The sequence below is a fragment of the Hydrogenophaga pseudoflava genome, assembly GCF_004353865.1.
Classification (GTDB): domain Bacteria; phylum Pseudomonadota; class Gammaproteobacteria; order Burkholderiales; family Burkholderiaceae_C; genus Hydrogenophaga; species Hydrogenophaga pseudoflava.
Map to the genome: position 1 here is coordinate 3,935,283 of NZ_CP037867.1, position 56,449 is coordinate 3,991,731.

At 65.2% G+C, this 56,449-nt stretch carries 52 protein-coding genes and 1 tRNA gene (2 of these 53 only partly in view); 29 read left to right on the plus strand and 24 right to left on the minus strand.

Going from position 1 to position 56,449, the window contains the following annotated elements:
• Positions 1–561: the 5' portion of a hydroxymethylbilane synthase gene (gene hemC / locus HPF_RS18910; protein ID WP_127807342.1), read on the minus strand. Its footprint begins 396 nt before the window's first position; 561 of the gene's 957 nt are visible here — the first part of the coding sequence; its start codon is at positions 559–561; its stop codon lies beyond the left edge, outside the window.
• A 149-nt stretch (positions 562–710) separates the two neighbouring features.
• On the opposite strand from hemC, the gene ppc reads away from it, so the two are divergent.
• The 6 genes from ppc to HPF_RS18940 all read left to right on the plus strand — a co-directional run bounded on the left by ppc (position 711) and on the right by HPF_RS18940 (position 7,986).
• Complete coding sequence (ppc, locus tag HPF_RS18915) at positions 711–3,542, plus strand: phosphoenolpyruvate carboxylase (protein ID WP_133157520.1); 2,832 nt, start codon at positions 711–713, stop codon at positions 3,540–3,542.
• A gap of 52 nt (positions 3,543–3,594) precedes the next feature.
• The gene (locus HPF_RS18920; protein WP_066153302.1) at positions 3,595–4,449 is read left to right on the plus strand and encodes a 3',5'-nucleoside bisphosphate phosphatase; all 855 of its coding nucleotides are present in this window, start codon (positions 3,595–3,597) and stop codon (positions 4,447–4,449) included.
• A gap of 102 nt (positions 4,450–4,551) precedes the next feature.
• Positions 4,552–5,193 carry an L-threonylcarbamoyladenylate synthase gene (locus tag HPF_RS18925; protein WP_066153299.1) on the plus strand — a complete coding sequence of 214 codons (642 nt, stop codon included), beginning with the start codon at positions 4,552–4,554 and terminating at the stop codon, positions 5,191–5,193.
• 4 nt (positions 5,194–5,197) lie between these two features.
• Positions 5,198–5,866: a site-2 protease family protein gene (locus HPF_RS18930; protein ID WP_066153294.1), complete on the plus strand. Its 669-nt coding sequence runs from the start codon at positions 5,198–5,200 to the stop codon at positions 5,864–5,866.
• Between the two features lie 18 nt (positions 5,867–5,884).
• Entirely contained in the window at positions 5,885–7,180 is a 1,296-nt protein-coding gene (locus HPF_RS18935; RefSeq protein ID WP_066153291.1) for a tryptophan--tRNA ligase, read from the plus strand.
• 212 nt (positions 7,181–7,392) lie between these two features.
• Positions 7,393–7,986 carry a response regulator transcription factor gene (locus HPF_RS18940; RefSeq protein ID WP_079365478.1) on the plus strand — a complete coding sequence of 198 codons (594 nt, stop codon included), beginning with the start codon at positions 7,393–7,395 and terminating at the stop codon, positions 7,984–7,986.
• A 1-nt stretch (position 7,987) separates the two neighbouring features.
• Here HPF_RS18940 and HPF_RS18945 read toward each other — a convergent pair whose 3' ends face one another.
• The gene (locus HPF_RS18945; protein ID WP_127805332.1) at positions 7,988–9,406 is read right to left on the minus strand and encodes a sensor histidine kinase; all 1,419 of its coding nucleotides are present in this window, start codon (positions 9,404–9,406) and stop codon (positions 7,988–7,990) included.
• 102 nt (positions 9,407–9,508) lie between these two features.
• Here HPF_RS18945 and HPF_RS18950 point away from each other — a divergent pair.
• The 4 genes from HPF_RS18950 to HPF_RS18970 all read left to right on the plus strand — a co-directional run bounded on the left by HPF_RS18950 (position 9,509) and on the right by HPF_RS18970 (position 12,873).
• Positions 9,509–9,600: transfer RNA gene (locus tag HPF_RS18950), tRNA-Ser, on the plus strand.
• Positions 9,601–9,773: 173 nt separating this feature from the next.
• Positions 9,774–10,997: a tyrosine-type recombinase/integrase gene (locus tag HPF_RS18955; RefSeq protein WP_133157521.1), complete on the plus strand. Its 1,224-nt coding sequence runs from the start codon at positions 9,774–9,776 to the stop codon at positions 10,995–10,997.
• Between the two features lie 333 nt (positions 10,998–11,330).
• On the plus strand, positions 11,331–11,570 hold the full coding sequence (locus HPF_RS18960; RefSeq protein WP_133157522.1) for a helix-turn-helix transcriptional regulator: 240 nt from the start codon (positions 11,331–11,333) through the stop codon (positions 11,568–11,570).
• Between the two features lie 742 nt (positions 11,571–12,312).
• Entirely contained in the window at positions 12,313–12,873 is a 561-nt protein-coding gene (locus HPF_RS18970) for a hypothetical protein (protein WP_207959217.1), read from the plus strand.
• 23 nt (positions 12,874–12,896) lie between these two features.
• Here HPF_RS18970 and HPF_RS18975 read toward each other — a convergent pair whose 3' ends face one another.
• Positions 12,897–13,505 (minus strand): HD domain-containing protein, encoded by a 609-nt coding sequence (locus HPF_RS18975; RefSeq protein ID WP_207959219.1) that lies wholly within the window; start codon positions 13,503–13,505, stop codon positions 12,897–12,899.
• A gap of 236 nt (positions 13,506–13,741) precedes the next feature.
• On the opposite strand from HPF_RS18975, the gene HPF_RS18980 reads away from it, so the two are divergent.
• The 9 genes from HPF_RS18980 to hsdR all read left to right on the plus strand — a co-directional run bounded on the left by HPF_RS18980 (position 13,742) and on the right by hsdR (position 23,816).
• Positions 13,742–15,196 carry a class I SAM-dependent DNA methyltransferase gene (locus HPF_RS18980; protein WP_133157525.1) on the plus strand — a complete coding sequence of 485 codons (1,455 nt, stop codon included), beginning with the start codon at positions 13,742–13,744 and terminating at the stop codon, positions 15,194–15,196.
• Positions 15,196–16,380 carry a restriction endonuclease subunit S gene (locus HPF_RS18985; protein WP_133157526.1) on the plus strand — a complete coding sequence of 395 codons (1,185 nt, stop codon included), beginning with the start codon at positions 15,196–15,198 and terminating at the stop codon, positions 16,378–16,380. The genes HPF_RS18980 and HPF_RS18985 overlap by 1 nt, the downstream gene beginning before the upstream one ends.
• 1 nt (position 16,381) lies before the next feature.
• Positions 16,382–16,954 carry a hypothetical protein gene (locus HPF_RS18990; protein ID WP_133157527.1) on the plus strand — a complete coding sequence of 191 codons (573 nt, stop codon included), beginning with the start codon at positions 16,382–16,384 and terminating at the stop codon, positions 16,952–16,954.
• A 32-nt stretch (positions 16,955–16,986) separates the two neighbouring features.
• Complete coding sequence (locus HPF_RS18995; RefSeq protein ID WP_133157528.1) at positions 16,987–18,141, plus strand: ImmA/IrrE family metallo-endopeptidase; 1,155 nt, start codon at positions 16,987–16,989, stop codon at positions 18,139–18,141.
• Entirely contained in the window at positions 18,128–18,607 is a 480-nt protein-coding gene (locus HPF_RS19000; RefSeq protein WP_133157529.1) for a DUF4411 family protein, read from the plus strand. Before HPF_RS18995 ends, HPF_RS19000 begins: the two co-directional genes overlap by 14 nt.
• A 17-nt stretch (positions 18,608–18,624) precedes the next feature.
• The gene (locus HPF_RS19005; protein WP_133157530.1) at positions 18,625–19,404 is read left to right on the plus strand and encodes a hypothetical protein; all 780 of its coding nucleotides are present in this window, start codon (positions 18,625–18,627) and stop codon (positions 19,402–19,404) included.
• Positions 19,401–19,526, plus strand: coding sequence for a hypothetical protein (locus HPF_RS24095; RefSeq protein WP_279512598.1), 126 nt, complete (start codon positions 19,401–19,403; stop codon positions 19,524–19,526). Before HPF_RS19005 ends, HPF_RS24095 begins: the two co-directional genes overlap by 4 nt.
• Positions 19,527–19,627: 101 nt before the next feature.
• Positions 19,628–21,424 (plus strand): GmrSD restriction endonuclease domain-containing protein, encoded by a 1,797-nt coding sequence (locus HPF_RS19010; RefSeq protein WP_133157531.1) that lies wholly within the window; start codon positions 19,628–19,630, stop codon positions 21,422–21,424.
• Between the two features lie 46 nt (positions 21,425–21,470).
• Positions 21,471–23,816, plus strand: a complete 2,346-nt coding sequence (gene hsdR / locus HPF_RS19015; protein WP_133157532.1) for an EcoAI/FtnUII family type I restriction enzme subunit R — start codon at positions 21,471–21,473, stop codon at positions 23,814–23,816.
• A 276-nt stretch (positions 23,817–24,092) separates the two neighbouring features.
• On the opposite strand, the gene HPF_RS19020 is transcribed toward hsdR, so the two are convergent.
• From HPF_RS19020 to HPF_RS19030, 3 genes are all read right to left on the minus strand, one after another.
• The gene (locus HPF_RS19020) at positions 24,093–24,875 is read right to left on the minus strand and encodes an NUDIX hydrolase (protein ID WP_133157533.1); all 783 of its coding nucleotides are present in this window, start codon (positions 24,873–24,875) and stop codon (positions 24,093–24,095) included.
• Between the two features lie 5 nt (positions 24,876–24,880).
• Positions 24,881–25,405 (minus strand): DUF2889 domain-containing protein, encoded by a 525-nt coding sequence (locus HPF_RS19025; RefSeq protein WP_243721621.1) that lies wholly within the window; start codon positions 25,403–25,405, stop codon positions 24,881–24,883.
• Positions 25,406–25,504: 99 nt separating this feature from the next.
• Entirely contained in the window at positions 25,505–26,725 is a 1,221-nt protein-coding gene (locus HPF_RS19030) for a multidrug effflux MFS transporter (RefSeq protein ID WP_133157535.1), read from the minus strand.
• Positions 26,726–26,798: 73 nt separating this feature from the next.
• On the opposite strand from HPF_RS19030, the gene HPF_RS19035 reads away from it, so the two are divergent.
• Positions 26,799–27,269 (plus strand): EVE domain-containing protein, encoded by a 471-nt coding sequence (locus HPF_RS19035; protein WP_066153277.1) that lies wholly within the window; start codon positions 26,799–26,801, stop codon positions 27,267–27,269.
• Here HPF_RS19035 and HPF_RS19040 read toward each other — a convergent pair.
• Positions 27,244–27,777 (minus strand): Mpo1 family 2-hydroxy fatty acid dioxygenase, encoded by a 534-nt coding sequence (locus HPF_RS19040; protein WP_133157536.1) that lies wholly within the window; start codon positions 27,775–27,777, stop codon positions 27,244–27,246. The two genes, HPF_RS19035 and HPF_RS19040, sit on opposite strands and share 26 nt — an antisense overlap.
• Positions 27,778–27,902: 125 nt before the next feature.
• On the opposite strand from HPF_RS19040, the gene HPF_RS19045 reads away from it, so the two are divergent.
• Positions 27,903–28,622: a Crp/Fnr family transcriptional regulator gene (locus tag HPF_RS19045; protein WP_066153272.1), complete on the plus strand. Its 720-nt coding sequence runs from the start codon at positions 27,903–27,905 to the stop codon at positions 28,620–28,622.
• Here the strand turns inward: HPF_RS19045 and HPF_RS19050 are convergent.
• From HPF_RS19050 to imuA, 3 genes are read right to left on the minus strand one after another with little or no spacing between them, the layout of a single operon-like run.
• Positions 28,573–31,695: an error-prone DNA polymerase gene (locus tag HPF_RS19050; protein ID WP_133157537.1), complete on the minus strand. Its 3,123-nt coding sequence runs from the start codon at positions 31,693–31,695 to the stop codon at positions 28,573–28,575. The two genes, HPF_RS19045 and HPF_RS19050, sit on opposite strands and share 50 nt — an antisense overlap.
• A gap of 9 nt (positions 31,696–31,704) precedes the next feature.
• On the minus strand, positions 31,705–33,012 hold the full coding sequence (locus HPF_RS19055) for a Y-family DNA polymerase (RefSeq protein ID WP_133157538.1): 1,308 nt from the start codon (positions 33,010–33,012) through the stop codon (positions 31,705–31,707).
• The gene (gene imuA, locus HPF_RS19060; protein WP_133157539.1) at positions 32,957–33,745 is read right to left on the minus strand and encodes a translesion DNA synthesis-associated protein ImuA; all 789 of its coding nucleotides are present in this window, start codon (positions 33,743–33,745) and stop codon (positions 32,957–32,959) included. The genes HPF_RS19055 and imuA overlap by 56 nt, the downstream gene beginning before the upstream one ends.
• A 156-nt stretch (positions 33,746–33,901) precedes the next feature.
• On the opposite strand from imuA, the gene rpoH reads away from it, so the two are divergent.
• The gene (gene rpoH / locus HPF_RS19065; RefSeq protein WP_133157540.1) at positions 33,902–34,858 is read left to right on the plus strand and encodes an RNA polymerase sigma factor RpoH; all 957 of its coding nucleotides are present in this window, start codon (positions 33,902–33,904) and stop codon (positions 34,856–34,858) included.
• Between the two features lie 10 nt (positions 34,859–34,868).
• On the opposite strand, the gene HPF_RS19070 is transcribed toward rpoH, so the two are convergent.
• From HPF_RS19070 to HPF_RS19115, 10 genes are all read right to left on the minus strand, one after another.
• On the minus strand, positions 34,869–35,900 hold the full coding sequence (locus HPF_RS19070; RefSeq protein ID WP_066153256.1) for a metallophosphoesterase: 1,032 nt from the start codon (positions 35,898–35,900) through the stop codon (positions 34,869–34,871).
• Positions 35,901–35,907: 7 nt separating this feature from the next.
• Complete coding sequence (gene lysS / locus HPF_RS19075; RefSeq protein WP_066153435.1) at positions 35,908–37,455, minus strand: lysine--tRNA ligase; 1,548 nt, start codon at positions 37,453–37,455, stop codon at positions 35,908–35,910.
• 70 nt (positions 37,456–37,525) lie between these two features.
• Complete coding sequence (locus tag HPF_RS19080; protein ID WP_066153253.1) at positions 37,526–38,242, minus strand: ABC transporter ATP-binding protein; 717 nt, start codon at positions 38,240–38,242, stop codon at positions 37,526–37,528.
• 19 nt (positions 38,243–38,261) lie between these two features.
• A complete protein-coding gene (locus tag HPF_RS19085) occupies positions 38,262–39,032 on the minus strand; it encodes an ABC transporter ATP-binding protein (RefSeq protein WP_066153250.1) in 771 nt (256 codons plus the stop codon).
• Positions 39,033–39,048: 16 nt separating this feature from the next.
• Entirely contained in the window at positions 39,049–40,146 is a 1,098-nt protein-coding gene (locus tag HPF_RS19090) for a branched-chain amino acid ABC transporter permease (protein WP_066153246.1), read from the minus strand.
• Positions 40,147–40,162: 16 nt separating this feature from the next.
• The gene (locus HPF_RS19095) at positions 40,163–41,092 is read right to left on the minus strand and encodes a branched-chain amino acid ABC transporter permease (protein ID WP_066153243.1); all 930 of its coding nucleotides are present in this window, start codon (positions 41,090–41,092) and stop codon (positions 40,163–40,165) included.
• Positions 41,093–41,363: 271 nt separating this feature from the next.
• Positions 41,364–42,656 (minus strand): replication-associated recombination protein A, encoded by a 1,293-nt coding sequence (locus HPF_RS19100; RefSeq protein ID WP_243721622.1) that lies wholly within the window; start codon positions 42,654–42,656, stop codon positions 41,364–41,366.
• A 10-nt stretch (positions 42,657–42,666) separates the two neighbouring features.
• Complete coding sequence (gene lolA / locus HPF_RS19105) at positions 42,667–43,305, minus strand: outer membrane lipoprotein periplasmic chaperone LolA (protein WP_133157542.1); 639 nt, start codon at positions 43,303–43,305, stop codon at positions 42,667–42,669.
• A 45-nt stretch (positions 43,306–43,350) separates the two neighbouring features.
• Positions 43,351–45,705, minus strand: a complete 2,355-nt coding sequence (locus tag HPF_RS19110; RefSeq protein ID WP_133157543.1) for a DNA translocase FtsK — start codon at positions 45,703–45,705, stop codon at positions 43,351–43,353.
• A gap of 114 nt (positions 45,706–45,819) precedes the next feature.
• A complete protein-coding gene (locus HPF_RS19115; protein ID WP_079365494.1) occupies positions 45,820–46,494 on the minus strand; it encodes a Crp/Fnr family transcriptional regulator in 675 nt (224 codons plus the stop codon).
• 150 nt (positions 46,495–46,644) lie between these two features.
• On the opposite strand from HPF_RS19115, the gene trxB reads away from it, so the two are divergent.
• The 3 genes from trxB (at position 46,645) to rpmG (ending at position 48,243) form a co-directional block, all read left to right on the plus strand.
• On the plus strand, positions 46,645–47,592 hold the full coding sequence (gene trxB / locus HPF_RS19120; RefSeq protein WP_066153227.1) for a thioredoxin-disulfide reductase: 948 nt from the start codon (positions 46,645–46,647) through the stop codon (positions 47,590–47,592).
• A 235-nt stretch (positions 47,593–47,827) separates the two neighbouring features.
• Positions 47,828–48,061 (plus strand): 50S ribosomal protein L28, encoded by a 234-nt coding sequence (gene rpmB, locus HPF_RS19125; RefSeq protein WP_056269541.1) that lies wholly within the window; start codon positions 47,828–47,830, stop codon positions 48,059–48,061.
• A gap of 11 nt (positions 48,062–48,072) precedes the next feature.
• Positions 48,073–48,243 (plus strand): 50S ribosomal protein L33, encoded by a 171-nt coding sequence (gene rpmG / locus HPF_RS19130; protein ID WP_056269543.1) that lies wholly within the window; start codon positions 48,073–48,075, stop codon positions 48,241–48,243.
• Positions 48,244–48,343: 100 nt separating this feature from the next.
• On the opposite strand, the gene HPF_RS19135 is transcribed toward rpmG, so the two are convergent.
• A complete protein-coding gene (locus tag HPF_RS19135) occupies positions 48,344–49,570 on the minus strand; it encodes a DesA family fatty acid desaturase (RefSeq protein ID WP_066153224.1) in 1,227 nt (408 codons plus the stop codon).
• Between the two features lie 136 nt (positions 49,571–49,706).
• Positions 49,707–50,972 (minus strand): RsmB/NOP family class I SAM-dependent RNA methyltransferase, encoded by a 1,266-nt coding sequence (locus HPF_RS19140; protein ID WP_133157544.1) that lies wholly within the window; start codon positions 50,970–50,972, stop codon positions 49,707–49,709.
• Positions 50,973–51,007: 35 nt separating this feature from the next.
• Here HPF_RS19140 and HPF_RS19145 point away from each other — a divergent pair, with 35 nt between their 5' ends.
• Entirely contained in the window at positions 51,008–52,627 is a 1,620-nt protein-coding gene (locus HPF_RS19145; protein WP_133157545.1) for a peptide chain release factor 3, read from the plus strand.
• Here HPF_RS19145 and purN read toward each other — a convergent pair whose 3' ends face one another.
• Entirely contained in the window at positions 52,628–53,206 is a 579-nt protein-coding gene (gene purN, locus HPF_RS19150) for a phosphoribosylglycinamide formyltransferase (protein WP_133157546.1), read from the minus strand.
• A 48-nt stretch (positions 53,207–53,254) separates the two neighbouring features.
• Here purN and HPF_RS19155 point away from each other — a divergent pair, with 48 nt between their 5' ends.
• From HPF_RS19155 to HPF_RS19165, 3 genes are all read left to right on the plus strand, one after another.
• On the plus strand, positions 53,255–53,926 hold the full coding sequence (locus HPF_RS19155) for a YceH family protein (protein WP_133157547.1): 672 nt from the start codon (positions 53,255–53,257) through the stop codon (positions 53,924–53,926).
• Between the two features lie 78 nt (positions 53,927–54,004).
• Positions 54,005–55,186 carry an acyl-CoA dehydrogenase family protein gene (locus HPF_RS19160; RefSeq protein ID WP_066153215.1) on the plus strand — a complete coding sequence of 394 codons (1,182 nt, stop codon included), beginning with the start codon at positions 54,005–54,007 and terminating at the stop codon, positions 55,184–55,186.
• Positions 55,187–55,196: 10 nt separating this feature from the next.
• Positions 55,197–56,312 carry an acyl-CoA dehydrogenase family protein gene (locus HPF_RS19165; RefSeq protein WP_079365527.1) on the plus strand — a complete coding sequence of 372 codons (1,116 nt, stop codon included), beginning with the start codon at positions 55,197–55,199 and terminating at the stop codon, positions 56,310–56,312.
• 48 nt (positions 56,313–56,360) lie between these two features.
• Here HPF_RS19165 and HPF_RS19170 read toward each other — a convergent pair whose 3' ends face one another.
• Positions 56,361–56,449 carry the final stretch of an HNH endonuclease gene (locus tag HPF_RS19170; protein ID WP_079365528.1) on the minus strand. It continues 469 nt past the right edge of the window, so only the last 89 of its 558 coding nucleotides appear in the window; the start codon falls outside the window, past its right edge — the gene reads right to left on this strand; its stop codon occupies positions 56,361–56,363.

Consider the following 56,449-nt stretch of genomic DNA (forward strand, 5'->3'; position numbering starts at 1 on the left):
AGACAGGCCCAGACGCTTGAGACCAGCGGCCGCCAGCACAATGGCGTGGTACTGGCCTTCGTCGAGTTTGCGCAGGCGGGTGTCGAGGTTGCCGCGCAGCGGTTCGATGCGCACGTCCTGCCGGCCCAGACGGTCCAGCGCCTCGCGCAGCAACACCAGACGGCGCAGGCTGGACGTACCGACCACCCCGTCCCTGGGCAGGTCGGCCAGCGAGGCACAGGTGGCGGACACCCAGGCATCGCGCGGGTCTTCGCGCTCCATCACACAGGCCAGGGCGAACCCGTCGGGCAGGTCCATCGGCACGTCCTTGAGCGAGTGCACGGCGATGTCGGCCCGCCGCTCTTGCAGCGCCACCTCCAGCTCCTTCACGAACAAACCCTTGCCACCCACCTTGGACAGGCTGCGATCCAGGATCTGGTCGCCCTGGGTCGTCATGCCCAGCAGCGTCACGCGGTGGCCCAGAGATTGCAAGAGCGCCTTGACGTGCTCGGCCTGCCACAGCGCCAGACGGCTCTCCCGCGTGGCGATCGTGATGTCAAGCGGGGCGGGCGGGATTGAAATGGACACGGTGCACTATCAAAAAAAGATCAGGCCGGAACCGGCGTTTTCGTACCCCGTTGGTAACGGTGCGGGGAACTTTGGATGCTAGCATGCCCCCTGCCCAAATTTTCAGCAATACCTCTCTCGGCATCCCCTCGCCACCACCCCGCATGAGCCCCTCCCCCGCCCGCAAAGCCGCCCCCGCATCCCGCAGCCGTGCCAGCGCCGACAAGGACCTGCCCCTGGTCGAAGACATTCGCCTGCTGGGCCGCATCCTGGGTGATGTGATCCGGGAACAGGAGGGCAAGGCGATGTTCGAACTGATCGAGCTGATCCGCCAGCTCTCGGTGGCGTTTCGCCGGCACGCCGACGAATCGGCCGACAAGACGCTCAAAAAGCTGCTCAAGGGCCTGTCGGGCCAGCAGACGGTCAGCGTGATCCGCGCCTTCACCTACTTCAGCCACCTGGCCAACCTGGCCGAGGACCGCCACCACATCCGCCGCCGCGCCATCCACGAACGCGCAGGCGATGTGCAGCCCGGCAGCCTGGCCATGACGCTGCAACGCCTGCACAAGGCCGGCATCGCGCCGCCGCAGATCGTGCAGACCCTGGCCGAAGCGCACATTTCCCCCGTGCTTACAGCCCACCCCACCGAGGTGCAGCGCAAGAGCATCCTGGACGCCGAGCGCGACATCGCCCGCCTGCTGGCCGAGCGCGACCACCTGCTGCCGCGCGAGCTGGCCGACAACGAACTGCAGCTGCGCGCCCGCGTCACGCAGCTGTGGCAGACCCGCCTGTTGCGCTACACCAAGCTCACCGTGGCCGACGAGATCGAGAACGCGCTCAGCTACTACCAGGCCACCTTCCTGAGCGAGATCCCGCGCCTGTACCGCGAGCTCGAAGAGGGGCTCGGCGAGGCCGCGGCCGAGGGCCTCGCGCCCTTCCTGCGCATGGGTCAGTGGATCGGCGGTGACCGCGATGGCAACCCCAACGTCACCGCCCCCACACTGGACCTCGCCCTGCGCAGCCAGTGCGAGATGGTGCTGCGCCACCACCTGACCCAGATCCACCTGCTCGGCGCCGAGCTCTCGGTCTCGGCCATCCTCACGCAGGTCTCGCCCGCGATGCAGGCGCTGGCCGAGCGCTCGCCCGATCGCAACGCCCACCGCCAGGACGAACCCTACCGCCGCGCCCTCACCGGCATGTACGCCCGTCTGGCCGCCACCCTGCAGACGCTCACCGGCGGCGAAGCGGCACGGCATGCCATCGCACCGCAGGACCCCTACAGCGGCCCCGAAGAGCTGCTGGCCGACCTGCGCACCATCGAAGCCTCGCTGCTGGCGCACCACGGCGCCCACCTGGTGCGCGGCCGCCTGCGGCCGCTGATCCGTGCGGTGGAGGTGTTCGGTTTTCACCTCGCCACGGTGGACCTCCGCCAGAGCTCGGACAAACACGAAGAGGTGGTGGCCGAACTGCTGGCCACGGCCCGCATCGAGCCGGACTACAGCGCCCTCGACGAAAACGCCAAACGCACCCTGCTGCTGAAACAGCTCAACGACGCGCGGCCGCTGCGGGTGCCTGGCGTCGACTACTCGGCCCACGCGCAGAGCGAGCTGGCCATCTTCGAAACCGCGCGCCTGGCACGACAGCGCTACGGCAATGCGGCGATCCGACACGCCATCATCAGCCACACCGAAACAGTCAGCGACCTGCTCGAAGTCCTGCTGCTGCAGAAGGAAGTGGGATTGGTCCACGGGTTGCTTGGCGAGGACGCCGTGGCCGACCTGATCGTGGTACCGCTGTTCGAGACCATCGAAGACCTGCGCAACGCCGCACCCATCATGCGCGAGTACTACGCACTGCCGGGCGTGCGCGAGATGGTGCTGCGCGGCGCGGCCGACGGCTATGGCGAGCAGGACATCATGCTCGGCTACTCCGACAGCAACAAGGACGGCGGCATCTTCACCAGCAACTGGGAGCTCTACCGCGCCGAGATCGCGCTGGTCGAGCTGTTCGACCACCTCAACGCGGGGGCCGAGAAGACCATCGGTCTGCGCATGTTCCACGGCCGCGGCGGCACCGTCGGTCGCGGCGGTGGCCCGAGCTACCAGGCTATCCTGGCCCAGCCGCCGGGCACGGTGCGCGGCCAGATCCGGCTGACCGAACAGGGCGAGGTGATCGGCTCGAAATATGCCAACCCCGAGATCGGTCGGCGCAACCTCGAAACCTTGGTCGCTGCCACGCTGGAGGCCACGCTGCTGCAGCCCACGCGCAACGCGCCCAAGGCCTTCCTGGACGCCGCCGCCGAGCTGTCCATCGCCAGCATGAAGGCCTACCGCGCGCTGGTTTACGACACGCCGCGCTTCCCCGAGTACTTCTTCGCCGCGACACCGATCCGCGAAATCGCCGAACTCAACATCGGCTCGCGCCCCGCTTCGCGCAAGGCGACGCAGAAGATCGAAGACCTGCGGGCCATCCCCTGGGGCTTCAGCTGGGGCCAGTGCCGCCTGACGCTGCCTGGCTGGTACGGTTTCGGCTCGGCGGTCCAGGCTTTCCTCAAGGGCGGCGGCGCCAAGGGCCAGACCCAGCGCAAGGAGCTGCTGCAGAAGATGTTCAAGCAATGGCCCTTCTTCAGCACCCTGCTGTCCAACATGGACATGGTGATGGCCAAGAGCGACCTGGCCTTGGCCACGCGCTACGCCGAGCTGGTCGAGGACAAGAAGCTGCGCAAGAAGGTGTTCGACGCCATCGAGGCCGAGTGGCACCGCACGGCCGAAGCCCTGACCCTGATCACCGGCGAGAAGCAGCGGCTGGCCAACAACGAAGCCCTGCAACGCTCGGTGCGCCACCGCTTCCCCTACATCGACCCGCTGCACCACCTGCAGGTCGAACTGGTACAACGCCACCGGTCGGGTGATCTGGACAACGAGGATGAGAAGGTGCGCCGGGGTATCCACCTCTCGATCAACGGCATCGCAGCTGGTCTGCGGAACACCGGCTGAGGCCATCCCCGCGACGACAGCGGGGGCAGAGGGCGGCCACTAAAATGATCAGGTGACCCATTTGACCAACGCCGACCTGCACTGCCACTCCGTTGTCTCGGATGGCACGCTCATGCCCGAGGAGCTCGCGCCCCGGGCCAAGACCAATGGCGTCGAACTCTGGGCGCTGACCGACCACGACGAGGTCGGCGGTCAGGAGCGCGCGGCAGCGGCGGCCCGGCAGGTGGGTCTGCCCTACCTCACCGGCACCGAAATCTCGGTCACGTTCGCCAACGTCACGGTGCACATCGTCGGGCTGGGCTTCGATCCCACCGATCGGGCGCTGGTCAACGGGCTGCGCCAGACCCGTGGCGGCCGCGAGGAACGCGCCCGGCAGATGGGTGTGGAGCTGGCGCGCGCGGGCATTCCCGGCGCCTTCGAAGGCGCGATGAAATACGTCGGCAACCCCGACCTGATCTCGCGCAGCCACTTCGCCCGCTATATCGTCGAGTCAGGCCATTGCCCCGACACCAACGCCGTGTTCCGCAAGTACCTGGCAGAGGGCAAGCCCGGGTTCGTGCCGCACCGTTGGGCCAACCTGGGTGATGCGGTGAAGTGGATCACCGGCGCCGGTGGTGTCGCAGTGATCGCTCATCCCGCCCGCTACAAGTTCACCGCCAACGAAGAATTCGCGCTGTTCAACGAGTTCCGCACGCACGGGGGCCGTGGTGTCGAGGTGGTCACTGGCGCCCACAGCCAGGCCGACTATGTGAAATACGCCGAGTTCTGCAGCGAGTTCGATCTGCTGGCCTCGCGCGGCAGCGACTTCCACAGCCCCGACGAAAGCCACACCGACCTGGGCAAGCTGCCCGACCTGCCGGGCGGCGTCACGCCGGTCTGGTCCCTGCTCGAATCGCGCATCCAGTGACGGCTGCGCTTCCGGTTGTCCACGGCCATTGCGCCGTTGTGGGCTTGGCCTGGCTGCCACCGCAAGGCTGAAACCACGCTCTGTCCAGCGCACAATCGCGTCATGTCCCAGTTCTTTGAAGTCCACCCCGACAACCCCCAGCCGCGACTGCTCAAGCAGGCGGTGCAATTGCTTGAACGGGGCGGCGTGCTCGCCGTGCCGACCGACTCCAGCTACGCCCTGGCCTGCCACCTGGACGACAAGGCCGCGGCCGACCGGCTGCGCCGCATCCGCCAGGTCGACGACAAGCACCACCTGACCCTGCTCTGCCGCGACCTGAGCCAGCTCTCCAGCTACGCCAAGGTTGACAACCGGCAGTACCGGCTGCTGAAGCTGGCCACGCCGGGGCCCTACACCTTCATCCTCGAAGCCAGCAAGGAGGTGCCCCGGCGGGTGAGCCACCCCTCGCGCAAGACCATCGGGCTGCGTGTGCCGCAGCACGCTGCCCTGCTGGCGCTGCTGGACCTGCACAACGCCCCGCTGCTGGCCACCACGCTGATCGCACCGGGCGAAAGCGACCCGATGAACGACGCCAGCGAGATCCGCGAGCGCTTTGAACGCGAGGTCGACGGCGTGATCGATGCGGGCGCTTGCGCTCTGGAACCCACCACCGTGATCGACCTGACCGCGATGGGCGCCGGTGGCGAGCCCGAGGTGGTGCGCGAGGGCCGCGGGGAGCTGCAAATCCTGGGTCTGGGACAATAGGCCGATGGATTTCGCCCAGATCGTTCAAACCGTCGCCATCTACGCCCTGCCCGTGCTGTTCGCCATCACGGTGCACGAGGCGGCCCACGGCTACGCCGCCCGGCACTTCGGCGATGACACCGCCTGGAAGCTGGGCCGCATCACGCTCAACCCGATCAAACACATCGACCCGATCGGCACGATCCTCATGCCACTGGTGCTGTATTTCGCGACGTCCGGGGCCTTCCTGTTCGGCTACGCCAAGCCGGTGCCGGTGCAGTTCGGGCGTCTGAGGAACCCCAAGCGGGACATGGTCTGGGTGGCGCTGGCCGGGCCAGGCGCCAACCTGGCGCAGGCCATCGGCTGGACCCTGGCGCTGTACCTGATGATCTTCTTAGGTGTGGACGAGCGGTTTTTTCTGGAAATGGGCCGCGCTGGCGTGCTGGTGAACCTCGTGATGTTCGCCTTCAACCTGTTTCCAGTGCCGCCCCTGGATGGTGGCCGCATCCTGGTCGGCCTGCTGCCCTGGAAGCAGGCCGTGATGGTCTCGCGCATCGAACCCTGGGGATTCTTCATCGTGATGGGTCTGGTCATCATGGGCGTGATCGGCTCGCTCTGGATGTACCCGCTGATGGGTTTGACCAACTCGCTGATTGAGCTGCTGCTGACACCCGTGCGCGCCCTGCTGTTCTGATTTTTTCCCCGACTGTCCATGAGCCTCCAACGCGTCCTGACCGGCATCACCACGTCCGGCACTCCCCACCTTGGCAACTACGTCGGCGCCGTGCGCCCCACGGTGCGCGCCAGCCGCCTGCCCGACACCCAGAATTTCTACTTCCTGGCCGACTACCACGCGCTCATCAAGACTGGCGGCGACCCGGAACGCGTGCAGCGCTCCACGCTGGAGATCGCGGCTACCTGGCTGGCCTGCGGCCTGGACCCCGAGAAGGTGACCTTTTACCGCCAGTCCGACATCCCCGAGATTCCGGAGCTGACCTGGCTGCTGACCTGTGTCACGGGCAAGGGTCTGCTCAACCGCGCCCATGCCTACAAGGCTTCGGTCGACAAGAACCACGCAGCCGGCGAGGACCCGGATGCGGGCGTGACCGCCGGCCTGTTCATGTACCCGGTGCTGATGGCGGCCGACATCCTGATGTTCAACGCCCACCAGGTGCCGGTGGGCCGCGACCAGATCCAGCACATCGAGATGGCGCGCGACATCGCCTCCAGCTTCAACCACCTCTATGGCGAGCACTTCACGCTGCCAGAAGCGGTGACCGAGGACCATGTGGCCCTGCTGCCCGGCCTGGACGGCCGCAAGATGAGCAAGAGCTACGACAACACGATTCCGCTGTTCGCCCCGAAGGAGCAGTTGCGCAAGCTCATCATGGGCATCCTGACCGACTCGCGGGCGCCGGGCGAGCCCAAGGACACAGCAGGCTCGGCCCTGTTCCAGCTCTACCAGGCCTTCGCCAGCGCCGAAGAAACCGCAGCCCTCGCCCAGGCCTACGCCGACGGCATCGCCTGGGGGGAAGCCAAGCAGGTGCTGTTCGACCGGCTGGAGCGCGAGATCGCGCCGATGCGCGAGGTCTACGACGCCCTCATCCAGAACCCGGCACAGATTGAGAAGACCCTCAAGGCGGGTGCCGAGAAGGCCCGTGCCATCGCGACGCCATTCACCGCCCGGCTGCGCCACGCGGTGGGCCTGCGCTCGCTGGCGGATCTGCCCAGCGGATCGACCACCAAGGCGACCAAGGCGGCTGCGCCAGCCTTCAAGCAGTACCGCGAAAAAGACGGACAGTTCTACTTCAAGCTGGTCGACGCACAAGGCAAACTGCTGATCCAGAGCGCCGGTTTCCCGGCTCCGAGGGACGCGGCGGACGCCATCCGGCAGTTGCAATCGCAGGGAGAGGCCGCACTTGGGGCTCTTCAGGACCGGCTGTCGGTGACCGGGAGCCCCTCCGAGGTCGCCTCGGCCCTGCAGCATTTCGCGGCAACCGTGACCTGAGTCCGGGTTTGGCCGCCCATCCAACCCTCGTCTTTCCCCATGAAATGACCCCGGTGAGACAATGCAGCATGAGGACTGGAGTTTCACGTACAGCGCCTTGAGCCGGGGAAAACTAAAAACAAGGACTGCAACGGGGCGCAAATTGGTATCGCCAAGTACCGTCGATATCTATATGCTGGATCCTCGAAGCACCTATTCCTACCGCATTTGCCATGAGTATCTTTGTCATTGACGACCATCCCCTGATGCGCGAGGCCGTCGTCATGCTGCTTCGCCGCCTGCGGACCTCGACCCAGGTGATTGAACTGGAGCGTCTGGCGACCGTCAGCCGTGCCATCGCCGAACACGGCGAGCCCGAACTGGTGTGCCTGGACCTCAAGCTGCCCGACACCCATGGTGTGTCGGGTGTGCGGGAAATCCGCCAGATGCTGCCCGACACCTCGCTCATCGTGCTCTCGGCTTCCCCGGCTTCCGACTACGAGGACCTGGCCCGCGAAGCCGGCGCCGACGCCTATGTGGAGAAGTCGGCCGGAGCGGCGCAGATCGGTCGCGTGCTGCGCGAATTTCTGGCCGATGAGCCGGAAGACGAGAACGCCCCGACGATTCCCGAGAAGCTATCCAAGCGCCAGAAACAGTTGCTGGTCATGCTCGACCGGGGTCTGTCCAACCGCGACATCGCCGAGCAGCTGCAGATCAGCGAGCACACGGTCAAGGTGCACCTGTGGCGCCTGTTCCGCCGCCTGAACGTCAAGAGCCGCTCGCAGGCCAGCCACCTCGCCCGTACCGCCGGCCTTCTGGACATGTGATTCAGGTCGGCACGTCCGGCACACCCTGCTGCTGGGTGTAGAGCGGGATCATCACCCGGAACACGCTGCCCCGGTTGGCCTCGGAGGAAAGGGCCAGCTGGTAACCCATCATCGTCGCCAGCTTGGAGACGATGGTGAGCCCCAGACCCAGGCTGTCCTCGGTGCCATGGTGCTGCGAAACCCGGAAGAACTCCTGGAAGATGGCCTGCTGGTGCTCGCGGGCGATGCCCACACCGGTGTCCCACACCTCGAACAGCAGCATGTCCTCGCGGTAGCGCAGGCCCAGCAACACGCCCCCCTTGCTCGTGTGCTTGAGGGCATTGGACAGCAGGTTGCCCAGGATGCGCCGCAACACCACAGGATCGGCCCAGATCACGGCAGGACGGGTGTGGGTGCGCAACCGGATCGACTTGCCCGCAGCAACCGGTGCGAATTGCAGCGACAGATCGGCGAACAATTGCTGGACATTCACGTGCTGGAGCCGCACCTTGTAGTTGCCTGCGTCGATGCGTGTGAGGTCGAACAGCGAGTCGAACAGCTCGTTGATCGCCCGGGTGGACTGCAGGATGCGCGGTGAGATGTCGCGCGCCATCTCCGGCTCGGTGGCCAGCCAGTCGGCGTACAGGCTGAGCGCATGCACCGGCTGGCGCAGGTCGTGTGCGGCAGAGGCCAGGAAGCGGTTCTTGGTTGCCACGGCGCGCAGGGAAGCCCGGGTTTGCTGCGTCAGGGAGTCGATCAGCTCCTGGTTTGAAAACTGGAGCTCGAAGCTGGAACGGTAGACCTCGTTGAGGCGTTTGCCGGCAGACATCAGCAACCACCAGAACAGCACCAGCAAGACCAGCAGACCCGCGCTGGTGTCAATGGGCATCGCATTGGGCGACTGCTGGGACACCGTGAAAGGCGCCGCGACCAGAGCGCCCGCAACCACCAGCACCACGGTGTTGGCGTAGACGCGGAACACGGGCAGATAGGGGCTGAACGAAACCAGCGAAATCAGTCCCTGGCCCATCACCAGCATCCCGCAGATGAACTGCACCCCGACACCCGATCGTCCGTAGCTCATTGGCACGACACTGGCCCAGAGGAAGGCGATGGCCACCCAGGACCACTGGTAGCGCCTGATGAAGGTCTTGCGCCGCGAGCCTTCCTGAATGTCAAACTTGAGGCGGTAGACGCCCAGCATGCGGTAGCGGAACCCGATCATGAAGAGCAGCGCGATCACCCAGCCCAGGAGCACGAACAGGTTGACCTCGTTCCACAGCATGAAGACCACCAGGGGAATGGCCATGAGGGCGGCCCCGAGGGTGGGCATCACGTTGTCCATGAGCACGGCAATCAACCGTGAATTCACCCACTGGTCTCGCACCTCGGCGGTGGCCGGTACGTGCTGGTAGGTGGCGGGCTGGGTGTCGACAAGCATGTGATGCGCTCTGGGTGGGTGGCATTGTCGCACCGCGCCCGGGTCGGTGAGTCGCGGAAAAAGCGACACCCAAGCTGCTGCTAGAATGCAGGGCTTGACCGCGGAGAGGTGGCAGAGTGGTCGAATGCACCGGATTCGAAATCCGGCGTACAGGTTCTCCTGTACCGAGGGTTCGAATCCCTCCTTCTCCGCCACAGATAGGTTTCAGGACTTCCACAGAAGTACAGAAACACCCCGAAAAGCCCCGCACTGCGGGGCTTTTTCGTTTGTGGACGTTCAACAGCGTCCATTTACAGCCGGGCACAACCGGGGGCATATTTGGGGGCACGAATCGGCGTTTTCCGATGCCCCCAGCAAAAATGCCCCCATGCCCCTTACAAAGCTTGAATGCGACCGGGCCACTTGTGCCCCCAGCAAGCCTTACACCCGCCTGGCCGATGGCCTGGGCATGTACCTGGAAGTCACGGCAGCGGGTGGCAAGTACTGGCGCATGAAGTACCGCCACGCCGGCAAGGAAAAGCGCCTGGCCCTGGGGGTGTACCCCGACGTCACACTGGCCGAAGCCCGCAAGCGCCGGGACAAGGCTCGCGACGCCCTGGCCACTGGTGAAGACCCTGGTCAGCTCAAGCGAGAGGCGAAGCTGAAACGCGCCCTGATGGACGCTACCACCTTCGAGGCCGTGGCCCGGCAGTGGTGGGCGCACTGGAAGGGGCCACGCAGCCCACGCCACGCGGACTATGTGATTCGGCGCCTGGAAGCCGATGTGTTCCCCGCCATCGGTGCCCGGCCGGTGGCCAGCATCACGGCCCCGCAGTTGCTGGCCATGGCAAAGGGCATCGAAGCACGGGGCGCCCTGGACATTGCAAAGCGGTCCCTGCAGACCTGCGGTCAGATCATGCGGTACGCGGTGGCGCATGGCGTGATCGAACGCAACCCGGCCGCCGACGTGCGCCCGTCCGACGCCCTCAAGCCACGCCAGAAAGAGAACTACGCCAGGCTGGACGCGAAGGACGTGCCCGAGCTGCTGCGCAAGATCGAGGCGTACCAAGGCAGCCCCTACACCCGGCTGGCCATGAAGCTGATGGCCCTTACCTTTGTGCGCACGGGCGAGCTGATCGGCGCCCGCTGGTCAGAGTTCGACCTGGAGGCGGCGGAATGGCGCATCCCGGCCGAACGCATGAAGATGCGGACCCCACACATCGTGCCCTTGGCCCCGCAGGCAGTGGAAGTGCTGCAGGCCCTGCAAACCGTATCGGGTGGCCGCGCCCTGCTGTTCCCCGGTGAACGCGACCACGAGCGGCCCATGTCCAACAACACGATCTTGGCTGCTCTCAAGCGCATGGGCTACGCCGGCCGAATGACTGGCCACGGCTTCCGGGGGCTGGCTTCGACCATCCTGCATGAGCAGGGCTACCCGCACCACGTGATCGAACTGCAACTGGCGCACCAGGAACGCGACCAGGTGGCCGCTGCCTACAACCATGCCACCTACCTGAAGGAGCGCCGCGCAATGATGAACGACTGGGCGAAACATCTAGACAGCATGAGAAAGGGTGCGGAAGTCATCACGCTACGAAATCGCCAAGCTTGAGACGAATGGTGTACGCACCAGCACGACATGCTCGACGAGTAGTAGCACTGCGAGAAGTAGACGGATAGCGAGGGCCGCTACAACCACAAGGCAATCGACAACAACTACGCCGACTACTACAAGTTCGTCGAATGCTCCGACATTCAGTTTTTCAACTGCGCAATCAGACATAAGCAGTTGATTTTGCAGGTTTTTTTTGCAGCCCCCTACGTGCGAAAGCTGTACGACCGCTTGCCTCCAAACCGGTGGCAAGTCGTTGATTTTCCAGTCCGGAGCGCCGTTTTGCCGTCTCCGCTGCACAAGGCTTCGTACCAAGCATCGCATCATTGCGCCATGTCCATTCACCTTGGAGCGCAACAAGTGCAAGCAAACCCCAACGAACTACGCGGCAAGCCCGAGCTGCTGCTTCGCCTGCCAGAAGTCGAGCGTCTGACCGGCTTGAAAAAGTCCAGCCTCTACGCCGGCATGAAAGCCGGAACGTTCCCCGCCTGCATACGGCTGTCTGTGCGCGCAGTGGCGTGGCGCGAGTCGGACATCGCCGTCTGGCAATCGCAGCGCCAACTGGCCCAGTGAGTCATTTGCCATGGCCAATGGACGCCAGGGGCGAAAACGGATCAACACCGACCGAGATCCGGGTGGATTCGTTGCATTGCCTTGGAGTGTGCTGGACAGCTCCGCCTACAAAGGCTTGGGGCTTCCAGCAAAGGCACTGCTCATGGAGATCGCCAGGCAACTCACCGGCAACAACAACGGGTGCATGCGCGCCTCTGGGGCTTACCTGAAACCACGCGGCTGGTCGAGCAACGACGTGATCACGCGAGCCTTGAAGGACCTGATCAACGCCGGGCTGGTTCATCAAACGGTGATGGGACACCGCCCCAACAAGGCGAGTTGGTATGCGGTCACCTGGCAGAGGCTGGAACGCAACCCAAAGTTCGACTACGGGGCATTTGAGACCTTTCAACGGGGTATGTACCGCGCAATGGACCCCCTGAAAATCGCACCCCTTACACCGTCTCACGGTGCAGGCAAGCCGCCCATAGCACCGTCTCACGGTGCAGCGGTTTCACCCTCTACACCGTCTCACGGTGCTATAGCCCCTGTTTCTCGGACTGGCCCTACACCGTCAGACGGTGACCATCTAGAGAAACCATTCTCTGCAATTCACTGAGTGCTGGCACCAGCACAGACCACGGAAGCCACTGGTGACCAGCGCAAAATTTCCTATTGATTTCGGAATATCAAAACGCGGGAGAACTTGACGATGGGCGGACCGAACAGCGGCCGAAGTGGCGGAAAGACATGCACCGATGACATGCGCTCACTCGACGTGAGGCGGCTGCATCGCGAAGGGCTCCTGATTGCCGGCAACACATTCGGCAGGACCTGGACCCATCGAGGCCGAGAAGTCGGAAGCATCCTGATCACTGTCGAGGAAAACCACGTGCAGCTCTGCTATCGGCAAAGCTGGCGCGGTGGCCCCTGGACCGATTGCGTGAACACAGTGATGCTCGATTGGTCAGACTGCCATTTCGGAGGTCGGAGGCCCTGGTGGTTCTGCCCCGGCTGCGGACGCAGGGTCGCCCTGCTCTACAGCGGCCGCGGCAGGTATGCGTGCCGGCACTGCTTCCAACTGGCCTACCGAAGTCAGCGAGAAACCCAGGAGGACCTGGCCGCACGGCGAGCCAACAAGGTCCGTGACCGACTGGGTTGGCCGAGAGGCGTCCTGAACCCTCAAGGAGAACGCCCCAAGGGCATGCACCTGAGCACGTACTACCGACTGCTTGACCAGCACAACCGCCACTCCATGCAGGCATTCGCAGGCATCGGGCGATCACTTGGGCTGATCAACAAACGGCTGAAAAAGATCAAATGACCTCGGTCGTGCAAGACCCGAAATCAGGCAGGGGTGCCGACAAGTTGCTCAAGCTCATCCACCGCCCGCGAAAACTCGGCGAGCAGAGAATGCGCCCAGCCCGTCGCCAATGCAGCCCGACAACCCTGGTAGTACCAAAGCTGCTTCTCAGCCGCTCCATTCGGAGTCTGGGCCATGGCTTCACGCCAGGGTTTCGCCCCCTGTGCCCGGATGTCGCGCAGCGTGTTGCTCAGGTTGTGCAGCTTGTCCGATGTCACCACCAACCGAGCGCGCGCCGGCTCGTGTTTCATGCGCTCGATGTACGCCTCCTTGCGGGGTCGCCAGGCGGGTTTCGGGTCCTCGAAGGTGTCGGTACAGCACTCGACGATGGCGGCCACATCCTCACCGAACATGACCCGCACGGTTTCCAGCATGGGCCGACCACCGCAGTCCTCAGCCGCGTCGTGCAGCAGCGCGGCGATGGCTTGGTCTTCGTCGCCACCGTATTCCAGCACCTGGGCACTGACGGCCATCAGGTGCGAGATGTACGGCGCCCCAAGTCCTTTGCGAACCTGGGTGGCGTGGATCTGATTGGCGAACTGCAGGGCCAGGGCAAACCGCGGGGACAGCAGGGGTGTTTCAGCGATGTTCATGCGCAGATCTTCCTCACGCCAGGACTTCAGGGCATGACCGACCGCGAACCTGGCTATCGCAGCCGGCCGGGAAACAATCAGAAGGGGAAAGCGTGGCAGAACAGGGCGAGAGCTCGCGGGCCACGGGCAAATTTTACCAGCCCGACAGGGCGCACAAACCCGCGTCAGAACGGTCAGATTCGTCGTGTAACCTTCCGCCAGGGAGCGCCGTCGCGCCTCAAGAACAACAGACCCGCATGTTTGAACAGACCTTCAAGAACATCGACGACATCCTGCACAAGGACGCAGGCTGCACCAGCGAGCTGGACTACACCGAGCAATCGAGCTGGCTGCTGTTCCTCAAGTACCTGGACGCGCTGGAGGCCGACAAGGCCATGGAAGCCGAGCTGGAAGGCCGGCCCTACGAATACCTGCTGGCCGAGCCCTTCCGCTGGAGTCAGTGGGCCGCGCCCAAGGGGGCGGACGGCAAGATCGACCACAACGCGGCCGCTACCGGCGATGACCTGCGCGATATGGTCAACAACCGGCTGTTCCCCTACCTGGCCGGCTTCAAGCAGCGCGCCAGCGGTCCGCAGACCATCGAATACAAGATCGGCGAGGTCTTCAGCGAGATCAAGAACAAGGTCCAGAGCGGCTACAACCTGCGCGATGTGATCGACCTGGTGGACGAACTGCGCTTCCGCTCGCAGGCTGAAAAACACGAGCTGTCCCACCTGTACGAAGTCAAGATCAAGAACATGGGCAACGCCGGGCGCAACGGCGGCGAGTACTACACACCGCGCCCGCTCATCCGCGCCATGATCCAGGTGCTCAAGCCCCGCATCGGCGAGCGCATCTACGACGGTGCCTGCGGCTCGGCCGGCTTCCTGTGCGAGGCCTACGACTACCTGGCCCCGCAGGCCACCAAGGCCGACGACCTGGAAACGCTGCAGAAGCGCACCTTCTACGGCAAGGAAAAGAAGAGTCTGGCCTATGTCATCGGGATCATGAACATGATCCTGCACGGCATCGAGGCGCCCAACATCGTGCACACCAACACACTGGGCGAAAACATCAACGACATCCAGGAGCGTGACCGCTACGACGTGATCCTCGCCAACCCGCCCTTTGGTGGCAAAGAGCGCAAAGAGGTGCAGCAGAACTTCCCCATCAAGACCGGGGAAACCGCGTTCCTGTTCATGCAGCACTTCATCAAGAGCCTGCGAGCGGGTGGTCGGGCGGCCATCGTCATCAAGAACACCTTCCTGAGCAACACCGACAACGCCAGCGTCAGCCTGCGCAAGCTGCTGCTGGAAAGCTGCAACCTGCACACGGTGCTGGACTGCCCCGGCGGCACCTTCCAGGGTGCGGGCGTCAAGACCGTGGTGCTGTTCTTTACCAAGGGCGAGCCCACGCAGCGGGTCTGGTACTACCAGCTCGACCCCGGCCGCAGCTTAGGCAAGACCAACCCGCTGAACGATGCAGACCTGGCTGAGTTCGTGGCGCTGCAGGCCACCGCCGCCACTTCGCCCAAGAGCTGGAGCGTGGACGTGGCGGGGATTGATGCCAGTACCTGGGATTTGTCGGTTAAGAACCCAGACGGCGGCGAGGTGGTGGCGCTGCGCACGCCCGCCGACATCCTGGACGAGATCGCGGCGCTGGATGCTGAGAGTGCCGAGGTGCTGGCGGTGATTCGGGGGTTGGTGGCGTGATGTCTGGTTGGCAAACAAAGCCCATTGGCGAGGTCTTTCGAGTTGTCAATGGCGGAACGCCCAAGACTGGCGTTCCAGCCTATTGGGATGGACAGCACCACTGGATCACACCGGCCGAAATGGGGGGACTGCCTTCGCCCTACCTGTCCGCGAGCCGCAGAACGCTGACCGATGAGGGGCTACGAGTTGGTGCAGAGCTGGTGCCAGCGAACTCCATCATCTTGTCGACTCGCGCGCCCATAGGCCATTTGGTAGTCAATGAAGTGCCGATGGCGTTCAACCAGGGCTGCAAGGGCTTGGTTCCTTTGTCGGGTGTCGACACAAAATTTGCCTACTACTTTCTACTGGCAAATGTCCCATTGCTGGACAGCTTGGGCACGGGCGCGACCTTCAAAGAGCTTTCAGGCGGCAAGCTCAAGGAGGTGCTTTTTAGCTTTCCTTCGGTGCAGGAACAGCACCGCATCGTCGCAATCCTCGACGAAGCGTTCGAGGGCATCGCCACCGCCAAGGCCAACGCCGAGAAGAACCTGCAGAACGCCCGCGAGTTGTTCGACGGCTACTTGCATTCGGTGTTCACTGAGCGGGGGAGCAACTGGCTCGATTCCACAGTAGGCGAGTGCATTCGCTTTATCGACTACCGTGGGAAGACACCAGTAAAAACGAACAGTGGTTTGCGCCTTATCACGGCCAAGAACGTGAAGATGGGCTTTCTCCAAAGAGCGCCCGAAGAGTTTGTCGCACCAGAGTCCTACGATGGCTGGATGACGCGAGGCATCCCGAAATTGGGCGATGTGCTGTTCACCACCGAAGCACCATTGGCAAACGTGGCACAGCTCGACACCTCGGAGAAGGTCGTGTTTGCGCAGCGGATCATCATCATGCAGCCTGATCCAAGAAGTTTGGACAGTACTTTTTTGAAGTACATGCTGTTGTCGCCGCCCATCCAGCAACGCATTCGTGAAAAGGGCACCGGTGCGACCGTGCAGGGCATCAAAGCGAGCTTGCTGAAGGGAATCAAAATCTCTTTCCCTGGGTCCCTTACTGAGCAACATCGAATTGTTGGCAAGCTCGATGCTCTTTCTGATGAGACGGAGTCTCTTAGGGCGATATACGAACGCAAACTCGCCGCCCTCGACGAACTCAAAAAGTCGCTGTTGCATCAGGCCTTCAGCGGCCAGCTATGACATGGTCTCGTACAGCAGCGCAGGTCGGGACGCGATGGCAGAGGCAGAGGTCAGTCTGCTGCTGGCCCTGCACCTAATCCGGTCAGGTCTGGCCCATGCCGACGTATCGGTCGCCTTGGACGGTGCCCAGATTCGCGTTGGCGACCAGCAGCACTTCGAAGTGCCCTCGTTCTTGTCCCGTCACGGTTGGCTGCGCTCGGAGCCGGGCCAGCGTTGGCAAGGCCGCTACCTGGCTGCCGGCTTCGAGCACGCCATTGAGGTTCATTCCAGCCCCGGTCTGGGTGATGTGACCACGACTCTGGCCGATCAAAGGCCGCTGATCGTGGAGGCCAAGAAGGGCAGCCTGAGCCCGTCAAAGTCGAGCGCCGAATACAAGTTGATGCGGGAGGCCCTAGGCCAGTTGCTGACGCTGGAGGAGGTGCCGGCCAACGCCGTGCTGGTCGTTGCGGTGCCGCACGGAGAGCGCTTTGTCAAACTGGCCGACCGATGGCGTCGGGCACCCCTGATCGCCCGATTGGGCATCCATATCGTGACGGTGGGTGTTGACGGCACCGTGCACGGGCTGGACCTCTGACCAGGGTAGGGCTGCGTCTATAGAATGGTTTCATGGACCGTATCCACGCCGTCAACCGCGAACGCATCGAATGGTGCTGTGCCGAGCAGGGCATGGCGCCAGGCGAACTGGCGGGCGTGCTGGACATGTCGGCCGACCGCTGGGAAGCGTTCTGGACTGACGAAGCGGGACTGACCTTCAACCAGTTGCGCAAGCTGGCCGAGCATTTCGGCCGGGGCGTGCTGTTCTTCCTTGAAGCTGGTCCGGTGGCAGCGGAACAGGTGCACACACCGCAGTTCCGTACCCTGGCACAGCAAAAGCCTGAGCTGTCGCAGCGTCTGCGGCTGCTGATCGAGCGGGTGGAGCGTCAAAGGGCCTTGTTCCTCAGTCTTCGCGAAGACCTGGACGATGCGCTCTGGTCGCCGTTTGAGGCGCCTGAACTGCCAGCAGGAAACGTGGCAGCGGCTGCCAGGGCCACACGGCTGTGGCTGGAGCTGGGCGAAGGCAAGAACGACTTTGAGAGCTACCGCAAGGCCGTGGAGGCTAAAGGCATCCTGGTGTTTCGCACCAACGGCTACAACGGTCCCTGGCAGATTGCCAAAGAAAGCCCTGTGGCGGGTTTCGCGCTGTACGACCCGCAGTGCCCCGTCATCGTGGTGAAAAAAATGGCCTCGGACGCGCCGCAGGCCTTCACCCTGATGCACGAACTGGCCCATGTGCTGCTGCACAAGGCGAGCTGGATCGACGACGAGGCCGACCTGCGCTCCACCCAAGGACGTGAGCAGGAAGCCAATCTGTTCGCCGGGCTGGTGCTGGTGCCCGACCATTTCCTGGCAAGTATCAGCGATGCAGATCGCCCCGACGATGTGGCGGGCTTCAACGAGTGGCTTAAACCCCAGCGCAATGCCTGGGGCGTGAGTGCCGAAGTGATCTTGCGCCGCCTGCTGGCGGTGGGGCGTTTGCCGCAGGCAACCTACCAGGCCTACAGAGCCTGGAGCCTGGAAGCCGGCAACAACATGAAAGACGAGGGAGGCACGCGCAAATACCGACATCGCGAGCCAAAACACATTTTTGGTGATCGGTATGTGCGCACCGTGCTGAACTCCCTCAGCGCTCGGCGCATCACGCTGTCCAAGGCCAGTGGCTATCTGGACGGCTTGAAGATTGCCGATGTGCATGAGCTGGAGCGGCACTATGCGGGTGCTTGACGCCTCAGCCATCATTTACGCGTGGGACAACTACCCCCCGGCTCAGTTTCCGGGGCTTTGGAGCTGGCTGGCCAACGAGCTGAAGACGCTTGAGCTGGCCATCCCGGTGGTGGCGCTGGAAGAGGTCGGACACAAGTTGCCTGAATGCGCGCAGTGGCTAAAGAACACCGAAGTGCTGAGGCTGCCGATCAGCGAGGCCGCATTGATGGCCGCCATGGCGATCAAGGATGCGATTGGGGTGGTGAATGACCAGTACCACCCGAAGGGCGTGGATGAAAACGACCTGTTCATCATCGCGGTCGCAAAGGTGCACGGGGCCGAGCTGATCACGAACGAGGCTCGGCAGTTTGGTGCTCAGATCGACACACGCAAGTACAAGATCCCCGCCGTTTGCGACATGGCAGCCGTAGGGGTAACCACCATGAACTTCCTGGAGTACATCCAGAAGTCTCAGCGGGTGTTCTGATCGCGGTGACCGTGGACATGGCCCAGGGCGAACACCAACCTGACGGAACCATCTCGACTTGGTTGGCGCTGGAGAGTTTTGGTTTTCAGCCAGACAAGAGCGTTTTTCCAAACGACGGGTCGGCCATGTCCATTGACCTCGGAAGCTTCAAGTTGTCTGCAGCCCGGATGCCCAATCTCATGTTGGTCGATGTGGTCGCCTTCACGGGCCTATACCGGTCGCCGCGAACCATTGCCTCCATTGAGTTCGACATGCCCACCACTGTTTCATCGATTGAACAGGGAGCAGCCTGGATTGCATGGCATTTGCAGAAGCAACTCCCGAGTCGCGAAACTGCGTTCTCGTTGAAGCAAGCCGCGTTTGTTTTGCTAGGGCTCAAGCACCTGGACACCCTTCCCTGGGTGCAGCGGGCAGCCAGCTATGAAAGGCGCCCACGGTGCTGGGTTGAACGATCCTGGATGCGTCAGGCCTTGCGGCAGCTCTGCAAAAACCTGGAAGGTGCTGTTGCTGAAGACATGGTCACGATCGCTTTTGATAGCCGGATACTGACTTTCAGCGGAAGGGACTGGGTCGTGCCAATGCCCGCAAAGGGTGAAACCTGGGTTTCAGAGATTCAAATCCCGGCAGTGAACCTCACATCACTTCCCGCGAGGCTGAATGACGAAGACATTCTGGTCTCAATTTGGGACGATGGCCTTTGTATCGGCAATCGCCTGTTTAAAGGGGCGGTTCCCGTGGACAAGGACACTCACGGCGAGGTCCTACCGACCTTCACGACCACCGACTCTCAGCCATGAATAAAGCCGATCCGGGTGGTGTGTCGGGAAAGCTCACCCGGCCGGGCTATGTGTCGTTCTGGGTGTGTTTTCTTGATTGGGTTTTGATTCTTGGGCTGGCTTCAGGAACGAAAGAAGAATGAAGACCATATAAATCAAAGGCTTGCGATCACTTCAGATCGCATCATTTTTTGATCCAGTTTTACTGGATCGCTGGCAAAACGAAAAGAGCGCAGGAGGAACCATGTCCACGCAACGCTATTCCGTCACCCCACATCCCATCGAAACACTGCTGACCTGGGTAAAGTCAGGCGAGATCGCCATCCCAGAGATCCAGCGCCCCTTCGTATGGGAAGCCACCCAAGTGCGCAACCTGCTGGATTCGCTGTATCAGGGCTACCCGGTGGGCTACTTGATTGCCTGGCGCAACCCGACGGTCAAGCTCAAGGATGGTTCGGCTTCGGCGGGCAAGCGCATCCTGATTGATGGGCAGCAGCGCGTAACGGCGCTGATGGCGGCTTTACTAGGCACCGAGGTGCTGACCGAGGACTACGAGACAGTACAGATCCGCATCGCCTTCAACCCCCAGGAAGAGAAGTTCGAGGTGGCCAACCCGGCCATTCGCAAAAACCCTGCGTGGCTGCCCGACGTGGCCACCGTATTCGACAGCAAGACCAGCCTGTTCCAATTGGTTGCGGCCTACTGTGACGCCAACAAGCAGTGCTCACAGGATGCGGTATTCAAGGTGATTGAGCGACTGAGGGGCATCGTGCACAACCATGTGGGGGTAATCGAGCTTGCGGAGGACCTGAGCATCGAGACCGTGACCGAGATCTTCATTCGCGTGAACTCGGCGGGTAAGGCACTGTCGCAAGCCGATTTCGCCATGTCAAAAATCGCGGTGAACGAGACCTACGGCGGCAACGTGTTGCGCAAAGCCATCGACTACTTCTGCCACTTGGCCGTGGCCCCGGAGTTCAAAGGCAAGATCGAAAAGGGCGACAAGGCCTTTGTGGAGTCGGAGTTCTACCCGAAGATGAAGTGGATCTGCGATGTCAACGACGACATCTACGACCCCGACTACACCGACATGTTGCGTGTGGCCTTCACCTCGGAGTTTGGGCGCGGCAAGCTTCAGGACTTGGTGGCGCTGCTCTCGGGACGGAACTTCGAGACCAAGGCCTACGAAGATTCCATCGCGGAGGAATCATTCGAGAAGCTGAAGCGGGGCATCTTGGCCTTCATCAACGAAACGCACTTCGACCGCATCACGATGATCCTGCGGTCGGCAGGGTTCATCACCAGCGACCTGATCAGCAGCCAGAACGCGGTGAACTTCGCATACATCATCTACTTGCGTGGCCGTAAGGAAGGAGTGCCTGCTGCAGAACTGGAGCAACTGGTGCGGCGCTGGTACGCCATGTCGGTTCTGCGTGGGCGCTACAGTGGTTCGCCGGAGTCACAGTTCGACTTCGATATCCGCCAGATCGACAGCCGAGGCGTGAAGGACTACGTGAATGCCGTGATCCCCAACGAACTCCCAGACAGTTTCTGGACCGGGATGCTGCCGCAGTTCATGGACACCTCGTCCATCAAGAGCCCGTATTTCCTCTGTTACAAGGCTGCTCAGGTCAAGTTGGGCGACAAAGGCTTCCTGTCGCGTGACATCACCGTTCGGGACCTGCTGCTGAACCGGGCCGATGTGCACCACGTCTACCCAAGGCAGTACCTCAAGGAAAAGGGCCTGACCAGCGGGTCCTACAACCAGATCGCCAACTACGTGATCGCCCAAAGCGAGATCAACATCGCCATCGGTGCGAAGGCGCCCCTTGTCTACTTTGACGAGCTGCGACAACAGGTGGAACTTGGGACCAAAAAGTACGGCGGCATCACGGACAAGAACGAACTGGAAGCCAACCTGGAGACCAACTGCATTCCAGCAGGCGTGCTGTCAGGTGACGTACCTGACTACTACGGGTTCCTTGAGATGCGCCGGCACTTGATGGCGCAGAAGATCAAGACTTGGTTTGCAGGGCTGTGATGACTGGGGAGTCAATGCCAGCAGGTGGATATATAGACTGTCAACCATGAACGAAGCCGAAACCCGCGCCGAACACATCGACCCCGCGCTCAAAGCTGCGGGCTGGGGTGTGGTTGAGGGCAGTCGCGTGCTGCGGGAACACGGCATCACCGCCGGCCGACTGCAGGGTGCAGGTCAGCGCGCCAGAGCCGAAATAGCCGACTACGTACTGGTTTACCGTAACACCAAGCTGGCTGTGATTGAGGCCAAGGCCTGGGACAAACCTTGCGCGGAAGGTGTGGCGCAGGCCAAGAGCTACGCGGCCAAGCTTTCGCTGCGCTTCGCGTTTGCGACCAACGGGCAGAGCATCTACCGCATGGACATGGCGGCCGGTGACGAATGTGACGTACCTGCTTTCCCGACGCCTGAAGCGTTGTGGGCGCTGACCTATGCCGTGGCCAATGCCTGGCGCGAGCGCTTTGCAGCCGTTCCATTTGAAGACAAGGGCGGAACTTGGCAAGGCCGGTACTACCAGGACATCGCCATTCAACGCGTGCTGGACGCCGTGGGCGAGGGGCGCGACCGTGTGCTGCTGACGCTGGCCACTGGAACAGGCAAGACCTTCATCGCCTTCCAACTGGCCTGGAAGCTCTACCAGGCGCGCTGGAACCTGACGGACTGGCGCAAGGCCGACGCAACGCCGGAAGAGCTGGGTACGCGGCGCCCGCGCATCCTGTTTCTGGCGGACCGCAACATCCTGGCAGATCAGGCCTACAACGCGTTCTCGGCGTTCCCTGACGATGCGCTGGTGCGCATCGCACCGGACGAGATCAAGCGCAAGGGTCGGGTGCCCAAGAACGGCAGCGTCTTCTTCACGATCTTCCAGACCTTCATGAGCGGTCCCGGGGACACGCCGTACTTTGGCGACTACCCGCCCGACTTCTTCGACCTGATCATCATCGACGAGTGCCACCGGGGCGGAGCGAACGACGAAAGCAGTTGGCGAGACATCCTCAACTACTTCAGCCCGGCGGTTCAACTGGGGCTGACGGCCACCCCTAAGCGGACCCTCAACACCGACACCTACGCCTACTTCGGCGAGCCGGTGTATGTTTACTCGCTCAAGGACGGCATCAACGACGGCTTTCTGACGCCGTTCCGGGTGAAGCAGATCGCCACGACGATGGACGAGTACGTCTACACCGCCGATGACGAGGTGCTGTTGGGCCAGGTGGAACAGGGCAAACGCTACGAAGAGAAGGACTTCAACCGCGTCATCGAGATCAAGGAGCGCGAGGTCCATCGGGTGAAGATGATGCTGGGCATGATCGACCAGCGTGAGAAGACCATCGTTTTCTGTGCGACACAATCGCATGCTGCCCTAGTGCGTGACCTGATCAACCAGAACGCGAGCAGCACGAACCCGCTGTACTGCGCCCGTGTCACGGCCAACGATGGTGCGTTGGGGGAGCAGTACTTGCGGGACTTCCAGGACAACGAGAAGACCATCCCGACGGTGCTAACCACGTCACAGAAGCTCTCCACCGGGGTGGACGCGCGCAATGTGCGGAACATCGTGCTGATGCGGCCTGTGAACTCGATGATCGAGTTCAAGCAGATCATCGGCCGGGGCACGCGGCTGTACGACGGCAAGGACTACTTCACGATCCTGGACTTCGTGAAGGCGCACCACCTGTTCAGTGATCCGGAATGGGATGGCGAGCCCATCGAGCCGGAGCAGCCTCAACCGCGGCCAGTACGACCTGTCGGGGGCGAGGAAGACGAGCCCCCACCGGTTGGACCTGGTCCTTTGCCTGAGCACAGGCCAGAGAAGCTGGTGATTAAGCTGGCAGACGGGAAGGCACGGCAGATTCAGCACATGTCGGTCACCACGTTCTGGGGACCTGACGGCAAGCCACTCTCTCCGGCACAGTTTCTGGAAAGCCTGTTTGGCGCGCTACCTGAGTTCTTCAAGAACGAGGACGAACTGCGCGCCATCTGGGCCGACCCGACCACGCGCAAGGGTTTGCTTGATGCGCTGGCCGAGAGAGGCTTTGGGCGGGAGCCACTGGCCGAAATGCAGCGCGTCATTGACGCAGAGAAGAGCGACCTGTTCGATGTGCTCGCGTACGTGGCGTTTGCACTGCCCACCCATACCCGGTCTGAGCGCGCAGCAAATGCCAAAGCCAAGGCCAGCGGGACCTATGGCTACAAGCAGCAGGCCTTCATTGAGTTCGTGCTGGGCCAGTACGTCGCACAAGGGGTGGATGAGCTGGCGCCGGAAAAGCTGACACCTCTGCTCCGCCTCCGTTACAACAACGCGCTGGCCGATGCGGCAACAGATCTGGGATCCCCTGAGCAGATTCGCCAGACGTTCATAGGCTTTCAACGATTTCTCTACGGACAACCGTGAGTCTGCCGCGTTCCCTTGTGCTCATGGGTTGTGGTGCTTCCCCAACGAGCGAGCGACATTCGACAGGCGGTATCCCGACAGGTTCAGCTTCAGGGGTCACACTCTCCAGCCACGCTGATCTGGGGGCATATTTGGGGGCACAAAGCATACCACCTCATCCAGAAAGTGAGGTTTTTCAATGCTTCCGGGCCATGATGTGAAGCCCTCCTTCCCGCCAGGAATTCGTTCCGCTTCAGCGCCCACTTCCGAGTGGGCGTTGTCGTTTCTGAGCGTTGTTCAGTCCCCCAGCAGGGCCGCCAGACCGCCCTCTGGCTCGAAGCGCCGGTTGCGGTAGCGCAGCCGTGTCGGCCCGATCCAGACGGGCTCGCGCACCGGGTGCGCGGGATCGCCCGGGTAGCAGATCACGCGCTCGCCGTGGTCGTCGAACGGCTGCGGCTCGATCAGGGCCGGCGGGCGCTGGCGAGCCAGGTCGAGCGCCCCGACCACATCCCGGATGCGCACCAGCTGCACCAGGCTCATGATCTGCGGCGGCGCCAGGTCGATCTCGCCGGCCCAGTAGCGCTGCAAGCCTTCGGCCGGAGGTACCCACACCACCTCGGTGGCCTCGAAGTCGTCGTGCACCGCCTCCTGGTCCGGCGGCGCGACGGCAACGAAGAAGCGGGTGTCGAAGCGCTTGCGGGTCACCGACGGCTGGCGTGGCGTGATCCAGCGTGACCAGGGCCACAACGAATCCGCAGGCAGCGCCAGCGCGCATTCCTCGCGGGTCTCGCGCAGCGCCGAGGCAAACAGGCCGCGCGCCACCACCGGCGCCAGACCGGGCTCGGCCAGCGCCTGTGCAAACCAGCCGGCGTCGTGGTCCAGGCCCGGCAGCGCCGCCTCGCTGTCCTGCTCGTCCAGCTTGCCACCCGGGAACACGTGTACGCCACCCAGCACGCCCGAATCCCCGTGGCGGCGCACCATCAGCACCTCCAGGCCGCGCGCGCCATCGCGCAACACCATCACGGTGGCGGAGTCGATTGGCGCGCAGTCGACCGCGTCGAAGTGGATCTCGATGGCCATGCGGATCAGCCGGCGGCTTTCGGTGGTGGCTGCCAGCGGAAGAACATAGGGTAGACCTTCTCGACCACCGGTCCGTCGAAGGCCCAGGCTTTGCACTGGCCCAGGTGCATGGGCGGACGTCCGTCGCCCGCAGGCGCAAACGAGGACGAGCGGGTCTGGAAAGCCGCAGTGGCCAGATTGAACAGCAGCTCGCGCAGGTGGGTGCAGCCGATGGTGCCACCCAGGTGGCGTTCAATAGTCTTGCGCCAGCCCTTGCCCAGCGTCTCGCCGATCAGGCCCTGCATCGGCGGCATGGCCTGCGGGCAGGGGTCGTGCGGATGGGCATCCATGCTGACCTGCACATCACGGATCACCATGGCCTCGTCGACCGTGACCCGGATGCTCATGTGGTGGATCGGCTCGTGGGGTGCCCATTCCCCCTCGCCCTCGATCTCGAAGGCGTGCGGCTTGGTGTCGAGCATCTCGCCCTCGATATCCCACAGGCCGTCGTCGCGGCGGAAGCCGCGGTACTCGACACGGCGGGTGTGCATGGGGGTGCGGGCAACGGGCGGCGGCAGAGGCAAGGCAGAAGCTCCATCGGGGAACAGACGAACAGACACCATTGTCTCCGCAGCGCCGGCCCGGTCATGTCACCCGAGTCGCTGCGGAGGTGGCGGCTGCTGGCCGCGGTGCAGGCGCCACTGCGCGGCGGCACCGCACAGCGCCAGGCCCAGCATCAGCCAGCCCAGGTTGACCGCGCCCTCGTGGTGGAACAGGCCAACGGCAAACCCACCGACCGCGCCCATGAGCTGCTGCGACAGGCCGGCCACGGCGGCAGCCGACCCTGCCAGCGCCGGCAGCAAGCCCACCGTGCCGGCCAGCGCCGGCGGCACCAGCAGGCCGTGGCCGATGCCCAGCAGCACCAGCGGCAGCGCGAACGCCAGCGGGTTGTTCAGCCCCGCCAGCGCCAGCAGCAGCATCAGCGCCACGCCACCAACCGTGAGCGCCTGCCCGAGCCGCATGATGCGGCGCTCGCTGATTCGGTGCGACAGGTGCATGGTCAGGTAGTTGCCCACGATGTACGAGCCCGGGATGGCCATGATGTAGAAACCGATGCCGTCGGGCCCCACCCCGTAGCTGCCCAGCACGATGGGTGCGCCGCCGAGGAAGGCGTAGAAGGTGGCGCTGATCATGGCCAGCAGCAGCACGTGCAGGCCGAACGAGGGCTCGCGCGCCAGCTGCGCGTAGGACGAGAGCATGGCCTTGAGCCAGTGCGGCTGCACGCCGGTGCCGCTCTGGTGCTCGGGCAGGCCGCGCCAGGCCGCAATGAACAGCAGCACGGCGAGCACCGCCATGACGACGAAGTTCGACTGCCAGCCCAGGCGCACATGCAGTTGCCCGCCGATGATGGTGGCCAGCGGGGGACACAGGCCCATGGCCATGCCCACGTAGGCCATCACGCGCGTGCGCTCGGGCCCGGCGAACAGGTCCTGCACCAGCGCCCGGCCAATCACCATGCAGGCCGCACTGCCGGCGCCCTGCAGCAGCCGCGCCAGCACCAGGGTCGGGAGGTCGGGTGCGAAGACCGCCATCACCGAGCCTGCGAAGGCGATGACCAGGCCGATCATCAGGATGCGCTTGCGGCCCAGCCGATCCGACAGCGGGCCGTAGACCAGCTGCAGCGAGCCGTAGGTGACGACGTAGCCGCTGAAGGTCAGCTGCACCGCCGCCTGGCTGGAGCCGAAAATCGCACCCCATTCCTGCATCGACGGCAGGCAGATGGTCATGGCCAACAGGCCGAAGGCAAGCTGAGCCAGCAGGTTGGCGATCAGCAGGCGGTGGGGAGCGGTGGGAGTGGCGGATGCGGTCATGAAGCCCCCGAGGCTACCGTGATTTGCACGCAAGTCGCGTCCGCTGCGAGATACCCCCCGCTAACATGGCGCCATGAACACCCAGTACTGGCTGATGAAGTCCGAGCCCGAGGAGTGCTCGATCGACGACGCCCTGGCCGCGCCCGGCGCCTCCGTGCCCTGGACCGGCGTGCGCAACTACCAGGCGCGCAACTTCATGCGCGACGCGATGCAGGTGGGCGACGGCGTGCTGTTCTACCACTCCAGCTGCGCCGAACCGGGCATCGTGGGCCTGGCGCGTGTGGCGTCCGAGATCCGTCCCGACCCGACACAGTTCGACCCGGCCTCACCCTACTTCGACCCCAAGTCCTCACCCGACAAACCGCGCTGGCTGCTGCGGGATGTGCAGGCGCTGAAGAAGACCCGGCTGATCGGTCTGCCCGAGCTGCGCGCCACGCCCGAGCTGGCCGAGATGGTGGTGCTGCAGCGCGGCAGCCGGCTCTCGATCACGCCGGTGAGCGAGGCGCACTGGACCTTCATCACTCGGCGGCTGTTGGGCGATTGACAACGCGCATCGGGCCGGCGCCGGCGATCACCGCCGCGCGCACGTCGCGCTGCAAACCCACCGCCATCTGCACCTCGGCCACCAGGAACATCGGGCCCACGAGCAGGCCGCGCAGGTCGTCGAAAAAGGCCGGTTTGCGGCCTTCCCACACATGCCCGACCGCCTGGAACACCCAGCCGACCACAAAGCTGCCCAGCCCCCAGGCGAGCCAGGAGGGCATGTCCGCCTCAGCGAGGGGATCGGCCAGCGCCACCATCGCCCCCAGCACCGCGAGGGTGGGCACCGTCAGCGACCAGCGCCCTTGCCTCAAGTACCAGACGCCTGTCAGCGCCCAGACCAGCCAGTGCGCGCCCGGCAGCAGGGCATCGGCCCCGCCCAGCGGCACGCGCGCCAGCATCACCGCGATGCCGAAGGCGATCAGCGGGATGCCGACAAAGTGGGTCGCGATGTTGCGCGGGTCGCGGTGGTAGCACGCGTACTCGATCAGCTGGCGGGTGGCGGTGTCCATGCGTGTCTCCTTGTCGTGGCAGCCGTGAAAGCGGCAAGGATGGCGGTACGGCGCCAGGGCGTCTGTCAAAATTTCGACAAACCCCGCCGGCACCGCACCGTCTTGCGGGCAAACCCCTAGCCGCCATGCCCGCATCCACCCCGGCCCCGCCCGGCCTGCACACTGCCCTGGCCAGCGATGAATGGTTCAGCGCCTGCGACCCGGCGCTGCAGGCCGAGTTGCTGCGCCTGGCCCGCATGCGCCACCTGGTGCCCGGTGAACCGCTTTTCGCGCGTGGCGGCGAAGCCGACGGCCTGTGTGCCGTGGTCGCGGGCGCGTTGCGCATTGGCGCCCTCAACGCCGAGGGCCACAACGCCTTGCTCGCCTACCTGGAGCCCTACCAATGGTTCGGCGAGATCTCGCTCATCGACGGTCGCCCGCGCACCCACGACGCCGTGGCCGACGGTCCCACCCAAGTGCTGGTGGTGCCGCGAGAGGCGCTGCTGGCCTGGCTGGACACCCACCCGGCGATGTGGCGCGAACTGGCTCGGCTGGCCTGCCGCAAGCTGCGTGTGCTGTTCATCGCGGTGGAAGAGCTGGCCCAGCTGCCGCTGGAAGAGCGCGTGTGGCGCCGGCTGCAGCTGGTGGCCCGCGGCTACGGCAGCCGCGACGCGCCGCGCCGGCGCATCCGCCTGTCGCAGGAGCTGCTGGCCCAGATGCTGGGCGTGAGCCGCCAGAGCATCAACAAGGCGCTCAAGGCGCTGGAAGCCGGCGGGCGGCTGCGGCTGCACTATGGGGAGATCGAGCTGCCGGCCCCTAGTGAAAATCCCGGCTCCCCGGCGCCAGCCGGCCCAGCAGCGGGTTGAGGTTTTCCAGCCGGCCGGCGATCAGGTTGCAGACCTCCCCTTCGCGCTGCCAGACGCCGTGCACAGCCAGCAGGCGGGAGCCGGTGAGCTCGGCGCGCTGGCGCTCGCGCAGCGCGCGCCAGACGATGACCTGCACCGTGCCGGTCTCGTCCTCCAGCGTCACGAAGACCACACCTTGCGAGGTGCCCGGCTGCTGGCGACAGGTGACGATGCCGCAGGCGCGCACCAGGCGGCCGTCGGGCGCGGCCTTCAGTTGTTCGGCGGTCATGAAGCGGCGCTTTTGCAGCCGCTCGCGCAGCAGGGCCAGCGGGTGCCGGCGCAGGGTCAGGCTGGTGCTCGCGTAGTCCCAGACGATGGCCTCGCCTTCGGGCGCTTCGTCGAGTGCAAGCGTGGCCTCGTTGACCGGCGCGCGGCGCAGGATGGCGGGCGCCGCCTGCAGCGCGGAGGCGTCCCAGACCTGCTGGCGGCGGTGGCCGGCCAGGCTCTGCAGCGCGTCGGCGGCGGCCAGTTGCTGCAGGGTCTGGCGGTCGAGTTGCGCGCGCAGGGCCAGATCCTCGGTGCTGGTGAAGGGCCGTTCGGCGCGGGCGGCGCTGATGCGCAAGGCCTCTTCTTTGGACAGTCCGCTCACCAGCCGAAGCCCCAGCCGCACCACCGGGTGGCCCGGTGCCTCGGGCGCGGGCATGTCTTCGAGCGTGCAGTCCCAGTCGCTGTGGCCCACGTCCACCGGTCGCACCACCACGCCGTGGCGCTGCGCGTCCTGCACCAGCTGGCTGGGGGTGTAGAAGCCCAGCGGCTGGCTGTTGAGCATGGCGGCCAGGAACTCGGCCGGGTGGTGGCGCTTGATCCAGCAGCTGTCGTAGACCAGCAGCGCAAAGCTGACCGCGTGGCTTTCTGGGAAGCCGTAGCTGGAGAAGCCCTTGACCTGTTCGACCACGCGCTGCGCGAATTCGAGCGGGTAGTCGTTGCGCGTCATGCCGTCGATCAGCCGGTGTTCGTAGGCCCCCAGGCCGCCGGTGCGCCGCCAGGCGCCCATGGCGCGGCGCAGGCCGTCGGCCTCGCCGGGGGTGAAGTCGGCCGCGATCATGGCGATCTGCATGCACTGCTCCTGGAACACCGGCACGCCCAGCGTGCGTTCCAGCGCGGCCTCCAGGCCCTTGGGGTAATCGACGTCTTCCTTGCCCTGGCGCCGCCGCAGATACGGATGCACCGCCCCGCCCTGGATCGGGCCGGGCCGCACCAGCGCGACCTCGACCACAAGGTCGTAGAAGGTGCGCGGCCGCAGGCGCGGCAGCATGGCCATCTGCGCGCGGCTCTCGATCTGGAACACGCCCACGGTGTCGGCGGCACAGATCATGTCGAAGGTGGCCTCGTCTTTGTCGGGAATGGTGTGCAGGGGCATGGGCCGGCCGCGCCGCCGGCCGATGAAGTCCAGCGACTTGCGGATGGCCGTCAGCATGCCCAGTGCCAGCACGTCGACCTTGAGCAGGCCCATGGCGTCGAGGTCGTCCTTGTCCCACTGGATGACGGTGCGGTCGGGCATGGACGCGTTTTCGATCGGCACCAGCCGCGCCAGCGGGCCGCTGGTGAGCACAAAGCCGCCGGTGTGCTGCGAGAGGTGGCGCGGGAAGCCCAGCAACTGCTTGACCAGGGTGACGAACTGGCGCGCCGCCAGGCTGTCCGGGTCCAGCCCGGCCTCGCGCAGCCGCGTGTCGGCCAGGCCGTCCTCGTCCCACCAGCGGTGGTCGCGCGCCAGCCGCTCCAGCAGCTCGTCGTCAAAGCCCAGGGCCTTGCCCACGTCGCGCACCGTGCTGCGCGGGCGGTAGCTGATGACGGTGGCGGTGAGCGCGGCGCGGTCACGGCCGTACTTGCGGTAGAGGTACTGGATGACCTCTTCGCGCCGCTCGTGTTCGAAGTCCACGTCGATGTCGGGCGGCTCGTTGCGCTCTTTCGAGAGGAAGCGCTCGAACAGCAGCGAGGAGCGCGCCGGGTCCACCGCCGTCACGCCCAGGCAATAGCAGACCGCGCTGTTGGCGGCCGAGCCACGGCCCTGGCAGAGGATGCCTTCGCCACGCGCGAAGGCCACGATGTCGTGCACGGTGAGGAAGTAGTGCTCGTAGCCCAGCTCGGTGATGAGGGCGAGTTCGTGTTCGATCTGGTCGCGCACTTTGCCCGGCACACCCGCCGGCCAGTGCGCGGCGGCGCCGGCTTCGGTGAGCGCACGCAGATGCTGCGCCGGCGTCCGGCCTTCGGGCACCACCTCGGCCGGGTACTGGTAGCGCAGCTCGTCCAGCGACCACTTCGTGCAGCGGCCGGCAATGTGCAGAGTTTCGGCCAGCAGATCGGGCGGAAAGCTCTGTGCCAGCCGCACGCGGGTGCGCAGGTGCTGCTCGGCGTTGGGCGCGAGCGCGAAGCCGCACTCTGTCAGCGGCCGGCCAATGCGGATGGCGGTCAGCACATCCTGCAGCGGCTTTCGCGAGCGCACGTGCATGTGCACATCGCCCACCGCCACCAGCGGCACGGCCGTGAGCGCGCCGGCCTCGCGCAGGCGGTGCAGGTGGATGGCGTCATCCAGCCGGCCCAGCTGCGTCACGCCCAGCCAGCAACGCCCCAGGAAGGCGCCGAGCAACCATTGCGCGGTGGCGTTGCACTGGTCTTGTGTGGTGCCGCGCGGCGGCACGGCGATGGCCAGGCAGTCGGTCAGGGCCTCTGGGTTCACATCGCCGAGCCGCAGTCGGTACGTGCCCTTGTCGGCCGAGCGGCGCAGCCGCGTGATGAGCTCGCAGAGGTTGCCGTAACCGTTGAGATTCGTGGCCAGCAGCAGCAGGGTGAAGTCGCCGCTGGGGCCGCCCTCGGCCTGCACGCGGAACTGGCTGCCCACGATGAGCGGCAGGCCGTGCTTTTTGGCGGCCACGTGCGCCCGTGCGATGCCGGCCATGGAGCATTCGTCGGTGACGGCCAGTGCGGTGTAGCCCATGGCCTGGGCGCGCAGCACCAGTTCCTCGGCGTGGCTGGCGCCGCGCAGGAAAGTGAAGTTGGAGCAGCACAGCAGCTCGGCGTAGTCGGGCAGGGACATGGCTGGTCTTCAAGCAAAAAAGCCGTGAAGAAACCAGGCCGGCTCTTGCGCCAGCCGCGTCTGGAACACCCACAGCACCCCCGCCAGCGGCGACTGGGCGACCCAGTAGTCGCGCACCGCGTGGCGGGAGTGACCTGCGGCCTCGTCGCGGTCCCACCAGCCGCCCTCCACGCGCTGGGGACCGAGCAGCAGCTGCAGCTCGCCCTGGTACAGCGGCCGGTGCTGGCGCACCAGCAGCTTCAGCGGCCGGTCCAGCAGCAAGGATGGCTGCGGCCCCGCGGGCACCACCGGCCAGGCCCCGCGCGGCAGCGCCTGCGCGGCCGGCTGCCAGCGGCCCATCGCCTCGGGCCGGTGGTCTTCGCACAGCAGCGGCCGGACCACCCGGTCCTCGCCCAGCCGCACCGCCAACCGCTCCAGCACCAGGGCCAGCGGCTCCCGGCCGCGGGCGTCGTCGGGCAGCCACGACGCGCTCTGCGGCGCCAGCGGCACCACGCCTTCGGCCGTCAGCCGCAGATCACCCACCGGGGCGGCCAGCGCGACATGCGAGAGGTGCTCGGCCAGCAGCCGCGCGAGGTGCCCGGCCTCGCGCGTGGGCTCGGCCGTGCGCACGGTCAGCTGCCCGCCCTCGCTCACCCCGCGCGAGCGCATCGCGTCGTGCGCCCAGTGCAGGGTGAACGCCGTCACGCCGCTGTGCCGCGCCGACAGCCAGGCCGCAAGCTGCAGCAGCAGGCGGCGCGCGCCGAAGACCAGGGTTTCCGCGCTGTCCACCCGGTGCGGCAGCTCCAGCCGCGCATCGAACACCGCCGGCAGCGTGACCCAGACGTGCGTCTCGGGGGCGCGGCCGTAGGCCTGGTCCAGCGCCGCCAGCAGCGCCGCATCGAACCGCCGCGCCAGCCCCGCGCGCGGCAGCCGCCGCAGATCGCCCAGCGTGCGACAGCCGATGCGCGCCAGGGTCGGCTGGTGCGGCCGCACGGCGCTCAGGGTCGCCATCGGCAGCGCGTCCAGCGCGCGCGCCAGCGGCGGCGACACCCCGTCCTCCACCTCCGCGCGCGCCAGCGCCAGCGCGGCCAGGGCGTTGGGTGCCCAGGCCAGGGCCACCGCCCCCAGTTCCTGCGCCTCGCCCCAGAGCCGTTCGCGCAGCGCCGCCCGCCCGCCGAACAGGCGCAGGCTGGCCGCCACCTCCAGCAACACGGCCTCTTCGGCGATGGCGACACGGGGCGTGAACTGCAGCGCCCAGACCGCCAGCGCCTGCAGCGCCGCGTCAGTGGGGGACGGCGGGTCGTCGGTGCTCGGCAGTCGGAGTGCGGACCACAGCATGGTCGGCCTCGCGAGGAACAGGGAAACGGTCGGCGGCTCCATGGCCCAGGTCCAGGTCCAGCAGCCGGGGCGGCAGCACCGCCGACAGCCCGGCCGGCAGCGCCGGCAGCTGCAGCGTGTGCGCCAGTGGTGGGCCCTTGCGCTTGATCACGTCGACCGCCAGGGCCCAGCCGGCACCCGGACGCACCAGCAGGCGCAGGGGCGCCGCCGACGATTCGCGCGCTGAGACTGCCGGCCGGCACAGCCACACCGGGCCTTCGTGCTCACTGGCCAGCACCTGCAGGCGCCGCAACTGCGCCGGCCGTGCCTGGGGCAGCCAGGCCAGCACCGCCCCGCAGCTGCCGGCCTTGACCAGCTGTTCGGTGGCCCAGAGGCGCTCGACCGGGGTGCCGGCCTGCACCCAGACCAGCTGCCGGGCTGTGACGCCGTACGGCAGCAGACCCGGCAGGTGCGGTGGCTGCGGCGGCCCGACCAGCACCACCTCCCGCCCGGTGGCGCAGACCCGGCCCAGCGCCGGCCCCAGCAGGCGGAACTCCAGGGCACCCGCTGGGCTCGACAACAGTTCGGTCAGCCCGAATCCGGGCCAGCCCCCGCCCGGCAAGGCTGCGTCAAGCGCCCCGAACCCGCTGGCGCAGCTGGCCGTGACCGGCCGGCCCAGCGTATCGCCGCGCCAGACGAGGGCGGACAGGCTGGCCGGCAGATCGCCGGACGGGCGGATGAACGGGGTGGGCATGGTGGCAGCAAGGACTCAAATACTGTTTTTATGTACAGTAAAAGAAATCGAACCGATTGTCCACCCCCGGATATCACGGTCATGGAACCATTCAATTAGCACTCACTCATAGAGAGTGCTAACATTTCTGCAAGACCACCTGAGGAGGTTCTTCACATGTCCACCACCCTGCTCGCCCCCGCCGCCCTGCCGACCACCACGCTGGCCATCGCCAGCCCGTGGAACCGTTCGCTGACGCTGCCGCCGCTGGGCAACCTGGACGCGTACATCTCCGCGGTCAACCGCATGCCGCTGCTGACGCTCGAAGAAGAGCAGTCGGCCGCCCGCCGCCTGCGCGACCACAACGACCTGGAAGCCGCCGGCCAGCTGGTGATGTCGCACCTGCGTCTGGTGGTGTCCATCGCCCGCCAGTACCTGGGCTACGGCCTGCCGCACGGCGACCTGATCCAGGAAGGCAACGTGGGCCTGATGAAGGCCGTCAAGCGCTTCGACCCCGACCAGGGCGTGCGCCTGGTGAGCTACGCCATCCACTGGATCAAGGCCGAGATCCACGAATACATCCTGAAGAACTGGCGCATGGTCAAGGTCGCCACGACCAAGGCCCAGCGCAAGCTGTTCTTCAACCTGCGCTCGATGAAGCAGGGCTTCCGCGCCGAGGCCGCCGAAGGCGACACCCACCGCGAGGCCCTGTCCGACAGCGAGATCGACGTGGTCGCGCGCGACCTCAAGGTCAAGCCCGAGGAAGTGCGCGAGATGGAAACCCGCCTGTCCGGCGGCGACGTGGTGCTCGACCCCTCGCCCGCCGACGACGGCGAAGAGACCTACGGCCCGATCGCCTGGCTGGCCGACGCCAACCACGAGCCGACCGCGATGATCGAATCGGCCCAGCGCGACGTGCTGGCCACCGAAGGCATTGCGCGGGCCATGGGCGAACTGGACGACCGCTCGCGCCGCATCGTGACCGAGCGCTGGCTCAAGGTGAACGACGACGGCTCGGGCGGCATGACGCTGCACGAACTGGCCGCTGAGTACGGCGTGAGCGCCGAGCGAATCCGCCAGATCGAGGTCGCGGCCATGAAGAAGATGCGCAAGGCCCTGGCCGAATTCGCCTGAGCCCGCGTGCTCAGCGCACGAGATCGATGCGGTCGATGGTCGGCCGCACCCCCAGCCGCGCCGGCAGGCCGATCGTGCCCACACCGGGCGTCACCAGCAGCTGCCCGGCCCTTGTGCCGTACAGCCCGTTCCACCAGGGCTGCAGGGAATTGGTCTTGCGCAGGAACCAGGGCGAAAAACCGGGAATCCAGATCTGCCCACCATGGGTGTGCCCGGCCATGGACAGGAACGCCGCGCCCTTCGGCAGCAGGGCCACGGTGTCGGGCTGGTGCACCACCACCAGCCGCCGGGTTGAGTCGTTGCTGAGGCCGCCTGGCCAGAGGCGCTCAATCTGCGGCTGTGGCCGCCCGCCCCACTGATCGTCCAGGCCCACCAGCTCCCAGCCCTTCAAGGGCACGGCCTGCCCTTCGATCAGGCGAACACCGTGCTGCGTCAGCGCTTCGCGCAGCGGCGCGGTGAGTTTCGGCCCCGGCGCCTGCACATCGTGGTTGCCCAGCACGCCCCAGACCGGATGACGCAGACGGGCCAGCGGTGCGAAGCCCGCACGCAGGTCCTGCGTCGGCTCGTGCGTCCAGTCGCCCGCGACGATCACCGCGTCCACATCCATGGCGTTGAGGCGGTTCACCAGATCGTCCAGCTGCCGGTCGCGGAAGAACAGGCCCCAGTGGATGTCGGCGACCAGCGCCAACTTCAGCGGCTGTGCTTCGGCCGGAATGCCGGACAGGGTGGTGTGGCGCACGCGGATCCAGTAAGGCTCGATCCACGACGACCACAGGCCCACCAGCACCAAAGCCGCATAGACCGGGTGGCGCCAGCGGCGCGCGCCACGCTCGATGCGCCAGCGCAGCCACAGGCCCACCAGCAGCGGCAGCCCCGCCAGGCGCGGCGCCCAGTAGAGCCAGAGCATGACGAAGTTGCGCACTTCCAGGCGCGGGGTGTGCCAGCGCCCCCAGTGGTCCCAGGCCGTGATGGCCAGCGACAGCAGCAGCGCCCCGCCGACCAGCCACCAGACGCGGCGGTCCAGGCGCTGCAGGTCGCTCACGGTGGCGTCAGTGTTCGCGGCGCAGCGCGGGGAACAGGATCACGTCGCGGATGCTGGGCGAGTCGGTCAGCAGCATCATCAGGCGGTCGATGCCGATGCCGCAGCCACCGGCCGGCGGCATGCCGTATTCGAGCGCGCGGATGAAGTCGGCGTCGTAGTACATCGCCTCTTCGTCGCCGCCGTCCTTTGCCGCGACCTGGGCGTGGAAGCGCGCGGCCTGGTCCTCGGCGTCGTTCAGCTCGGAGAAGGCGTTGCCGAACTCGCGGCCGGTGATGTAGAGCTCGAAGCGCTCGGTCACCTCGGGCCGGTCGTCGTTGGCCCGGGCCAGCGGCGAAATCTCGGTCGGGTGCTCCATGATGAAGGTCGGGTTCCAGAGCTTCTCTTCCACCGTCTCCTCGAAATACAGCACCTGCAGGCTGGCGAGCGAGCGGGTCGAGAGCTGGTGCTTCTCTTCGCTCATGCCCAGCTTGCGCAGGGCCGGGATCAGCCAGGCCGGGTCGTCCACGCCGGCGCCGGCGTCGGTGTACTTGAGGATGGCTTCTCGTATGGTCAGGCGCTCGAAGGGCGAGAACACGTCCACCGGCTGGCCGTTGTAGGTCAGTGGCGTGTCGCCATGCACTTGCTTCACGACATGACGGATCAGCTGCTCGTTGAAGTCCATCAGGTCCTGGTAGTTCCAGTACGCCGCGTAGAACTCCATCATGGTGAATTCGGGGTTGTGGCGGACCGAGATACCTTCGTTGCGGAAGTTGCGGTTGATCTCGAACACACGCTCGAAGCCGCCGACCAGCAGGCGCTTGAGGTAGAGCTCAGGCGCGATGCGCAGGAACATCTCCTGGTCCAGCGCGTTGTGGTGCGTCTTGAACGGCTTGGCATTGGCGCCGCCGGGGATGGGGTGCAGCATGGGTGTTTCGACTTCGAGGAAGCCGTGACCGACCATGAAGTCGCGGATGCTGGCCAGGGCCTTGCTGCGCGTGACGAAGCGCTTGCGGGCGCCTTCGTCGGTCATCAGGTCCACATAGCGCTGGCGGTATTTGATTTCCTGGTCGGCCACGCCGTGGAACTTGTCGGGCAGCGGGCGCAGGCTCTTGGTGATCAGGCGGATCTGGTCGGCGTGGATGGACAGCTCGCCGGTGCGGGTGCGCATCAGCACACCTTCGGCCGCCACGATGTCGCCCAGGTCCCAGTGCTTGAAGGCGGCCAGCTTCTCTTCACCCACGCTGTCGGTGTTCAGGTAGAGCTGGATGCGGCCGCCGCTGGGGCCGAAGGACGAATCCTGGATGGTCGCAAAACAGGCCTTGCCCATCACGCGCTTGAGCATCATGCGGCCCGAGACACAGGCGCGCACCGGGTTCGCCTCCAGCGCTTCCTTGCTCGATTCGCCGTGCGCGGCGAACAGCGCCTCGGCCGTGTCGCGCGGTTTGAAATCGTTGGGAAACGCCACGCCCTCGCCGCGCTGCTGCGCCTCGCGCAGGCCTTTGAGTTTCTCGCGCCGCTCCGCAATCAGCTGGTTGTCGTCGGCGGCGGGGATGGCGTGGGCGTGTTCGGTGGTCATGGTGTTGGACAAATAAAAACGGGTTGCGCCACAAAAGCGCAACCCGTCATTGTAGTTTTCCGCGAAACGGTCAATGACCGAGGTAGGCCTCTCGCACCTTCGGATCCACCAGCAGGTCCTTGCCGGCGCCCGTCATGGTGATCAGACCGGAGTCCATCACATAGCCGCGGTCGGCGATCTGCAGCGCGCGCTGGGCGTTCTGCTCCACCAGCACGATGGTCACGCCCTGGGCGGAGACGTCGCGCACCACCTCGAAGATCTTGTCGACCATGATCGGCGACAGCCCCATCGATGGCTCGTCCAGCAGCAGCACCTTGGGCTGGCTCATCAGCGCGCGGGCCATCGCCAGCATCTGCTGCTCGCCGCCCGACATGGTGCCCGCCAGCTGGTCCTTGCGCTCTTTCAGGCGCGGGAAGATGCCGAACATGCGCTCGATGTCGGCCTCGATGCCGGCCTTGTCGGTGCGGATGTAGGCGCCCATCAGCAGGTTCTCGGTGATGGTCATGCGGGTGAAGACGCCGCGGCCTTCCGGCACCATCGCTAGGCCCTGCTTGACCAGATCCCAGGCGCCACGGCCCTTGATGCTCTGGCCCAGGTACTCGATGTCGCCGCCTTCGAAGCCCAGAGAGCCGGTGATGGCTTTCATGGTGGTGGTCTTGCCGGCGCCGTTGGAGCCGATCAGGGAAATCAGTTCGCCTTCGCGCACTTCCAGGTCGACGCCTTTGACGGCCTTGATGCCGCCATACGCCACCTTCAGGCCGCTGACTTTGAGGAGTGTGTTTGCCATGTTGTTCTCGCTCTCTCTTTCAGTGGCCGCCCGTGCCCAGATACGCCTCGATCACCTTGGGATCGCTCTGCACCTCGGCCGGCGTGCCGGACGAGAGCTGCTTGCCGTAGTCGAGCACGGTCACGCGGTCGCACAGGCCCATCACCAGCTTCACGTCGTGTTCGATCAGCAGGATGGTGCGGTTGTCGTTGCGGATGCGGTCGATCAGCTCGCGCAGCTGCACCTTTTCAGTGGCGTTCATGCCGGCCGCCGGCTCGTCCAGCGCGATCAGCTGCGGGTCGGTCGCCAGCGCGCGTGCAATCTCCAGCCGGCGCTGGTCGCCGTAGCTCAGGGTGCGCGACTTGTAGTCGGCCAGCTTGCCGATGCCCACGTAGTCGAGCAGTTCCTTCGCACGGGCGGCGATTTCTGCCTCTTCCTTCTTGAAGCCAGGGGTGCGCAGCACGGCCCCCAGGATGCCCGAGTGGGTGCGCACGTGGCGCCCGACCATCACGTTCTCCAGCGCCGTCATTTCTGCGAACAGGCGGATGTTCTGGAAGGTGCGGGCAATGCCGGCCTTGGCCACTTCGTGCACGGCCGTCGGCGTGTAGGGCTTGCCGGCCAGCTCGAAGGTGCCGCTGTCGGGCGTGTAGAGGCCGGTCAGCACGTTGAAAAAGGTGGTCTTGCCGGCGCCGTTGGGGCCGATCAGGCCATAGACCTGGCCACGCTGGATGGTGATGCCCACATCGCTGAGGGCCTGCAGACCGCCAAAGCGCTTGGAGACGTTGGCGACTTTGAGAATGGTTTCGCTCATGTTCGTGTCCTCTCGCTCACTTGGCCAACGACTTGCCGTGTTCGGGCGCGGGCCAGAGTCCCTTCGGACGCAACAGCATCACCACCACCATCGCCAGGGCGATCAGGAGTTGGCGCAGGATTTCAGGGCCGAGGCGGCCACCGGTCAGTTCGGTCAGCGGGCCGGCCACGTGGCGCAGCACCTCGGGCAGACCAGCCAGCAGCAGCGCCCCCAGGATCACGCCCGGGATGTGGCCGATGCCGCCCACCACCACCATCGCCACCACCATCACCGACTCCATCAGCGAGAAGGATTCGGGCGACACGAAACGCTGGAACGAGGCAAACAGCACACCCGACATGCCGCCGAAGGTGGCGCCCATGCCAAAGGCCAGCAGCTTGAGGTTGCGGGTGTTCAGGCCCATGGCCTTGGCGGCGATCTCGTCTTCGCGGATGGCCATCCAGGCGCGGCCGACGCGGGAGTCCTGCAGGCGGTAGGACAGGACGATCGACAGGATCACGAAGAACAGGAACAGGTAGTAATAGAGCGTCACCGGCTGAATGGTGTAGCTCCAGTCGCCAATGGTGAGCGTGTGGCGCTGTCCCATGTTGAAACCGAACACGGTGAGCGGATCGATCTGCGCGATGCCCTTGGGTCCGTTGGTGATGTTCACCGGGCGATCCAGGTTGAGCATGAAGATGCGGATGATTTCACCGAACCCCAGCGTGATGATGGCCAGGTAGTCGCCGCGCAGCTTCAGCGTCGGTGCTCCGAGCAGCATGCCGACCACGCCGGCCACGACGGCCGCCAGGAGCATGACCAGCCAGATGTTGACGTGCAGCCCGTTGGGGAACATCGCCTGGATGGCCGGGAAGGTCTCGGCCAGGTGCGGCGAGGCCAGCAGGCCATAGAGATAGGCGCCGACCGCGAAGAACGCGATGTAGCCCAGGTCCAGCAGGCCGGCGTAACCGACCACGATGTTCAGGCCCAGGGCCAGCAGCACATAGAGCAGTGCCAGGTCCACGATGCGGACCCAGGAATTGCTGCCTGTGGCCTGCAGCAGCAGCGGCAGCATGAACAGCGCGATGGCGGCCAGGGCCCAGACTGCAAGTTTGCCGGGAGTGGTCTTCGTCATGATGGTTCTCCCGGGGTCAGGCGCGGTCGGCCACACGCTCACCCAGCAGGCCCGAGGGGCGCAGCGTGAGCACCAGGGCCAGCACGATGAAGGCAAAGATGTCGACGTACTGGCTGCCCAGCACGCCGCCGGTCAGCTGGCCCAGGTAACCGGCGCCCAGCGACTCGATCAGGCCCAGCGCGACGCCGCCCACCACGGCACCGGCCAGGTTGCCGATGCCGCCCATCACCGCGGCCACGAAGGCCTTGAGGCCGGGCATGAAGCCCATGGCGTGCTGCACCGTGCCGTAGTTGGAAGCCCACATCACGCCGGCGATGGCGGCCAGCATGGCACCGATGATGAAGGTGGCGGAGATGACCACGTCGGGCTTGATGCCCATCAGCGCGGCGACCCGGGGGTTCTCGGCGGTGGCCCGCATGGCACGGCCCAGGTTGGTCTTGTTCACCAGCCACATCAGGAAGGCCAGCGTGATGGCCGTCGCGGCCAGGATGACGATCTGCGTCACCGAGATCACGGCGCCGGCAAACTCGATCGGCTCACGCGACAGGGTCGCGGGATAGGCCTTGGGGTTGGGTTCCCAGATGATCATCGCGAAAGTCTGCAGCAGCAGCGACATGCCGATGGCGGTGATCAGCGGCGCCAGCCGGGGCGAGTTGCGAAGCGGCCGGTAGGCCAGCTTCTCGATCGTGTAGTTCAGCGCACCGCACACCACCATCGCAATGACCGTGGCCAGCAGCAGCACCATCCAGCCCGGCAGGCCGGGCGAGGCGTTGCTCATCCAGCCGATGATGGTCCAGCTGGTCAGCGCGCCGACCATGAGCACATCACCGTGCGCGAAGTTGATGAGACCGATGATGCCGTACACCATCGTGTACCCAAGCGCCACCAGCGCATACATACTGCCCAGGACCAGACCGTTGATGATCTGCTGCAGCAAGACGTCCATGAAGTTTTCTCCGTGTTTTTGACAGGCCGGGACACCAGACCGGGAAATCCGATCCCGCGCCGTTGTGCAGCGCGGGGTCCCGTGTTCAGACCCGCTTCAACTTAGCAAAAAACCCGCCAGGCCAGACCCTGAAACAGGGCAGACTGCGGGTTGGAGGCGGATTGTAGCCAAGGGTCGGCACACACCTGATGCGGGCGAGCCCTGATTCCGCGCGGGTTTTCCCTCGGTTTTGGCGCTCCAAAAGTGCTGCATCAGCGCGTCAGGCTCTTCATTAGTCTTTTTGATTGTTGAGCCGCTTGAGCTCCCGCAACTTATCACCGATGCGGATCTCCAGTCCCCGGTCGACGGGTCGGTAGAACTGCGTGCCTGCCATGCCGTCGGGCAGATAGGTCTCGCCTGCCGCAAAACCTCCTGCCTCGTCGTGCGCATAGCGGTAGCCCTTGCCGTAGTCGAGATCCTTCATCAGTTTCGTGGGGGCATTGCGCAGATGCATGGGCACCGGGCGGCTGCCGTCTTTCTTGACAAAGGCCTTGGCCTCGTTGAAAGCCTTGTAGACCGCGTTGGACTTGGGTGCCACCGCCAGGTAGACCACACATTCGGCCAGCGCCAGTTCGCCCTCCGGCGACCCCAGGCGTTCGTAGACCTCGGCCGAGTCCAGTGCCAGGCGCAGGGCCCGAGGATCGGCCAGGCCGATGTCCTCGGCCGCCATGCGGATCAGCCGTCGCGCCATGTAGCGCGGGTCCGCACCACCATCGAGCATGCGCACGAACCAGTACAGCGACGCGTCCGGATCAGAGCCGCGCACGCTTTTGTGCAGCGCGCTGATGGTGTCGTAGAACTGCTCGCCGCCCTTGTCGTAGCGGCGCATGCGCTCACCCAGCACGCGCAGCAGCCACACGTCCGTCACCTGCTCCAGCTTTTCACGCTGGGCGGCGACCGCCAGGGTTTCCAGGGTGTTCAGAAGACGCCGTGCATCGCCATCGGCGTAAGCGATCAGACGGTCCTCGGCCGCCTTTTCAATGGCCGGCACGGCACCGATGCCCTGCGCACGTGTCACCAATTGGCGCAGATCGTCCTCACCCAGCGGCTGCAACACATAGACCGCTGCCCGCGACAGCAGCGCGGAATTGACCTCGAACGAGGGGTTCTCGGTGGTGGCACCGATGAAAGTGAACAGGCCGCTCTCGACATGCGGCAGGAACGCATCCTGCTGACTCTTGTTGAAGCGGTGCACCTCGTCGACGAAGACGATGGTGCGCTGGGCGTGCAGGCCATCGCGGGCCGCCTCCGCGCGCTCCACCGCCTCCCGGATGTCCTTCACGCCGCCCAGCACCGCGCTGATGGTGATGAACTGGGCGTCGAAGGCATCGGCCATGAGCCGCGCGATGGTGGTTTTGCCCACCCCTGGCGGCCCCCAGAGGATGCAGCTGTGCGGCTGACCGGACTCGAAGGCCAGGCGCAGCGCCATGCCCTCCCCCAGCAGGTGCTGCTGACCGATCACCTCACCCAGCGTGCGCGGGCGCAGGCGCTCGGCCAGCGGTTGGTGGGCGGCAGCGGTGACCACGCGACTCCGTTCAGGGGCGGATGACGTCGGCACCGGCCGGCGGCTGGAAGCGGAAACGCTCGGGTTTGACCGCCACATTGCCTTGCCATTGCGCAAAGCTCAGCACCGAGCGCTGGCCGAGTCCGTCGACGATCTCCAGCACCGCCAGCTGCCCCTGGCGGAATCCGACCTTCACGCTCTGCAGTTGCCCGTCCTTCGCCTTGGGCTGGGCGTCGACCCACTCCATCCCGTCCCGGGCTGCTCCGGCCTTGAGATCGAACGCCTCGGACAGACCCTTGATGTCGGTGCCTGAGGCGATCAGCGCGGCGGGCGTGCTGCCCAACGCATCCTGCTGCTTGCGCGCCGTGACCTGGTTGAGGTCCACGTCGTACAGCCACAGGGTCTGGCCGTCGGCCACAATGGTCTGCTCGAACGGCTTGGTGTACTCGAAGCGGAATCGCCCGGGGCGCTGGAACTCGAACCGGCCGCTGGACGTCTTGCTGCGTGCCGTGGCTTCGCCCTCGCGTTTGGGTGAAGTCACCACCTGGGTGAAACTGGCCTGCGCACTCTTCACCTCGCGCAGAAAGGTTTCGAGATCCTGCAGACCGTCGGCATGAGCAAGCGACGCCGCCAGGGACAGCACGATGGCAAAAATAGTTCTGTGGTTCATGAGCGTATGGGAGCCGCAGGCCCCGCAAAGGTTTCCGTGCGAGCGTCAGTCGCCGCGCGGCGCCACCAGGATGTCGCGCTGGCCGCTGCTGGTGAGCGCACTCACCAGCCCGGCGTTTTCCATGTCTTCGAGCAGCCGGGCCGCGCGGTTGTAGCCGATCTTGAGCTTGCGCTGGACGTAGGAAATGCTTGCCTTGCGGTCCTGCAGCACGATGGCCACCGCCTGGTCGTACAGCGGGTCCTTCTCGCCGCCCTCGCCGCCACCTTCACCAAACATGTCGCCACCCTCGCCATCACCCGCAGCCGACTCCAGCACGCCGTCGATGTAGTTGGGCTCGCCATACTGCTCCTTGAGGTAAGAAGCCACCCGGTGCACCTCGTCGTCGCTGACGAAGGCGCCGTGCACGCGGATCGGGAAACCGGTGCCCGAAGGCATGTAGAGCATGTCGCCCATGCCCAGCAGGCTCTCGGCGCCCATCTGGTCGAGGATGGTGCGGCTGTCGATCTTGCTGCTGACCTGGAAGGAGATGCGGGTCGGGATGTTGGCCTTGATCAGGCCGGTGATCACGTCCACGCTGGGCCGCTGCGTCGCCAGAATCAGGTGGATGCCGGCGGCGCGCGCCTTCTGCGCCAGGCGCGCGATCAGCTCCTCGATCTTCTTGCCCACCACCATCATCAGGTCGGCCAGTTCGTCGATCACCACCACGATGTGCGGCAGGCGCTCCAGTGGCTCGGGCTGTTCGGGCGTGAGGCTGAAGGGGTTGCCGATGTGCTCGCCGCGCGCCTTGGCCTCGTCGATCTTGGCATTGAAGCCGGCCAGGTTGCGCACACCCATCTTGCTCATGAGCTTGTAACGCTTCTCCATCTCGGCCACGCACCAGTTCAGGCCGTTGGCCGCCTGCTTCATGTCGGTCACCACCGGGCACAGCAGGTGCGGAATGCCTTCGTAGACGCTCAGTTCCAGCATCTTCGGGTCGATCAGCAGCAGCCGCACGTCCTTGGCGTCGGCCTTGTAGAGCAGCGACAGGATCATGGCGTTGATGCCCACCGACTTGCCCGAACCGGTGGTGCCGGCCACCAGACAGTGCGGCATCTTGGCCAGGTCGGCCACCACCGGCAGGCCGGCGATGTCTTTGCCCAAGCCCATGGTCAGCAGGCTCCTGGCGTCGTTGTAGACCTGCGAACCCAGGATCTCGCTGAGCTTGATGGTCTGGCGCTTGGCGTTGGGCAGCTCCAGCGCCATCAGGTTCTTGCCCGGTATGGTCTCGATCACGCGGATCGACACCAGCGACAGCGAACGCGCCAGGTCGCGGCTCAGGTTGACAATCTGCGAACCTTTGACACCCGTGGCCGGCTCGATTTCGTAGCGCGTGATCACCGGGCCCGGCGCAGCCGCCACCACCCGCACCTCGACGCCAAAGTCCTTGAGCTTCTTTTCGATCAGGCGGCTGGTCATCTCCAGCGTCTGAGCGTCCACCCCTTGCTGATGGGACGGCGCGCTGTCCAGCAGGTCCACCTGCGGCAGCTTGCTGTCGGGCATTTCGGTGAACAGCGGCTTCTGGCGCTCCTTGGCCACGCGCTCGCTCTTGGGTACCTCGACCCGCGCAGGTTCGATCACCACCGGGGTCGGGTGCTGCTCCTCGATCACGTCGCGCTCCACCTGGACCACCACCTCGCGTTCGCGCGCAGCCTGCTCGCCGATGCGCTGGTCCTCCACGGCCTCTCGCTGTTCCCTCCGTGACTGGAACCAATCGTCGAACTGGGCACCCAGGCGCTCTGCCCAGTGGCCCCACGAAAACTGGAACACTCTGGGCGCACTCACGACCATCAAGGCCAGAGCGACCAGTGCCGAGCCGGTGAACCCCAGCCAGCGCACACCCCATGGCCCCAAAAGATGTCCCAGCACGCCCCCACCGTGTCCAGGCAGCAGGGATTCAAACCGGTACAGACGACTCCATTCCAACACCACGCTGCCGACCATCAGCGTCACCAGCGCAAGCCCGTAGAGCGCGCGCTGAACAGCGGGGTTGCGCCAGAAAGAGGGCTCGTCGGCGTCGACCGGTTCGACACGCTCCGCATCCTGCCCCCGCAAACGATCGGCCAGAGCCGACAGCCACACGCGCCAGCCCGCCAGCAACAGCCACCAGACAGAGAAGCCGAACAGGTAGTAGCTGGCATCGGACAGCCAGGCACCCAGCTGCCCTCCCCAGTTGTGGACATCGCCCTCATTGCCCGTGGTGCTCCAGGCAGGATCGTTCAGGCTGTGGCTGAGCAGAGCGATCAGCCAGAACCCGAGCAGAGCGGCCCCCAGCACCAGGGCCAGCTCATGGGCGAACCGGGAGACGCCACTTGCAGGCGGATTCGCCCGGTCGGCATTGAGCGTGTTGATGGAATACGTCATAGACCTCGACAGATTGCGGCAACGAGCTTACCGCACCGGGTTGCCCAATCCGCGTGGCCGCAGACCGGAATGTGACCAGTCGTGAGTCGACGAAATGTATGGGCGATAGAAGGATCAGCCCAGCGACGTCAGGCGGTCCTTGATGATGGTGCTGCCGTCCTCACCCACCTCGATGAAGCCCCGATCCTCCAGATCCTTCATCACCCGGCTGACCATTTCTCGCGATGCGCCGATCATCTTGGCCACATCCTGGCGCGAGACCCGCTCGCGGATCACCAGACGACCATCCTTGTCCGGAACCGCAAATTCGAGCAGTGCCCTGGCCACGCGCCCATACACATCCATCAGCGCCAGGGACTCGATCTTGCGGTCGGCGTGCCGCAGCCGCAGCACCAAGCCCTTCATGACCGCATAGGCCATCGACGTGTTCTCAGGCAGGCAGCGTGCGAACTCCACCCGCCCCAGAATCAGCACATCGGTCTGCACTTCGGCGCGCACCGTGGCCGAATGGGGCTGGTTGTCGATCAGGCTCATCTCGCCCACGTAGTCGCCCGGGTTCATGGTTGCCAGGATCACCTCCCGCCCCCTTGAATCGGTGGTGACCACCCGGGCACGCCCGGTGAGCACGATGGCGAGGAAGTTCGATTTCTTGCCCTGCTCCACGATCACCTCTCCGCGCTTGTAGCGCCGCTTGACCACGGCTTCGGCGACAGATTCGGCCTGGGCCTGCGTGAGCGTCGAAAACAGGGGAACCCGACGGATCAGATCCAGATTGGACAGGATGGCCATGTCTAAAACCTTTGTGTCGAATGCGCCCAAGGCGCGTTTCATACAATGCCGATCAATCCTCAGCGCGGCGATGTGACCACCGGACATCACGACTCTGAGCACACCCACCGACTCTAAACCACTTGCCCTGAAGATCGATGGGCCTCCGAAATGAAGCATACGAAAGTTCTTATTCTGGGATCCGGCCCTGCCGGATATACGGCGGCGGTCTATGCCGCCCGCGCCAACCTGGCCCCTGTGCTGGTCACCGGCATTGCGCAAGGCGGTCAGCTCATGACCACCACCGAGGTGGACAACTGGCCCGCGGACGTGCACGGGGTGCAAGGGCCGGATCTGATGCAGCGCTTCCTGGAGCACGCCGAGCGCTTCAAGACCGAGATCGTGTTCGATCACATCAACGCTGTGGACCTGTCCAAGCGTCCGTTCGTCCTCACGGGTGACAGTGGCCAATACAGCTGCGACACACTGATCATCGCCACCGGCGCATCGGCCCGTTACCTGGGCCTACCCTCCGAAGAGACCTTCATGGGCAAAGGGGTGAGTGCCTGCGCCACCTGCGACGGCTTCTTCTACCGTGGCCAGGAGGTGGCCGTGGTCGGCGGCGGAAACACCGCTGTCGAAGAAGCGCTGTACCTGTCCAACATCGCCAGCAAGGTCACTCTGGTGCACCGGCGCGACAGCTTCCGGGCCGAGGCCATCATGATCGACAAGCTGATGGACAAGGTGAAGGAAGGCAAGATTGAGCTCAAGCTGCACAGCGTGCTTGACGAGGTGCTAGGCGATGCCAGCGGCGTGACCGGGGTGCGGCTGAAGAACGTGAAGGACGGAAGCACCCAGGATGTGGCCGTCAAGGGGTGCTTCATTGCCATCGGACACAGCCCGAACACCGGGATCTTCCAAGGCCAGCTGGCCATGAAGGATGGTTACCTCGTCACCCAGTCGGGCAACAACGGCATGGCCACAATGACCAGCGTCCCCGGGGTGTTCGCTGCGGGTGACGTGCAGGACCACGTCTATCGGCAGGCCATCACCAGCGCGGGCACCGGGTGCATGGCGGCGCTGGACGCGCAGCGCTTCCTGGAACAGAACCCGGCCTGAAACACCAGACCTCGCCCCCGCAAGCCGACTGACGGTGGACCGCCATCCATCGGTCGGTCTATAATGTGCGGCTTTGCTGAGTGGACCGAGCCTGTTTGACTTGGTTTGAGGCAATTTCCCGGGTTACCGCCACCCTTTCCTGGCGAGGTGAGGCTCAACCGCCAGTCGGTCGTTTCTGACGCATCAGATCGGCCGACCCGCTGCGGCAGCTGTATAGAAGTATCGGAGTGTCCTCATGGCACGCGTCTGCGACGTCACGGGCAAGAAGCCCATGGTCGGGAACAACGTTTCCCACGCCAACAACAAAACCAAGCGCCGGTTCCTGCCGAACCTGCAATACCGCCGTTTCTGGGTCGAGAGCGAGAACCGCTGGGTTCGTCTGCGCGTGTCGGGCGCTGCCCTGCGCCTGATCGACAAGAACGGTATCGACGCTGTGCTCGCCGACCTGCGCGCACGTGGCCAGGCTTAAGGAGTCACGACATGGCAACCAAAGGCGCACGCGAGAAGATCAAGCTGGAATCCACTGCTGGAACCGGCCACTTCTACACCACCACCAAGAACAAGAAGACCACGCCCGAGAAGATGCTGATCAAGAAATTTGATCCCAAGGCTCGCAAGCATGTGGACTACAAGGAAATCAAGCTGAAGTGATTCGGCCCTGATTCCGGTTCGACCCAACAAAAAAGCCGCTGTTTCCACAGCGGCTTTTTTGTTGCCCGCGCCACGTCGTGGCACGGGCCGCTCGATTCCGTCAGGCGCGCGCGGAGCGCAGCTGGATCGAAAAATCGCGCAGGGCGGCGATGCCGCTCTCTTCGGCACGGCGGCACCAGGCCTGCAGGTCGGCGGCCAGCTGTTCACGTGTGGCGTTCGTACCGGTCCAGAGCGAGCGCAGCTCTTCCCGCATGGTGACCATCTTGTCCAGCACAGGGTGCTCGGCACGGGCCTGTGCCAGCTGGGGCTTCACCGCCGCCGGCACCTTGTCTTCATCTCGGTGCAGCCAGCGGCGGGCCGCTTCGAGCGCGGACACATCGCCACTGCGGCTCTTGAGTGCCTCGACCTCGCGCTGGCAGGCCACACGCAGTTCGCGGGCATAGCCGGCCATGACCTCATAGCGGTTGGCGATGATCGCTTCCAGGGTCTTTTCATCCGCCACCGGCTTGACGGCACCGAAGGCCATCTTGGGCGGCAGCTTCTTCACCGAGGCCAGCCCGAAAGTCTTCAGGATGGTGATGTACATCCAGCCGATGTCGAACTCGTAGGGCTTGACCGAGAGCTTGGCGGACGTCGGGTAGGTGTGATGGTTGTTGTGCAACTCCTCACCACCAATGATGATGCCCCAGGGCGACACGTTGGTGCTGGCATCCGCCGCCTCGAAGTTGCGATAGCCCCACCAGTGACCAATGCCGTTGATGATGCCGGCGGCAGTGATGGGGATCCACGCCATCTGGATCGCCCACACCGTCAGCCCGAGTGCACCGAAAAGTGCCACATCGATGATCAGCATCAGGCTCACGCCCAGCCGCGAGCGACCCGTGTAGAGGTTTCGCTCGATCCAGTCGTCCGGGGTGTTGTGGCCATAGCGGGCCAGGGTCTCCTGGTTCTTGGCCTCGGCACGGTACAGCTCGCTGCCTTCGAAAAACACCTTCTTGATGCCGAACACAACCGGGCTGTGCGGATCGCCCTCGTGTTCACATTTCGCGTGATGCTTGCGGTGGATCGCGGTCCACTCCTTGGTGACCATACCCGTGGTCATCCACAGCCAGAAGCGGAAGAAGTGGGAGGCGATCGGGTGCAGGTCCAGCGAGCGGTGCGCCGAGTGGCGGTGCAGGTAGATCGTGACACTGGCGATGGTGATGTGCGTCATCACCAGCGCCGCGATGATGGCTTGCCACCAGGTGGCCTGGGTAAGGCCGTCGGCCAGAAACTGAATCAGCCCGTCCCAGAGATAGGACAGGAGGCCGTAATCGGAAGAAAACATTGATTTCCTATGTGCGCGCCCGGCGTAACAACATGAAGATCCCGCTGCGGGCGCCTGGCGGGATAGCCTTCAATTTTACTGGTGGGGGTGAAATTCCCCAAGCCGCACACCACAATATGAAATCAACGCGGTCGTGTCAGCCTTTTTTCTGCCATGCGGCGGCGAAGAAGCCGTCCGTGCCGTGCCGGTGCGGCCACAACCTCATGTGCAGCCCATCCGGACTGCACAGGGACGCGGCCTCTCCGACCTGGGCCACGGCGAGCAGATCGGCCACCGACAGAGGCTCGAATTCGGGATGCGCCAACCCGAAGGCCCTCGCCACGGCTTCGTTCTCCTGAAGCAGCAGGCTGCAGGTCGCGTAGACCAGCCGCCCACCGGGTTTGAGCAGACGGGCCGCGCTGAGCAGAATGCGCTGCTGGAGATCCGCCTGCGCCGCCACGGTCTCGGTCGTCTGGCGCCACTTCAGATCCGGGCTGCGGCGCAACGTCCCCAGCCCGGAACACGGTGCGTCGACCAGCACCCGGTCCATTTTCCCGGCCAGCCGCTTGATGCGTTCGTCACGTTCGTGGGCAATCGCCACCGGGTGCACGTTCGACAGACCGCTGCGCGCCAGCCGGGGCTTGATGGCATCAAGTCGGTGGGCCGAGGTATCAAAGGCATAGAGGCGGCCGGTGTTCTTCATGGACGCCCCGATCGCCAGCGTCTTGCCCCCTGCGCCAGCGCAGAAGTCGGCCACCATCTCCCCGCGCTTGGCCCCGAGCAACAGGGCCAGAAGCTGCGAACCCTCGTCTTGCACCTCCACCTCGCCCGCAGTGAACAGAGGCAGCTTGGCCAGATTGGGCTTGCCCTCCAGCCGAATGCCCAGCGGTGAATACGGCGTCGGCTCGGCAGGCCATCCGGCACTGCGCACACCCGCCAATGCAGCGTCGCGCTTTTGTTTGAGCGCATTCACCCGCAGGTCCAGCGGTGCCGGACGCAGCAGGCTTGCGGCCAGGGCATCGAACTCGTCGCCCAACTGCTCTCGAAGCGCCTGCGCCAGCCACTCGGGCAAGTTGTGGCGATGCGGAGCCAGCAACTGCGCATCGCCCACTTTCCCGCAGGCGTTCCACCATTCCTTCTCCGCATCCGTCAGCGCGCTCTTGAGATAGTCGTGCTCCCCGGGAAACCCCAGAATGGCCAGCCGCCGCCATTTGGACCCGCTGCCGGAACGGGCCAGCCACTCGAACTTCAGACGTTCGCGCAACACGGCAAACACGGTGTCCGAGAGTGTGGCCCGCTCACGCGGACCGAGCGACCTGTTCTCGCGGAAATGGCGCGCGACGACGGCATCGGCCGGGTAGTCGAACTTGAAGACTTTCTCGATCAGGCTGGCGCTTTCGTCCAGAAGGGCTTTCGGGTGCATGGCCAGTATTGTCCCACCGGGGATAATCGAGGGTTATGTCCGACATCGCCCAACAGGTGCAGCGCCGCCGCACCTTCGCCATCATTTCGCACCCCGACGCGGGTAAGACCACCCTGACCGAGAAGCTGCTGCTGTTCTCGGGCGCCATCAACATCGCCGGTTCGGTCAAGGCGCGCAAGGCCGCACGCCACGCCACCTCCGACTGGATGGAGATCGAAAAGCAGCGCGGCATTTCCGTCGCATCGTCCGTCATGCAGATGGAATACCGCGATTGCGTCATCAACCTGCTGGACACCCCGGGCCACCAGGACTTCTCGGAAGACACCTACCGCGTGCTCACCGCGGTGGACGCGGCGCTGATGGTGATCGACGCCGGCAACGGCGTGGAACCGCAGACCCGGCGCCTGCTGCAGGTCTGCCGTGCGCGTAACACGCCCATCCTCACCTTCGTCAACAAGATGGACCGCGAGGTCAAGGCCCCGCTGGACCTGATGGATGAGATCGAACGCGAGCTGGGCATGACCGTGGTGCCCTTCACCTGGCCGGTGGGCATGGGTAAGACCTTCCGCGGCGTGTACGACCGCCGCGAAGACCAGATGCGCGTGTTCGCCGCCGGTGAAGACCGCCGTGGTGGCGACGAGGAAGTGCTGGCCGGCCTGGACAACGTCGAGAGCGCCCGCCGCTTCGGCATGGAGTGGAGCACCGCCAAGGACGAACTGGAGCTGGTCGAGGGCGCCTCACCCGCCTTCGACAAGCAGGCCTTTCTCGACGGTCATCAGACGCCCATGCTGTTCGGCTCGGCCGTCAACAACTTCGGCGTGCGCGAGGTGCTGGACGCATTGGTCGACCTGGCGCCGTCTCCGGGCGCCAAAGCCGCCATACAGCGCACGGTGGAGCCTACCGAGCCCAAGTTCAGCGGCGTGGTCTTCAAGATCCAGGCCAACATGGACCCGGCGCACCGCGACCGCATCGCCTTCGTGCGCTGCGCCAGCGGCCACTTCGAGCGCGGCATGCGCCTGAAGGTGGTGCGCAGCGGCAAGGAACTGCGCCCGAACACTGTGGTGAGCTTCCTGAGCCAACGCCGCGAACTGCTGGACGAAGCCTTTGCCGGTGACATCATCGGTATCCCCAACCACGGCGTGCTGCAGCTGGGCGACACGCTGACCGAAGGCGAAGCCCTGCAGTTCACCGGCCTGCCCTTCTTTGCGCCGGAAATCATCCGCAGCGTGGAAGTGGCCGACCCGCTCAAAACCAAGCAGCTGCGCGCCGGCCTGACCCAGCTGGGTGAAGAAGGTGCGATCCAGGTGTTCCGCCCCATCGCCGGCACGGTGCTGCTGCTCGGCGCGGTCGGTCAGTTGCAGTTCGAGGTGGTGGCCCACCGGCTGGAGCACGAGTACGGCGTCAAGGCGCGCATCATGGGCAGCAACTACAACGTCGCGCGCTGGGTGACCTGTGCACCCGAGGACGGCGGCGAACAGGAGCTCAAGCGCTTCATGGACGCCAACGCCCACCGCGTGGCGCTGGACGCCGTGGATGCCCCCACCGTGCTGCTGGACCACATGGCAACGCTGCGCGCGGTCGAGGCCAACTGGCCCAAGATCAGGTTCCACGCCATGCGCGAGCACGCAGGCCTGGTGTTCCACAAGTCGATGTGATCAGCTGATCAGTCGCTCGACCACCCGCGGATAGATCAGGTGTTCCTGCGTGAGCACGCGGGCGGCGAGGGTCTGGGCGGTGTCGCCCGGCAGGATGGGCACCACCGCCTGGTCCAGGTACTCACCGTGGTCCAGCTCGGCCGTCACGCGGTGCACGGTGCAGCCGCCGAACCGGCAGCCGGCGTCGATGGCGCGCTGGTGGGTGTGCAGGCCAGGGAAAGCCGGCAGCAGGCTGGGGTGGATGTTGACCAGCCGGCCGTCATAGTGCTGCACAAAACCGGGCGTGAGGATGCGCATGAAGCCAGCCAGCACCACCAGCGCCGGCTGGTGGCGGTCGATTTCGGTCATCAGGGCCGCATCGAAGGCCTCGCGCGAGGCGTAGGCCTTGTGGTCGAAACTGGCCGTCGGGATGTGGTGTTCGCGGGCCCAGGCCAGCCCACCGGCCTCGGCCTTGTTGCTGATGACGGCCGCCACCTGGGCACCAAAGCGCTCACGCCAGCGGCCCTTTTGGGCCGCCTGGACGATGGCGGCCATGTTGGAGCCGCTGCCTGAGATGAGAATGACGATGTTCTTGTTCACGACCCGATGTACCGACCGATTCAGCGCCCGCTGGGGCCGCCAAGTGTAATGAACCACGATTTCCGCACCCGCCCCCTGTCGCCAGTCGAAGCCCGCGTATTGGCCACCCTGATGGAAAAGGCCCGCACCGTGCCCGACAGCTACCCGCTCTCGCTCAACAGCCTGCACGGCGGCTGCAACCAGAAGACCGCACGGGAACCGGTGATGAGCCTCAGCGAGGCCCAGATCAGCGACGCCATCGATGTGCTGCGCGACTACAGCATGGTCATCGAGTCCAGCGGCTCGCGCGTGCCGCGCTATGAACACAACTTCCCGCGCGCGGCCGGCGTGCCAGACCAGTCGGCCACCTTGCTGGGCCTGCTGATGCTGCGCGGCCCGCAGACGGCGGGCGAACTGCGCATCAACGCCGACCGCTGGTACAAGTTTCTTGACATCGCCTCGGTGGAGGGCTTCCTGGAAGAAATGCAGGACCGCAGCGACGAGAAGGGTGGCCCGCTGGTCGTCAAGCTGCCGCGCGCGCCCGGTGCCCGCGAGCAACGCTGGACGCACCTGCTGTGTGGCCCGGTGGACATGTCGGCCCCGGCGGTACCCGAAAGCTCACCCGGCGACAGTGCCCTGGTGGAGCGCGTCGCCACTCTGGAAGCCACGGTGGCGACCCTCCAGGCCCAGCTGGCCGACCTTCGGGACCAGCTGGGTTTGTCGCAGCCCGGACAGCCATAAAACGAACGGTCGTGCGAAACTTCGTGGATCGGGCCGCCGCCCCCGGCGACCACCGATCACCCGACCACGGAGACAAGCATGGATTTGGCATTCACGCCGCAAGAGCTGGCGTTCCGCGACGAGATTCGCGGCTGGGTCAAGGACAACCTGCCCGCCGACATCGCCCACAAGGTCCACAACGCGCTGCGCCTCTCGCGCGACGACATGCAGCGCTGGGCCAAGATCCTCGGCAAGAAGGGCTGGCTGGGCTACGGCTGGCCCAAGGAGTTCGGCGGCCCGGGCTGGACCGCCGTGCAGAAGCACCTGTTCGAAGAAGAATGCGCCCTGGCCGGCGCGCCGCGCATCGTGCCCTTCGGCCCGGTGATGGTGGCGCCGGTGATCATGGCGTTCGGCAACAAGGAACAGCAGGAACGTTTCCTGCCCGGCATTGCCAGCGGTGAAGTGTGGTGGAGCCAGGGCTACAGCGAACCCGGCTCGGGCTCGGACCTGGCCTCGGTCAAGACCCGCGCCGAGCGCCAGGGTGACCACTACCTAGTCAACGGCCAGAAGACCTGGACCACGCTGGGCCAATACGGCGAGTGGATCTTCTGCCTCGTGCGCACCAGCACCGAAGGCAAACCGCAGACCGGCATCAGTTTCCTGCTGGTGGACATGAAGTCGCCCGGCGTGACGGTGCGCCCGATCAAGCTGCTGGACGGTGAGTGCGAGGTCAACGAGGTCTTCTTCGACAACGTCAAGGTGCCGGTGGAGAACCTGATCGGCGAAGAGAACAAGGGCTGGACCTACGCCAAGCACCTGCTCTCGCACGAACGCACCAACATCGCCGACGTCAACCGCGCCAAACGCGAGCTGGAACGCCTCAAACGCATCGCCAAAGCCGAAGGCATGTGGGACGACCTGCGCTTCCGCGACCAGATTGCGCTGCTGGAAGTGGACATCGTGGCGCTGGAGATGCTGGTGCTGCGCGTGCTGTCGGCCGAGAAATCGGGCAAGCAGTCGCTGGACATCGCCGGCCTGCTCAAGATCAAGGGCAGCGAGATCCAGCAGCGCTACGCGGAGCTGATGATGCTGGCCGCCGGCCCGTTCAGCCTGCCCTTCATCGAGGAAGCCATGGAGGCCGGCTGGCAGGGCAACTTCCCGGGCGGGGTGGTGGCCAACGCACCGCTCGCGTCGACCTACTTCAACATGCGCAAGACCACCATCTATGGTGGCTCCAACGAAGTGCAGCGCAACATCGTCGCCCAGACGGTCCTCGGCTAAGGAGACAGACATGGATTTCGATTTCAGCGACGACCAGGAACAGTTGCGCGACGCGGTTCGCAAGTGGGTGGACAAGGGCTACGACTTCGAGCGCCGGCGGGCCATCGTGAAGGCCGGCGGCTTTGACCGCGCGGCCTACAGCGAACTGGCCGAACTCGGGCTGGGCGGCCTGTACATCAGCGAAGCCGACGGAGGCCTGGGCATGGGACCGGTCGAAGGCATGGTGGTTATGGAGGAGCTGGGCCGCGGCATCGTGCTTGAACCGTTGGCGCAGACCTTGGTCACCAGCGGCGTGATCGGCGCCTACGGTGGCGCCGAGGTGAAGGCGGCCTGGCTGCCGAAGATCGCAGCGGGCGAGGCCCTGGTGGTGCTGGCGCAGCAGGAGCGCGGTGCGCGCTACCAGCTCGACCTCTGCAAGACCACCGCCGCGCAGGCGGGCAGCGGCTGGACCCTCAGCGGCACCAAAAGCGTGGTGCCCGCGGGCGACCACGCCGACGCCTTCCTCGTGCCGGCCATGGCCAACGGCCAGATCGCACTCTTCCTGGTCGAGCGCAACGCCGATGGCGTGTCCACTCAAGGGTATGGCACCCAGGATGGCGGCCGTGCGGCCGAGGTGAGCTTGCAGAACGCCGCGGCCACGCTGGTCACGGCGGATGGCCTGGCCGCGCTGGAACACGCGGTGGACATCGGCATCGCCTGCGTCTGCGCCGAGGCGGTGGGCGTGATGGACAAGACGGTGGCCGTGACGGCCGAGTACCTGAACACACGCAAACAGTTCGGCGTCGCCATCGGCACCTTCCAGGCCCTGCGCCACCGCATGGCCGACATGAAGATGCAGCTGGAGCTGGCGCGTTCGATGAGCTACTACGCCAGCCTCAAGCTCAATGCCTCGGCGGACGAACGCCGCCGCGCGCTCTCGCGCGCCAAGGTGCAGCTGGGGCAATCGATGCGCTATGTGGGCCAGCAGGCGGTGCAGCTGCACGGCGGCATCGGCGTGACCGACGAGTACATCGTCAGCCACTACTTCAAGAAACTCACGCAGCTGGAAATGACCTACGGCGACACCTTGCACCACCTGGGCGAGGTGTCGGCGCGGATGGAGGATTCGGCGGGTGTGTTCGCCTGATCGCCTCGGACGCCTCACCAAAAGCCCCGCCAAGCGGGGCTTTTTCATTCAGGCATGCAACCTGGAGGTCTTGGGCAGGTGCGACATCAGGAACTCCATCTGGTCCGCCAGGATGCGGCGGTTGCGCAGGATGAAGT

Bases quoted from the DNA above. Each gene is read 5' to 3' on its own strand.
- ppc (WP_133157520.1), top strand. From the start codon at position 711: ATGAGCCCCTCCCCCGCCCGCAAAGCCGCCCCCGCATCCCGCAGCCGT.
- HPF_RS18925 (WP_066153299.1), top strand. From the start codon at position 4,552: ATGTCCCAGTTCTTTGAAGTCCACCCCGACAACCCCCAGCCGCGACTG.
- HPF_RS18930 (WP_066153294.1), top strand. From the start codon at position 5,198: ATGGATTTCGCCCAGATCGTTCAAACCGTCGCCATCTACGCCCTGCCC.
- HPF_RS18935 (WP_066153291.1), top strand. From the start codon at position 5,885: ATGAGCCTCCAACGCGTCCTGACCGGCATCACCACGTCCGGCACTCCC.
- HPF_RS18940 (WP_079365478.1), top strand. From the start codon at position 7,393: ATGAGTATCTTTGTCATTGACGACCATCCCCTGATGCGCGAGGCCGTC.
- HPF_RS18945 (WP_127805332.1), bottom strand. From the start codon at position 9,406: ATGCTTGTCGACACCCAGCCCGCCACCTACCAGCACGTACCGGCCACC.
- HPF_RS18955 (WP_133157521.1), top strand. From the start codon at position 9,774: ATGCCCCTTACAAAGCTTGAATGCGACCGGGCCACTTGTGCCCCCAGC.
- HPF_RS18960 (WP_133157522.1), top strand. From the start codon at position 11,331: ATGTCCATTCACCTTGGAGCGCAACAAGTGCAAGCAAACCCCAACGAA.
- HPF_RS18970 (WP_207959217.1), top strand. From the start codon at position 12,313: ATGCGCTCACTCGACGTGAGGCGGCTGCATCGCGAAGGGCTCCTGATT.
- HPF_RS18975 (WP_207959219.1), bottom strand. From the start codon at position 13,505: ATGAACATCGCTGAAACACCCCTGCTGTCCCCGCGGTTTGCCCTGGCC.
- HPF_RS18980 (WP_133157525.1), top strand. From the start codon at position 13,742: ATGTTTGAACAGACCTTCAAGAACATCGACGACATCCTGCACAAGGAC.
- HPF_RS18985 (WP_133157526.1), top strand. From the start codon at position 15,196: ATGTCTGGTTGGCAAACAAAGCCCATTGGCGAGGTCTTTCGAGTTGTC.
- HPF_RS18990 (WP_133157527.1), top strand. From the start codon at position 16,382: ATGGTCTCGTACAGCAGCGCAGGTCGGGACGCGATGGCAGAGGCAGAG.
- HPF_RS18995 (WP_133157528.1), top strand. From the start codon at position 16,987: ATGGACCGTATCCACGCCGTCAACCGCGAACGCATCGAATGGTGCTGT.
- HPF_RS19000 (WP_133157529.1), top strand. From the start codon at position 18,128: ATGCGGGTGCTTGACGCCTCAGCCATCATTTACGCGTGGGACAACTAC.
- HPF_RS19005 (WP_133157530.1), top strand. From the start codon at position 18,625: ATGGCCCAGGGCGAACACCAACCTGACGGAACCATCTCGACTTGGTTG.
- HPF_RS24095 (WP_279512598.1), top strand. From the start codon at position 19,401: ATGAATAAAGCCGATCCGGGTGGTGTGTCGGGAAAGCTCACCCGGCCG.
- HPF_RS19010 (WP_133157531.1), top strand. From the start codon at position 19,628: ATGTCCACGCAACGCTATTCCGTCACCCCACATCCCATCGAAACACTG.
- hsdR (WP_133157532.1), top strand. From the start codon at position 21,471: ATGAACGAAGCCGAAACCCGCGCCGAACACATCGACCCCGCGCTCAAA.
- HPF_RS19020 (WP_133157533.1), bottom strand. From the start codon at position 24,875: ATGGCCATCGAGATCCACTTCGACGCGGTCGACTGCGCGCCAATCGAC.
- HPF_RS19025 (WP_243721621.1), bottom strand. From the start codon at position 25,405: ATGCACACCCGCCGTGTCGAGTACCGCGGCTTCCGCCGCGACGACGGC.
- HPF_RS19030 (WP_133157535.1), bottom strand. From the start codon at position 26,725: ATGACCGCATCCGCCACTCCCACCGCTCCCCACCGCCTGCTGATCGCC.
- HPF_RS19035 (WP_066153277.1), top strand. From the start codon at position 26,799: ATGAACACCCAGTACTGGCTGATGAAGTCCGAGCCCGAGGAGTGCTCG.
- HPF_RS19040 (WP_133157536.1), bottom strand. From the start codon at position 27,777: ATGGACACCGCCACCCGCCAGCTGATCGAGTACGCGTGCTACCACCGC.
- HPF_RS19045 (WP_066153272.1), top strand. From the start codon at position 27,903: ATGCCCGCATCCACCCCGGCCCCGCCCGGCCTGCACACTGCCCTGGCC.
- HPF_RS19050 (WP_133157537.1), bottom strand. From the start codon at position 31,695: ATGTCCCTGCCCGACTACGCCGAGCTGCTGTGCTGCTCCAACTTCACT.
- HPF_RS19055 (WP_133157538.1), bottom strand. From the start codon at position 33,012: ATGCTGTGGTCCGCACTCCGACTGCCGAGCACCGACGACCCGCCGTCC.
- imuA (WP_133157539.1), bottom strand. From the start codon at position 33,745: ATGCCCACCCCGTTCATCCGCCCGTCCGGCGATCTGCCGGCCAGCCTG.
- rpoH (WP_133157540.1), top strand. From the start codon at position 33,902: ATGTCCACCACCCTGCTCGCCCCCGCCGCCCTGCCGACCACCACGCTG.
- lysS (WP_066153435.1), bottom strand. From the start codon at position 37,455: ATGACCACCGAACACGCCCACGCCATCCCCGCCGCCGACGACAACCAG.
- HPF_RS19080 (WP_066153253.1), bottom strand. From the start codon at position 38,242: ATGGCAAACACACTCCTCAAAGTCAGCGGCCTGAAGGTGGCGTATGGC.
- HPF_RS19085 (WP_066153250.1), bottom strand. From the start codon at position 39,032: ATGAGCGAAACCATTCTCAAAGTCGCCAACGTCTCCAAGCGCTTTGGC.
- HPF_RS19090 (WP_066153246.1), bottom strand. From the start codon at position 40,146: ATGACGAAGACCACTCCCGGCAAACTTGCAGTCTGGGCCCTGGCCGCC.
- HPF_RS19095 (WP_066153243.1), bottom strand. From the start codon at position 41,092: ATGGACGTCTTGCTGCAGCAGATCATCAACGGTCTGGTCCTGGGCAGT.
- lolA (WP_133157542.1), bottom strand. From the start codon at position 43,305: ATGAACCACAGAACTATTTTTGCCATCGTGCTGTCCCTGGCGGCGTCG.
- HPF_RS19110 (WP_133157543.1), bottom strand. From the start codon at position 45,705: ATGACGTATTCCATCAACACGCTCAATGCCGACCGGGCGAATCCGCCT.
- HPF_RS19115 (WP_079365494.1), bottom strand. From the start codon at position 46,494: ATGGCCATCCTGTCCAATCTGGATCTGATCCGTCGGGTTCCCCTGTTT.
- trxB (WP_066153227.1), top strand. From the start codon at position 46,645: ATGAAGCATACGAAAGTTCTTATTCTGGGATCCGGCCCTGCCGGATAT.
- rpmB (WP_056269541.1), top strand. From the start codon at position 47,828: ATGGCACGCGTCTGCGACGTCACGGGCAAGAAGCCCATGGTCGGGAAC.
- rpmG (WP_056269543.1), top strand. From the start codon at position 48,073: ATGGCAACCAAAGGCGCACGCGAGAAGATCAAGCTGGAATCCACTGCT.
- HPF_RS19135 (WP_066153224.1), bottom strand. From the start codon at position 49,570: ATGTTTTCTTCCGATTACGGCCTCCTGTCCTATCTCTGGGACGGGCTG.
- HPF_RS19140 (WP_133157544.1), bottom strand. From the start codon at position 50,972: ATGCACCCGAAAGCCCTTCTGGACGAAAGCGCCAGCCTGATCGAGAAA.
- HPF_RS19145 (WP_133157545.1), top strand. From the start codon at position 51,008: ATGTCCGACATCGCCCAACAGGTGCAGCGCCGCCGCACCTTCGCCATC.
- HPF_RS19155 (WP_133157547.1), top strand. From the start codon at position 53,255: ATGAACCACGATTTCCGCACCCGCCCCCTGTCGCCAGTCGAAGCCCGC.
- HPF_RS19160 (WP_066153215.1), top strand. From the start codon at position 54,005: ATGGATTTGGCATTCACGCCGCAAGAGCTGGCGTTCCGCGACGAGATT.
- HPF_RS19165 (WP_079365527.1), top strand. From the start codon at position 55,197: ATGGATTTCGATTTCAGCGACGACCAGGAACAGTTGCGCGACGCGGTT.